Source organism: Marinactinospora thermotolerans DSM 45154 (genome assembly GCF_900167435.1).
GTDB classification, from domain to species: Bacteria; Actinomycetota; Actinomycetes; order Streptosporangiales; family Streptosporangiaceae; genus Marinactinospora; species Marinactinospora thermotolerans.
Genome location: NZ_FUWS01000010.1, coordinates 173015 through 229752, shown reverse-complemented (window position 1 = coordinate 229752; position 56738 = coordinate 173015). Strand labels below are relative to the sequence as shown.

Below are 56738 nucleotides of genomic sequence, written 5' to 3'. Positions count from 1 at the left end.
TCTTCCAGCGGTCGGCGACGGTGTCGAACAGACGGCCCCCGGCGCTGGCGGCGCTGCCGGCCACGTCGCGCAACGCCCCCACGAGCGGGTCCGCGCTGCGTTCCCAGGACTCCCGGTAGGATCCCGCCGCGTTGCGGACCTCCTCGCCGACGGAGGCGCTGGAGTCGTCGGCGCGGCGCGGGTAGTCACCGTTGAGGATGCGCTGGTAGGAGCCGTCCTTGAGCCAGCGGTCGAGCTCGGAGAAGCGGACCACCGCGAACGGGTGGGTCTGGCCGGTGAGGTTGAGCAGTTTGAGCAGGCCGTCGCGGGCGTCACCGCCCCGGTCGTACTCCTTGGCCTGTTCGAGGAAGGCGTCGGGGTTCATCTCGACGAGGCGGGAGCCGCCGGCCATCTTCATCAGGGCGCGTTTGGCGGCGTCGGGGTCCTGGGAGGCGAGCACGCCGGCGCGGTCACACGACAGCTCGGACTTGCGGTACCACTCCTCCAACGCCGTCACGATGGCGCGCAGCCCGATGTAGCCGAGCGGGACCCAGGCCACCCGTGTGGCCAGCCGGATCAGCGCGAGCAGCATCGTCCGGTAGACGGCGTGGCCGGAGAGGATGTGTCCCACCTCGTGGCCGACGACGAAGCGCCGCTCCTGGGCGTCGAGCAGGTCGACCAGCCCCGTGGTCACGACGATGAACGGCCGTTGACTGCCGATGGCCATCGCGTTGGGCTGGGGGTCGAGACGGACGTAGAGCTCGGGGACGTCGGGGAGGTCGAGGACGTAGGCGGCGTCCCGGACCTGGTCGTGGAGCTCGGGGAACTGGCGCTCGCCGACCTTCACCGCCCCGGCCAGGAACATCAGGCGCAGGGCGCGCTCGTTGAACAGGCCGGACATGCGCTTGAAGACCTCGTCGAAGCCGCGCAGCGACCGCAGCGCGACGAGGGCGCCTCGATCGGCCGGGTGCTCGTAGGCTCGGGAGGAGATGTCGGCGAGCCGGACGCGGGTACGGTCGGGAACGTTGGCCATACGGGCATGCTATGCCGCGGGGCGCGAGGACGCCATGGGCGCAGGGAACGAGATATGCCGCGTTTCGCGTGGGAAGGGGAGGGCGGTGGAATAGCCGTGGGGCCTCTCGGGTTAACCTCGGCGGTGACCACCGATTTCCGACAGCCGGATTGGAACGGAGCGATCAGGTGTCCGACGAGCCGACCCCCGCGCCCATGACGGCGTCGCCCGGCCGACCCGTCCCGCGTCGCGTGGGCATCATGGGCGGGACCTTCGACCCGATCCACCACGGCCACCTCGTGGCCGGCAGCGAGGTCGCCCACCTGTTCCAGCTCGACGAGGTGGTCTTCGTCCCGACGGGGCAGCCCTGGCAGAAGGACACCAGCAAGGTGACCCCCGCCGAGCACCGCTATCTCATGACGGTGATCGCCACGGCGGAGAACCCGCAGTTCCGGGTGAGCCGAATCGAGATCGACCGGGACGGCCCCACCTACACCATCGATACGCTGCGCGAACTCCGTAGCATCTACGGTCCCGAGGTCGAACTCTTCTTCATCACCGGAGCCGACGCCCTGGGCGCTATCCTGAGCTGGCACAACGTGGATGAACTCTTCGATCTCGCGCATTTCGTAGGCTGTAACCGGCCCGGACATCGGCTCACCGACACCGGGTTACCCGACGGCAAGGTCAGTCTCGTCGAGATCCCCGCGTTGGCGATCTCCTCGACCGAATGTCGGGAACGCGTCCGCAAGGGCGAACCCATCTGGTACCTGGTGCCGGATGGCATCGTCCGCTACATCAACAAGACCGGGCTCTACCTCGATGACCGGATGGCGGGTGGCGAGCGTTAGCCGCTCCGCGCGACCGTCGTCGGGGACGGGCCCACCTGGAGGCATCCGCTACACGTGACCGCCACGGACAGGGCCGTCGAGCTCGTTAACATCGCCGCGGAGGCGGCGGCCGACAAACTCGCACAGGAGATCGTCGCCTACGACGTCAGCGACCAGCTCGTCATCACCGACGCCTTCCTCCTGTGCTCCGCCCCGAACGACCGCCAGGTGCGCTCCATCGTCGACGAGGTCGAGGACCGCCTCCGCGCGGCCGGCGTCAAGCCGGTCCGCCGCGAGGGAGAGCGCGACGGGCGCTGGGTGCTGCTGGACTACGTCGACATCGTCGTGCACATCCAGCACGAGGAGGAGCGCGGGTACTACGGTCTGGAACGGCTGTGGAAGGACTGCCCGGAGATCGAGCTGCCCGAAAGCGCGCGCGGGACCGCCCGCGTCGAGGAGGACCACGCCTGATCCCCGGCCGTGAGGTCCTTCCCCGGCCGGCCTCGACCCTTCCCGCCCGGTCGTGCGTTCCCGGGCCCGTCCACCTGGAGTGACAGGAGTGAAAGCGTGACCCGGATGCGCCGCGTACTGTGCTGGAGGCATGGCCAGACCTCCTGGAACGCCGAGAAGCGGTTCCAGGGACAGACCGACATCCCGCTGGACAGCACCGGCCAGGCGCAGGCCGAGCACGCCGCCCGGCTGCTGGCCACGTTGGAGCCGGACGCGATCGTCGCCTCGGACCTGCGCCGGGCCGCCGACACCGCGGCCGCGCTGGCCCGGCGCACGGGGCTAACGGTCGAGCACGACAAGGCCCTGCGCGAACGGTTCGGCGGCCCCTGGGAGGGGCTGCTCAACACCGAGATCCAGCAACGCTGGCCCGAGGAGTACGTCAGCAGGAGGATCCCCGGCGGCGAGGAGATGACGGTCGTGGGGGAGCGGGTGGCCGAGGCCGTCCAGCGAGGGCTGGACCGGGTTCCGGCCGACGGCCTGCTCGTCGTGGTCAGCCACGGCGCCGCGCTGCGCGCGGGGATCAACCGGTTGCTCGGTCTGCCGGCCGCCCACCAGGAGGTCCTGGGCCCCCTCGGCAACTGCTCCTGGTCGGTGCTGGAGGAGATGCGCTCCGGCGGCTGGCGGCTGCTGGAGCACAACGCGGGGTCGCTGCCGGAGGAGCGGGTGCTCGGCGACGACCGCTGAACACCGCTCGTTTCGACGGATCGCGCGGATTCCGCTATTGTTCTGGGAGTCGGCGGGGAGACCCGGAACCGACTCCCACTCGGGGCTATGGCGCAGTTGGTAGCGCGCCTCCATGGCATGGAGGAGGTCTGGGGTTCGAATCCCCATAGCTCCACGTTGTTCGAGAAGATCGCGATCCGCCCCGTCCGACGACGGGGCGGTTTCGTGTCTGAGCCAGGACCGACCGCCTCGCCGCTGGGAGCGCGGGCGGGGGCAAGGGGAACGTCCTCCTGGGCACCTCCGACGATCTCGGCGAACAGGACGTGTGGCCCAACCTCGGGCGGGGAGGTCGCCGCAGACGCCGCCGATGAGCCGGTCGGGTCCGGTGTGGGCGGTGTCGTGGGCGTTCGGCGTCGAGCCGGTGCGGACGGCGCGCTCGCCGTCGTGGAGGCTTCGGACGGATCGAACAAGTCGGTATGGGACCGAGGTGGCGTGCTTCGCGGCCGTTGTCGGCGGCCCGCTCCCCGGCGCGGGTCCGCGTAGCCGGGAGATCGCCGGCATCGGGGAGCGGGCCGCGCTCGCTGGCTCTCCCACCAGCCGCGTCGCCACCTGTCGGGGCGCTCCACCCGGCCCTCGGCGGTGACGGCCGTCGGCTGTGGGCGTGCTCCCCCGGCGCGGCCGGGTGCCCGAGGCCCAGACGATGAGGGGCGCCAGCGGTGGGACCGTTCGGACCGACGCCCTCAGAGCCGCCGGGGTGGTACGGAGCAGTGTCGGTGATCCGGTACCGTTATACGTGCAGCTCGGGGCTATGGCGCAGTTGGTAGCGCGCCTCCATGGCATGGAGGAGGTCTGGGGTTCGAATCCCCATAGCTCCACCCTCGGCGAGGCCCGGGTCCGTTTTCGGATCCGGGCCTCGCCGTTTCGTGTCCGCGTGGGTCTTCCGGTGTGCGGCGGTTCGCTTTCCTCCGGAAGCGGGTGGCCGCCGGGGTGGTACGGAGCAGTGTCGGTGATCCGGTACCGTTATACGTGCACCTTGGGGCTATGGCGCAGTTGGTAGCGCGCCTCCATGGCATGGAGGAGGTCTGGGGTTCGAATCCCCATAGCTCCACGTTGTTCGAGAAGATCGCGATCCGCCCCGTCCGACGACGGGGCGGTCTCGTGTCCGGGCGCGGGTCGCGGAGGTGAGCGGCGACGCCCCGTGCGAGCGGCCACGCAGCGGGAGCCCGGCTCCCGGCCGGCCTCCGCTCCGACGGGCCATCGCTCTCGGCGACATCAGCACACGTGGGATAATCACCCGGACAGTCCGTGCCGCCGCCGGAGGAGACCACGAGTGGAGATCGGCCCGTACGAAGCCGCACTCCGGGACGCGCTCCTGCAGCTGTCGATCCGTGCCTGGCGCCCTGTCTTCACCGAACTCGCCGCGGCCGTTCCCCCGTTCGTCTTCGCCGCGTTCTATCCCCGAGGCTGGGAGGCCAGGCAGATCGAGGACCTCGGTGAGATCCTCGACGACCAGCCCGACAGCGTGTACGTGGCGTTCGTCGACGGAGTCCCCGTGGGCTGGGTCTGCGTGCGTATCCATCCCGACGACGACATGGGCGAGATCTACGTCCTCGCCGTTGATCCCGCGTACCAGCGCCGTGGTATCGCGACGGCGCTCATGGAGCACGCCTTCACCGTCGTCCGTGAAGCGGGAATGAGCATGATCATGGTGGAGACCGGAGACGATCCCGGCCACGCGGCTTCACGCGCCACCTACGAGGCGGCGGGATTCCGACGTTGGCCGGTGGCGCGCTACTTCAAGGACCTGACGGCGGTTTCGGACGGCCCCGACCGGGACTAGCCGGTCCGGCGGGCGTACGGCAAGAGCGCGAAGGCCCGCGGGACGACCACAGGCGCGTGGCGGTCGGCCCGCCCACGCGGCGTGACGTCGACCCCGAGGCGTCGGGGAACGGTACCGACTCGTTCGAACGGCTTCCCCGCCGTCGGATCCGGACATCGCGCTCGTGAACGTGAGCGGGCTTCCGAGACGCGGCGGAGGTCTCCCCGGTGGTGGGACGGGGCCGTCGCGGGCGGGCGTGGTCGTCTCCACACCACGCGTGGCGGCCCACCCGTACTCTCCCCGCGTCGCGGGAGGGGAGCCAGGCCGGACCGAAGCCGTCACGGGGCCGGGGCGACGTGTCGAGCCGGCGGACTCATCGGGAACGGGACCGAAGACGCGAGTCCATGACGGTCACGGTGACCAGGCCGCTGATGAGGACGAGGCAGCCCAGGAGGACCGGGAGGGTGAGCTGCTCGCCGAGTACGAGAATGCCGAGCGCGGCGGCGAGCAGCGGCTCTGCGAGGCTGAGTGTTCCAGCGGTCGGCGCGCTCGTACGGTCCAGACCGTAGACGAAGGCCGCGTAGGCGACGGCGGTTCCCGCCACAGAGGTCCAGGCGATCAGCGACAGGGAGTTCACATCGGTCAGATGCCCGGGACGCAGCACGAGGATCGGCGAGAGGGCGAGCCCGGCGAGGAGCAGGGTGAGCGTGGTCGCCGGTAGTGCGGGGGCGCCGGCCTGAAGGAAGCGCTTGGCCGCGACCGTGTACACGCCGTAACAGGTTCCCGAGAGCAGGGCGACGCCGACGCCGAGACCATCGGCAGGCGACTGCCAGGGGGAGAGGAGCACCGCGCACCCGAGCACCGCGGCCACAGTGCCGGCGACCCATCCCGGCGTGAGGCGTTCGCGGGTCCACCAGCGTGCGCACAGGCCCGTGGCGACGGGCGCGACGCCGAGCGCGACCGTCGTTCCCAGTGCGGCTCCGAGCCGGTCGACGGCGTGCATGAACGTGACCTGATACACCCCGGTCGCCGCGGCCGCCAGCAGGATCCAGCCGAACACCTCCCGGCGCACGACGAGTCGCCACACCGCGCCCCCGGCGCACAGCGCCGCGAGCGCGAACCCGCCGAGGAGCAACCGTGCCACTCCCAACGCGCCGGGGTCCGCGGCGGAGGAGGCGAGGACCTGGGCGGGACCGACCGTGCCCCACAGGGCCGCCGCGCCGAGCACGGCGGCCGCGCCCGTGACGCGACGACGGGAGTCGGCGGTCGCCTTGATCGTCGCGGTGGCGGTCACGGCAGGAGCTTCAGTCCGCCGACGATCCGGTCCACGGCCTTGCGCGGCCCGACCAGGCTCACCGCGGCATAGGCGATCTCACCGCCCGGCAACGTGGCCAGCGTGTCCACGTATTCGTCGTAGACCCGTGTCTCCTGCGCCGCGATCGGCATGTCCGCGACGAACACGTCCTCGCGCCGGTCGGCCTTGTCCCGGATCTGGCGCAGCTTCACCACGTCGGCGCCGAGGATCGTGCAGCCCGCCCAGGGAAGCCCCGGATGAGTGGAACCGTCGGCGTCGACGCCCTCATGGGCGAGCAGCCCGGCCACGTTGACGGCCGTGGCCGAGGCGACACACGAGCCGGCGTTGACCGCGCGCCCCGCGGGCAGGGCGGCGTCGACCACGATGACCCACTTCAATCTCGCGTTGCGGGTCTCCTCACCCGTCCGAATCTCCTCGGCCTCGAACCCCACCGGCTGGTCACTCATCCTGCGATCGCCCCTAAATGTCGTATGTCTAACGAGGTGAGCGGGCTAGAGACTACGTGAATGTCGATGTTGTCGCATCTATCCCGTATTTAATTTGGCTAGGGTGGAGGTATGGCGTCTTTGGATGAACTTGATACGGCGATCCTGCGGGAACTGCAGCGTGACGCACGGCGGACCAACCGGGACGTCGCCGCCGCGGTCGGTGTCGCCCCGACCACCTCCCTGGACCGGACCCGTTCCCTGCGGGACCGCGGCGTGATCACGGGGGCCACATTGGAAGTCGACCTCGCCAAGATCGGCAGGCCGGTCCAGGCCCTCGTCGCGGTGCGGGTGCGGCCGCCGACCCGCGCCAACATCGAAGGCTTCCGGGAGTGGGCGGCCGGTCTTCCCGAGGTGTTGGGCCTGTTCGTGACCAGCGGCACCGAGGACTTCCTCATCCACGTGGCGGTGCCCGACAACGACCACCTCTACGCCTTCGTGATCGACCGTCTCACCGCGAAACCCGAGGTCGCCGACGTGCGGACCTCGGTCGTCTACGAGCACATCCGCTCGACCACCGTCCTGCCCGTATCGGCCCAGCGCCGCTAGCCCCGACCGGTCGGATACGACGGCGCGGTGAACGCCACGGCCTGTTCGATCGCCGCGATTCCGGCCGCGCGCTCCCCGACAACGGGGTGGAGGTCGCGACGAGGCCCATGTACCGCGTGGTGCCGTGGCCGGCGGGGAGCGGCTTCCCGCCGAGGAGGTCCCGGTGACCGGTGGTCCGCGCGGCCTCCTCGATCCGGCCGATCTCCGCGCGCCGTGCCCGGTCGGGGACGTGCCCGGCCTTCTTCCCGCGGATCTCACGTGCGGCCCGGTCCGATCGCTTCGGTGCGCACGGCGGTGAGAACGGCCGTCGTAACCCCGTGGCCGGGAGGGCGGGGCAGGGGGCCAGTGGACCATCACCGTGGCCGCCGCGACGCCCACAGGGACATGGTGGGCGGAGCCGGCGCGGACGGCATGACCCGCCATTGTCCGCGCCGGGGCCGGCGGTGGCGGCGTCCCGCCGGGCCGCTCATGCCGCTCCGGGGGGCGGCGATCGCCGGGGCGCGGGGCATCGCGATCCGGCTCGGTGGAGGAGGCCGGCGGGACGGAGCACGGTGGTGAGCGGCCGTCTCCTGGCGGGGCGGCGCCGCGCGTCCCACCCCCGGGCGGTCCCGTCTCGCTGGGCCGCAGCCCGTGGTCCGGGACGGGGGAGGACTGCGCCTCGCTGGGAGCGGAGCGTTCGGCCGGATCTGCGTAGGTGGCCGAGGGCCGGGAGCCGTCCGAGGTGTCGGGGCGGCCCGCCGTTTCACGGCTCTGCCCCGGGCCGGGGCCGCTCCAGCGTCCGCGATGCGCCGATCGAGACGGGTGCCCTCTCGCCGATCATCCTCTGCTGTCGGGCACAGGCCCTCGTGTGACGGGCACGGTGCCCCAAGCGGAGCGGCGCGCCGAGCCCGCGCGCGAGGGGGAACGGGACTCGACGTGCCCCGCAGGGTCCACGTCCGGCGGAACGGTCCGACCCCCGCGGCGGCGACGTCACGGGTCCCATGGCGGCGCGGGGACGGGGCCGTTCCCGCCGGGATCGACTCCTTCGGGGTCGGGTATACTGGCGGAGTTCACTCGGGGCTATGGCGCAGTTGGTAGCGCGCCTCCATGGCATGGAGGAGGTCTGGGGTTCGAATCCCCATAGCTCCACTCGATCTCGGGGTCCCGTGTCCGATCAGGACACGGGACCCTCGTCGTTTCGCGGACGCCGTGTCCGGCCCGCGCGGAGCCGGCCCCGGGGACGACATGCGGGACCCTCGCGGTCCGCACCGTCCGGACCGTCGTGGGCACGGCCCCTTGGGGCCGGGGACGCGAAGCGACGGGCGCCCTCCTCTCCCGACGGTGGTCCGGTCCGGACGGGACCGCCCCGCGCGATGACTGCCACCGTCCCCGCGCGGGCATGAACTTCGGACGCGGCATCGACAACAAGGGGGACACCATGTCGCTGACCCTGGGGGGAGGGCCGCTGGCCGCCGACGCGCCCACAACGGTGAACTACTCCGTCGACGGACCCCGGCACGCCCTGTACCTGCATCCGTTCCCACGCCGGGTCCGGGCCGAGCTGGCCGGGACCATCGTGCTCGACAGCGACCACGGCCATCTGCTCCACGAGACCGGCCTGCTCCCGGTGCTCTACGTCCCCATGGAGGACGTCACGCCGGCCCTGCTCACCGCGACCGACCACACGACGCACTGCCCCTACAAGGGGGACGCGGCCTACTGGTCGGTGACGGTCGGCGACCGAACGGCCGAGAACGCCCTGTGGGCCTATCCCGAGCCCAAGGCCGAGGCGGCGTGGCTGCGCGGCCTCGCCGCGTTGTACTGGGAGGCGGCCGACGCCTGGTACGACGAGGAGGAGAAGGTCCACGGCCACCTGCGCGACCCGTTCCACCGGGTGGACGCGCGCCAGTCCAGCAGGCTGGTCCGCGTCATGCTCGGCGACGAGGTCCTCGCGGTGTCCGGACATCCCAAGGTCCTCTCCGAGACCGGACTCGCCAACCGCTACTACCTGCCCCCCGAGGCGGTCCGCACGGACCTGCTGGTCCCCAGCCGTACCCGGCGCCACTGCCCCTACAAGGGGGAGGCGGTCTACTGGTCCGCGCGGATCGGGGAACGCGAGGTCGCGGACGTGGCCTGGTCGTTCCCGCACCCGCTCAAGGACGGCCAGGACGTCAAGGGGTACTACAGCTTCGACCACGAGGCGTTGTCGATCGACCTGGAGAACCAGCACTGACCGGTCCGGCGGGCGCGGCCGGCCCTGTGGGAACGGCCGCGCCCGTCCTCATCGGGCGGTACTGTCACTTGCGTGGCTGAACTCCCCGACGTCGACGAACTCCTGGACGCCGCCGTGCGCGCACTCGGCGGCGCGCGCCGCGAGGGCCAGGTGACCATGGCACGGGCGGTCGCCGCCGCCGTGGCCGCCGAGGAGCACCTGGTCGTCCAGGCCGGCACCGGGACCGGCAAGTCGCTGGCCTACCTGGTGCCGGCGATCCGGCACGCCATGGCCGAGGACACCACCGTCATCGTCTCCACCGCCACCCTCGCCCTACAGCGCCAGCTCGTCGAACGCGACCTTCCGCGCCTGGCCACCGCGCTGGCGCCGCTGCTCAAGCGCGAGCCCACCTTCGCCATTCTCAAGGGGCGGCGCAACTACCTGTGCCGTAACCGGCTGGCCGGCGCCGCCGACGCCGAGCCCGAGGAGGCCGGCCTGTTCGACCCGCGGGCCCTGTCCTCGCTGGGCCGTCAGGTCCAGCGTCTGCACGAGTGGGCCGAGGACACCCTCACCGGCGACCGCGACGAACTGGTGCCGGGGGTCTCCGACCTCGCCTGGCGGCAGGTGTCGGTCGCCGGCAACGAGTGCGTGGGGGCGGCGGCCTGTCTCTTCGGACAGGAGTGCTTCGCCGAGCAGGCCCGCGCCGAGGCCGGTGGCGCCGACATCGTCGTGACCAACCACGCGCTGCTGGCCATCGACGCCACCCAGGGCTACCACATCCTGCCCGAACACCGTGTCCTCGTGGTGGACGAGGCCCACGAGCTCGTCGACCGTGTCACCTCGGTGGCCAGCGGGTCGCTGAGCGAGCGCGCCGTCACCACCGCGGCCAAGCGCGCCGCACGCCTGTGCGACGTCGAGCTGACCGAGCGCCTGGGCGAGACCGCGGACGGCCTGGCGCTCCTCTTCGCCGATGCCGAGGACGGGCGCATCGACCACATCCCCGATTCCCTCGCCACCGCCGTGGCCGGCGTCCGCGACGCCGCGCACGCCTGTGTCAGCGACATCGGCCCGGAGAACAAGGAGGACCCCCAGGCCGCCACGGCCCGCAGGCTCGCGCTCGCGGCGCTGAACGAGGTGCACGACACCGCGGTCCGCATCCTCGAGTCCTTTGAACCGCCGCTGCGCGACCGTCGGGACGTCGTGTGGCTGGCCAAGGGGGCCAACCGGCCGCCCGCCCTGCACGTCGCTCCGTTGACCGTCGGCGGGCTGCTGCGCGAGAAGCTCTTCGGTGACCGCACCACCGTGCTCACCTCGGCCACGCTCACGCTCGGGGGGTCCTTCACCGGGTTCGCCGCCCAGTGGGGACTGGGCCGTGAGATCACGGGCGAACCCGCGTCCGCACCGCGCGGCGAGCGTCCGAAGGCCGAACCCGGCGAGTCCGACTCCGCCGAGGGCGAACCCCGTTGGCGGGCCCTGGACGTGGGCTCCCCCTTCGAGCACGCGCGCAGCGGCATCCTCTACGTCGCCGCGCACCTGCCGCTCCCGGGCCGAGACGGGCTGGACCCCCGTTACGTGGACGAGATCGCCGAGCTCATCGAGGCGGCGGGGGGACGCGCACTGGGACTGTTCTCGTCGATGCGGGCGGCCACCCAGGCCGCCGAGGAGCTGCGGGAGCGGTTGGACCACCCCATCCTGTGCCAGGGCGAGGACTCCACCGGGCAACTGGTCGAACGCTTCAGCGCCGATGAGCGCACCTGCCTGTTCGGCACGTTGTCGTTGTGGCAGGGCGTGGACGTTCCCGGCCCCTCGTTGCAGTTGGTCATCGTCGACCGCATCCCGTTCCCGCGCCCCGACGACCCGCTCGCCTCGGCGCGGCAGCGCGCCGTGGGGGCCCACGGGGGCAACGGGTTCATGGCGGTGGCGGCGACGCACGCCGCGCTGCTGCTCGCCCAGGGGACCGGCAGGCTGCTGCGCGCGACGGGCGACCGGGGCGTGGTGGCGGTTCTCGATCCGCGGCTGGCCACCGCGCGCTACGGGGGTTTCCTGCGGGCCTCTCTTCCGCCCTACTGGGGGACCACGGATCCGGGGGTGGCGCGGGCGGCGCTGCGTCGGCTCGACGAGGCGGCCCGGGTGCCCAGCGAGGTCTAGGGAGGTCTAGCGGCGTACCCGGTAGCCGAAGAGGCGGACGGCGTAGCCGGGGGATTCGTCGTCGGCGGGGTGGATGTACCAGCGGTCGTCGTGGTCGCCGATGGACAGCTCGTTCCACATCAGGTCGATCAGCTTCAGGCGGGCCACGACCGAGGCGTTGGGGTCGAGGACGATCGCGTAGGCGTGGTCGGTCAGGCGCTGGGTGACCATGCCCACGGGCTGTCCGTCCCAGATGGCGGGTACGGGGGCGTGCCCGATGTCGATGCCGCACAGCCGTAGCTGCTCGATCTCCTCGTCGAGGGCTTCGGCGGCCAGCGCGTCGTCGAGGTCGAGCGCCTCTTCGAGTTCGTCGCGTTCCTCGTCGGCGCGTAGGTAGGCGTGGTAGGTCCGGTGCCCGCAGACGCGGCACATCCGCCACACCACGCAGCGGGCCAGCCCGTAGGCCGATTGGGCTTCTCCGATACCGCGGTAGGTGCTGACCGTGCGGATCGCGCCGCACTCACAGCACAGAGCGGTGAGATTCTGTTCCATCCTTCAGTCCCCCCCTCCCAGGCGAGTATGCGATGGGAACCCCTCGTTAGGGAACCGGTTCGGTGAAGGAGTTCCTACAAACTGTCGCCATCAATGCCCAAAAAGGTCAGGTCGGAGGGAATCGCCCATCGGTGTGACGTCGTTCCGGAGGGCGCGGTGAGGTAGGTTGCCCTCCGCGCCCCGCCGTCCGGGCCGCTCAACGGACGTCGCGGGGAGAAGCGGGGGAGCCGTCCCCCGCGTCGTCCTCGCCCGCCCCGTCCTCGACCGACGGGGCGTCCTCCTCGTCCTCGGAGTCGGCGGATCCGTCGAGCAGGGGGTGCTCCTCGACCTTGTAACGCCTGATGTAGAGGCCGAGGAAGGTCTGCAGGCTCGCGCCGACCGGGAGCGCGAGCAGCGCGCCCGGGGCCCCCAGGATCGCCGCCCCCGCGATCACCGACCCGAACGCCACCGCCGGGTGCATGTCCAGCGTCTTCGCGGTGATGCGCGGCTGGAGCAGGTAGTTCTCGAACTGCTGGTAGAGGGTGATGAACACGAGGATCCACACCGCCTGCCACGGTCCCTGCAACAGGGCCACCAGCACCGGCACGGCGCCCCCGATGTAGGTTCCCACGGTCGGGATGAACTGCGACAGCACGCCCACCCACAGGGCCAGGGCGAAGGCGAACGGGATGTCCAGCAGGACCAGCACCAGGTAGTGCGCCGCGGTGCACACCAGGGCGAGCAGGGCGCGCGAGTAGATGTAGCCGCCGGTCTTGTCGATCGCGATCTCCCAGGCGCGCAGTACCTCGCGCTGGGTCCGCGGGGGGAGCACCGAGCAGATCGTGCGGCGGAAACGCGGTCCGTCGGCGCACAGGTAGAAGGTGAACAGCGCGATGGTCAGGCCGTTGAACAGCAGCGCCAGGACCGTCGTCCCGGCCCCCCAGACGTTGCCCGCCAGGCTGGAGGCGTACTGCTCGATCAGGCCGCTCGCGCTGGAGATCTCGCTCAACAGGTTCGTCGGGGAGAACGAGGTGTTGAACGTCGCGTTGACCCAGCGCAGCACGGCGCGGGTCATCGCGGGCAGTTCGTCGACGAACGCCAGAACCTGGCCGACCAGCATGGAGCCGAGCACGGTGAAGAACGCGCCGAGCAGGACGAACCCGGCGGCCATCACCGCGCCGGTGGCCAGGCCGCGCGGCCAGTGGCGCCGGTGCAGCCAGTTGACCGCGGGTTCCAGGGCGAGCGCCAGGAAGAGCGAGATCAACAGCAGTACGAGCAGGCTCTGTAGCTGGACGAGCAGCCACCACGCGACGCCGAAGGCGGTGACGGTCCAAGCGGCCAAGAGCATGGCCCGGGGCAGCCAACGGGGCATGCCGCTTTTACCGGACGGCCCGGAGACCGTCCGTTTCCTGGTCGGAGCGCTCGTGCGCAAGCCGGGGCTTCTTTCTTCTGCTGGTGTCACGAGGTGGAGTCCACCCTTACGCACCGTCCTCCAGGGACAGGCCGCGCTTGTTACGCGCGGTCCAGTCGCGCATGCGCTTGGGGTAGCCGACGATCTGGACGTCGTAGGCGGGCACCGCGAGCTTGCGCGCGAGTTTGCGGACGACCTCGGGAGAACCCGCTCGGCGACGGATCCACTCGCCGTCCGTCGCGACCGCCACCGCCGTGGTGCCGGTCGCGAAGGTCTCGGGTTCGACGTAGAACTCCACGCCCACACGGCTCTTGGCGAAATCGACGAGTGCCTGGAGGTCGGCGTCCTCGGCCGGACGGTCGAACCGATTGGTCCCGGGGCCGCCACGCCGACGTGCCCGGCGCAGCCCGAACCGATCCCGCCATCCCATTACAGCGCTCCCATCGCCGCTGGCGTGTCCACGGGTCGGGACCGGACCCCGGCGAGGGCCAGGGGGACGGGCCCGTTACCCGGCGCCACGCCGGACCTGTCCGTCGCCCCCGGTCTTCCCGAGTCTATAGGCAACGTCTGGGAACGCTTTTCCCGCTTAACCCGCGCGCGCGTAACCGTGCTGCTACGTTCGGTATTCAAACGGGAGGGGAAGGTGCCATGGCGCTGTGGGCGTGGGTCGGCGGGACGGCCCGGGAACTGAGAGCTGCCGGCCATACCGAGCTCGCCGCCGCGGTGGAGCGGATGCCCCGGCTCGCGCTCGAAGGCAATCTCACCCGTCTGGACGCCGAACTGCCGCAGGCGTTGCGCGTCGCGCGGGCCGCCGAGGGGGTGCCGCGCCTGGAGGAGTACCTTCGGCACTGGCCGCTGGCCGCCCGGGTGGGCCCGCTCAAGCACGGGGCGATCGCGCTGGCCGACGCCGAGGCGCACCGTGGCGCCCTCCACGCGCAGGGGACGGGCTACTGCCCTCCGCCGGTGTGCGGCGCGGAGAACCTCCTGTCCTGCTACGCCAATATCGACGGCCCCGGATACGCCGTCGACCGCGCGGCCCTGCTCACCGAGGCCGCCCAGCACACCGAACCCGGACAGCCGGCGTTCGAGGCGCTCGCCCTGGCCCACGCGGCCATGCTGGTCGACGACGAGCGTCCGGACGAGGCGGTGCACCATCTCGACGCCCAGGCCGCGCGGGTCCGCGCCACGGGGACCGACGTGGGGCTGTACTACGGCTTCGGCTACGTCCGCGCGCTACGGCACCTCGACCGGCACAGCGCGGCGCTCGACGTCCTGGCCCATCTGGAGAACAACGGTGTCGCCCGATGGCCCGAGGGGGCTCCGCGCACCGACGCCCATCGCCGGATCAGGTTCGAACGGGCACGGCTGATGGCCTGGTTGGCGCGGACGGGACGCCGTCCGGCCGAGGAGGCCCTGGCCGTGCTGCCCGACGTCCTTGAGGCCGAGGCGCACCCCTCCCTGCGCCTGACCTGGGTCGAGGCGGTGGAACAGCTCGTCGAGGTGGGAGTGGTCCGCAACGACTGGCGCATCGGTGCGACCCTGACCAGCTGGACCCGCTACCTGGAGAAGGTGGGGGCCTATCGGCCGTGTCTGGAGATGGCCCTGATCGCGCTGCGGCTCGCCACGGCTCGTGGCGCCCGCTGGGTCGCCCTGTCCACGGTCCAGCGCGCGCAACGGGCGCTGTTCCGGCTCCGGCGCGCCGACGACCTGCGTGACGACCTGATCGAGGCCCGCGAGGGGGCCGCCAGGATCCCTCCCCCGGTACTCCAGGTCGAACCCGAAGAGCTGTTGGTGCGCCTTCGCGCGGAGCAGGCCGACGAGGTGGACCCCGAACGCCAGGCCGACCTCGTGCTCGCCGCGCTCGAACTACGCCCCGACGACACGACGCTGCTCGCCGCGTTCGGCCAGGTGGGACGGACGCTCAAGCTCGCCGACGTGGTCGTCGAGACGCAGTGGGCTCGGGTGCGCCGCGCCCCCGGCGACCAGATGGCCGCGCTGGCGTTGCTGGAGACGCTTCTGCACGATGAGGACGTCCCCGGGGTGCGCTCCCTGGTGCGCACCTTGTCCAGTGCCGCGGCCATGCACGCGACACACGCCTGATCCGCGCTCAGGCGCCCCGCGAAGGGGCCGGCAACGGCGGCAGTGCCAGGAGGGCGCCGGCGGGGTAGGACAGCGCCGCGTCGGGCAGCGAGGCGGGGCGGCCACTGGCGAGCACGGTCAGGCTCCCCGTGCGCGGGGCGTCGGTCCGGGGGCCGGTGCCCAGTCGGCGCAGGGTCTGGGCGGCGACCGCACCGGCCGCGGTCAGCAGTACGGGGCGCCGCCCCAACGCGTCGGAGATCCGCTCTCCGACGAGGTCGTAGTGGGTGCAGCCGAGGACGACGGCGCCGACGGTGGGGGGAGTCAGCCTGGCGGCGTCGGCGATGGCCTGTTCGATCGCCGCCTCGTCGACGTGCTCCACCGCTTCGGCCAGGCCGACACAGGCCACCGGGGTGACCGGGACATCACGCGCGAAGCGGCTGATGAGATCGCGTTGGTAGGGGCTTCCGGTGGTGGCGGGGGTCGCCCAGATCGCGATCGGCTCTCCCAGGTCGGCGGCCGGCTTGACCGCGGGGACCGTGCCGATCACCGGGATGGCGGGTTCGAGCTCGTCGCGTAGCGCGGCCAGGGCATGGACCGAGGCGCTGTTGCAGGCGACGACGATCGCGTCGGGATCACTCGGCAGGGCGGCGCGGGCACCGGCCAGCGCCCGGCGGGTGATGTCGTCGGGTGTGCGTGGACCCCACGGCATGTGGTCGGGGTCCATGGACACGATCAGGTCCGCGTCGGGGCGGGCCTCCCGCAGCGCGGCGGCGGTGGACAGAAGTCCGATTCCTGAATCGATGAGGGCGATACGCACGTCTGTCGATCCTATGCGCTTGCCGAGGTGTCCGGGCGGTGGCTCGTCGGTGGCGCGCCGGCACGCGAGCGAGAGGCGGCCCGGTCCGGTTCCGGCCACGGCCGTGGCCGGAGTCGGACTCGAAGGCGTGGGCGATGGGGCGGAGGGGTGAGGGTTCACCGTGGTCACAGCGAGGGAGAGGGGGACGGACGGTGTGGAAGCGGTCTTCGGCACGGACCGATCCAGACGCTACTAGCCGGTAGAAAAAGGGGGAGGAGCGGCCGCGTCGCTGGTTCTGGAACCGGTCGGAAATTACGATGGCGCCTTGTGACAGAGCGGGTGAATGTGAGTCGTCAGCACGTCCGAGCAGATCTGGCCGACCATGTCGCCGCCGCGCAACGGCTGCGCCGTGACTACGCCGCCCTGCCGGTGGACGCACCGGTCCGGTTGGCGAAACCCACCTCCAACCTGTTCCGCTTCCGCGATCCCGGCGACGTCCCGCGGCTGGACGTCAGCGCCTTCACCTCGGTGCTGGCCGTCGACCCCGACGCCCGTATCGCCGAGGTCGGCGGGATGACCACCTACGAGGATCTGGTCGCCGCCACCCTGCCGCACGGGCTCATGCCCCTGGTCGTACCGCAGTTGCGCACGATCACGCTCGGCGGCGCGGTGACCGGCCTGGGCATCGAGTCGTCGTCGTTCCGCAACGGCCTGCCCCACGAGTCGGTGGAGGAGATCGAGATCCTCACCGGCGCGGGCGACATCGTGGTGGCGCGTCGGGACAACGAGCACCGTGACCTGTTCCGCGGTTTCCCCAACTCCTACGGAACCCTCGGCTACAGCCTGCGCCTGCGTATCGAGTTGGAGCCGGTCAAGCCCTACGTCCACCTGCGCCACCTGCGTTTCCACGACGGGGCCGAGGCGATGGAGGCGTTCGCGGCGATCTGCGCGGCGGCGGAGTACGACGGGGAACGGGTGGACTTCGTCGACGGTGTGGCGTTCGCCCGCGACGAGCTCTACCTGACGCTCGCCTCCTTCACCGACCGCGCCCCCTGGACCAGCGACTACACCGGCTCCGACATCTACTACACCTCGATCCCGCGTTACGCGGGTCCCGGGCCCGGCGACTATCTGACGATCCACGACTACCTGTGGCGCTGGGACACCGACTGGTTCTGGTGCTCCCGGGCGTTCGGCCTGGGCAACCCGACGGTGCGCAGGTTGTGGCCGCGCTCGCTGAAGCGTTCCGATGTCTACCGCCGCCTGGTCGCCCTGGACCGGCGGACCGACTTCAGCCGGCTGCTGGCCCACTACCGGGGGCGCCCCCAGCCCGAGCCCCTCATCCAGGACATCGAGGTCGAGGTCGGACGCGGCGCGGAGTTCCTCGACTTCTTCCACACCGAGATCGGTATGTCGCCGATCTGGATGTGCCCCCTGCGGCTGCGCGAGCAGCCGCAGGCCGGCGGGGAGGACGGCCATGTCTGGCCGCTGTACCCGCTGGAGCCGGAACGGCTCTACGTCAACTTCGGATTCTGGGGCATGGTGCCCATGCGCCCCGGACAGCGCCGCGCCCACCACAACCGGCTCGTGGAGGAGGAGGTCGCCCGGCTGGGCGGGCACAAGTCGCTGTACTCCGATGCTTTCTACAGCGAGGACGAGTTCTGGGGGCTGTACAACGGGGACGCCTACCGGCGCCTCAAGCACGCCTACGACCCCAAGGACCGCCTCCTCGACCTCTACGCCAAATGTGTCAGGAACCGGTGACACGCCGTCCCGGGCAGGGACGGGGCGACGTGCGGCGAGAAGGGAATGGTAATGCGGCTGGCGGAGATCTTCGAGCGGGTCGTCGGGGCTGACGCCCCTGTTCGGTTCCGCGCCTACGACGGCAGCACCTCGGGAGATCCCGAAAGCGAGATCACCCTCGTCGTGCGTACCCCGGTGGCGCTCAACTACCTCGCCCAGTCCCCGGGGGCGCTCGGCCTGACCCGGGCCTACGTCGCGGGGCACATCGATCTCGAAGGGGACATGTACACCGCGCTCAAGCGGATGTCGGAGATCGCCTTCGGTGACGGGGTCAGGCTTCGCGACTTCCTCGCCATCGCCAAGGACATCGGCTGGGTCAAGTTCGTCAACCGCGTACCGCCGCCTCCACAGGAGATGCGCCGCTCCCGGCTGCTGGAGCGTGGGCGGCGGCATTCGAAGGAGCGCGACGCCGAGGTCATCCACCACCACTACGACGTCTCCAACGCCTTCTACGAGATGGTGCTGGGGCCGTCCATGACCTATACCTGCGCCGTCTACCCCACACCGGTCGCCTCCCTTGAGGAGGCCCAGTTCCACAAGTACGAGCTGGTCTCGCGCAAACTCGGGCTGGCCAAGGGGATGCGGCTGCTGGACGTGGGCTGTGGCTGGGGCGGCATGGTCATCCACGCCGCCCGTGAGCACGGCGTCAAGGCGCTGGGGGTGACGCTGTCCAAGGAGCAGGCCGAGTGGGCGCAGAAGAAGATCGCCCAGGAGGGGCTGGGCGACCTCGCCGAGGTGCGCCACATGGACTACCGCAACGTCCCCGACGGCGTCTTCGACCGGATCAGCTCCATCGGCCTGACCGAGCACATCGGCAAGAAGAACGTGCCGGACTACTTCGCCTCGCTGTACGCGAAGCTGAAGCCCGGCGGCCGGCTGCTCAACCACTGCATCACGCGCCCCCGCAACGACCTTCCCGCGATGGTGCCGGGAGGGGTGATCAACCGCTATGTCTTCCCCGACGGGGAGCTGGAGGGGCCCGGGTGGCTCCAGGCGCAGATGAACGACGCCGGGTTCGAGATCCGGCATCAGGAGAACCTGCGTGAGCACTACGCGCTGACGTTGCGTGACTGGTCGGCCAACCTGGACCGCAACTGGGACGCGGCGGTCGCCGAGGTCGGCGAGGGGACCGCGCGGGTGTGGCGGCTGTACATGGCGGGCTGTGTGCTGGGGTTCGAGAAGAACGTGGTCCAGCTCCACCAGATCCTCGGCGTCAAGCTGGACGGTGACGACTCGGGCATGCCGCTGCGCCCGGACTTCGAGCCGCGGCGCGGCTGACCCGTTCGCGATCGGGGGGGAGCGGCCCGGTCCGCGGTGTTCGGCGCCGCGGCCGGGCGGGCATCATGGAGGACATGCCTGGGACCAATGACGCGGACGGCGTCACGCAGCTCGCCATCTCCCTCGTCGACGCCTATGTGCGCAAGGACCGTGACGCGGTGGGCGCGGCGGTGGCCGAAGCAGAGCGCTCCGGCGGGATCGACGATGTCACCTCGGAGCTGAAGGTCTACGCCTCGTTCCTCACCCGACGGGTGCAGGAGACCGGGGTGGTGTGGAAGCCTGCGGACTCCCGCGAGGCGGTGGCCCGGACGGTCGCCGACATCTTGGAGCCCGAACTGGAGTTCGCGGTCGTCACCGCCTGGGAGGCGCACTCCGTCGGCGAACACGAGGCGGCGGAGCGTTTCACCCGTGGCGACCCGCTGGTTTTCCTGCACATGCTCGCCGCCTTCTGCGCGGCGATCGGCCAGGCGGTCTACAAGCCGGCCGAGCTGATCTCGACGTTGCGGATCGCCTCGGGGTCGGCCGAGTAGGGCCACCGGCGCGGTGGCGATACGGGCGTGCCCCGGCCGGTGACGGCCGGGGCACGCCCGTTGTCGTCCACGGCCGGGGGCTCGTCGTGATGGGGCGGAAGACCGGTCCGGGCGCCACCCGCGACGGTGATTCCCTCTTGCTCTCTGTCGATGTACGGTGACTCATGGTGGTCATGGTGGGTGTGCGGTGATTTTTTGTTGTTTACTTCACAGCCTCCTGGATTTTGCGTAGGTTTCTTACACGTCCCCAGGACGGGAGAAGAAGACGACGACCGCACGTCGCCGCGCATCCCGTGGCGGCGAGGACGGGAGGGTTCATGGGTCAGAAACGCATCCTGTCCGCCACCGCCGCGAGCACGGCTCTCATACTGGCGCTGAGCGCCTGCGCGGGTGGCGATTCCAGCGGCGGGGGAGAACGAACGCTGGACGTGTGGATCATGGAGGGCACCCACCCCGACGCCTCGGCGTTCTTCGACGAGGTCGCCGCGGACTTCGAGGAACGCACCGGCGCCACCGTCAACGTCGAGTTCATCCCGTGGGCCGACGCCCACGACAAGTTCGTCACCGCGATCGCCGGCGACACCATGCCCGACGTCGCCGAGGTCGGCACCACCTGGACACCGGAGTTCGCCCAGGCCGGCGCCCTGGCCGACATCACCGACCGGGTCGGTGACACCAGCGCCTACGTTCCCGGGCTGATCGAGGCCGGCACCGTCGAGGACCGGCTCTACGGGGTGCCCTGGCACGCCGCGGTGCGGGCGGTCCTCTACCGCACCGACGTCTTCGAGGAGCACGGTCTCGAAGAGCCGCGCGACTGGGAGCAGTTGCGCGAGGCCGCGCTCACGATCAAGGACGCCGAGGAGGACATGATCGCCTTCCCCGTTCCCGGGGGCGCCGAGTACTCCCTCCTCCCCTTCGTCTGGGGAGCCGGGGGCGACATCGCCGAACAGGGGGACGACGGGACGTGGACCTCCGGCATCGACAGTCCCCAGGCGCGTGAGGGGATCACCTTCTTCACCGACCTCGCCCTGAAGGACGGCCTGTCCTCCACCGGCGCGGCCACCTGGCTGGAGACCGACGTCCAGGACAACTTCGTCGACGGGAAGGTCGCCATGGCGATCTCCGGAAGCTGGACCCCCAAGGCGATCCTTGAGGCCAACCCCGACCTCGAAGGGCGCGTCGCGGCCTTCCCGATCCCCGGGCCCGAGGGCGGCCACAGCCCGAGCTTCCTGGGCGGGTCCCACCTGTCGGTGTTCAACGGGTCGGAGGACCAGGACCTGGCCTGGGAGTACGTCCAGCTTCTGACGAGTGACGAGTACGCGCGGCGCTGGACCGAGGAGACCACCTACCTGCCCGGCAAACAGGAACAGCTCGCCCGCTACGCCGAGTCCGAGGATCCGCTGATCCGTCCGTTCGCGGTGCAGATGAGCCAGGCCGGGCGCGGGGTCCCCGTCACCCCCGCCTACGGCAAGGTGCAGGGGCAGAAGGTCCTGCAGACGATGGTCCAGTCGATCCTGTCCGGTGACGCCTCGGTCGAGGAGGCCTCCGCCACCGCCGCCGAGACGATCGAGAAGACACTCAACGGAGACGGGTGAGCCGTGGCCAGACCCGTCCTCACCAGGCCGGCCGCTCCCGCGGCCGGCCCCGGCGGCCCCCGCCCCGCCCCGTCCCGCCGGCTGTCCGCCAGGACCCGACGGCTCGTACGGCCCTGGGCGCTGCTCGCGCCGGCCCTGCTGGCCATCGGCGTGCTGCTGATGTATCCGCTGGCGCGGGTGGTGTGGCTGTCGTTCCAGGACTACGGGTTGGACAACGTCGTCTCCGGCCAGCCGGACTACAACGGCCTGGACAACTACGTCGAGCTCCTCACCGACCCCTACCTGTGGACGGTGGCGCTTCCCAACACCGCGGTGTTCGCGGTGTTCGCGGTCGGTGGGACGGTCGTCCTCGGCACGCTCATCGCCCTGCTCCTGAGGTCGCTGAGCCCTCTATGGCGCACGGTGGTCACCGGTTGCATCATGGTCGCCTGGGCCATGCCCGCGGTCACCAGCACCTACGTGTGGATCTGGATCTTCGACGTCGACCGCGGCCTGGTGTTCCAGGCCCTGCACGCCCTCGGCCTGATCGGGCCCGAGGGATTCAACTGGTTCACCGAGAGGCTGACCTTCTACGCGATCGTCACCCTCAACATCGTCCACCACGGTTTCCCGTTCGTCGCGGTCACGGTCCTGGCGGGGCTGCTCACCATCCCGCGCGAACTCCACGAGGCCGCGCTGCTGGACGGCGCCAACGCCTGGCAGCGTTTCTGGCGGGTGACCGTGCCGACGATCCGGCCCGTGTTCGCGGTCGTCACGATCCTGTCCACGATCTGGGACTTCAAGGTGTTCGCTCAGGTCTACCTGATGCCGGGAGGGGCGGGATCCAACGCCGAGGTGCTCAACTTCGGGGTGTGGTCCTACGTGCGTTCCTTCTCCCAGCAGAGCTACGGGCTCGGATCCGCGATCGCGGTCCTGCTCACGTTGATGCTGCTCGCCATCACCATCGTCTACCTGCGGGCCCTGTTCCGGGACGAGGAGCTGCGATGACCGCCACCACGGACCGCGCGCCGTCCGGCCGCCGCACCGCCGTCGCCTTCGGCAAAGGGGCGGCGGTGGCGGCCGTCCTCCTGTTCACGCTGTTCCCCGCCTATTTCATGCTCTCCAGCGCGCTGTCGCGGCGATCCGGGTCGGGGACCGACGCGCTGTTCCCGGCCGACCCCACCCTGGACCACTTCGTGGGCGTGTTCACCCGGGGCGGCTTCCTCACCTATCTCGGTAACTCCCTCTTCGTCGCGCTGCTCACGGTCGTCGGGAGCAGCCTGCTCGCGCTGTTCGCCGCGGTCGCGGTGGCGCGCTTCCGGTTCCGGTTGCGCACCACGGTCCTGGTGATGGTGCTCGTCATCCAGATGGTCCCGCTCGAGGCCCTGGTCATCTCGCTGTTCCTGCTCGCCCGCGACCTGAACATGCTGAACTCGCTGTGGGGACTCGCGCTCGTCTACGTCGCGCTGTCGCTGCCCTTCGCGATCTGGATGCTGCGCGGCTTCGTCGCGGCGGTGCCGGCCGAGGTCGAGGAGGCCGCCTACATCGACGGAGCGTCGTGGGGGCGGATGTTCTGGTCGGTGCTGTTCCCCCTGGTGGCCCCGGGGCTGGTGGCCACCAGCATCTTCTCCTTCATCACCGCCTGGAACGAGTTCATCCTGGCGCTGACGTTCATGAACGACGGCGAGAAGTACACGGTCGCGGTGGGACTGCGGCAGTTCTTCGGCCAGAACACCACCGACTGGGGCGCGGTCATGGCGGCGTCGACGATCATCACCCTCCCGGTCATGGCGTTCTTCCTGTTCGTCCAACGGGGACTGGTCTCAGGGCTGGTCTCGGGAGCGGTGAAGGGGTGACGATGACGGAACCGCGCCGTGATCCACGGATCGTGCGGATGGTCCACCAGGTGCTCATGCCCGGGTTCGTGGGCACCGAGCCACCGGGGTGGCTGGCCCGGGCGGTCGGCGAGGGGACGGGCGCCGTACTGTACTTCGGCCCCAACCTCATCGACGACCCGGCGGCGCTGTCCCAGACGCTGCACGGGCTCCGCTCCGACCTGGTCCTCGCCTCGGACGAGGAGGGCGGGCGGGTCACCCGGCTGCACGCGGCCCAGGGGTCGCCCTACCCCGGGCACGGGGAGCTCGGCGCCACGGGAGACCTCGCCCGCACCCGCGCCGTCGCCCACGCGATGGGCAGGGAACTCCGCGGGGTCGGCATCGACGCCGCGCTCGCGCCGGTCGTGGACGTCAACGTCAACCCGCGCAACCCCGTCATCGGGCCGCGGGCGTTCGGAGCCGATCCGCGGGAGGTGGCCGGGCACGGCACCGCCTTCATCCGCGGTCTCCAGGAGGCGGGGGTCGCGGCGGCGGCCAAGCACTTCCCCGGCCACGGCGACACCGAGGTCGACTCCCACCTCGCCCTCCCCGTGGTCGACGTCGACCTCGCGACCCTGCGCCGGCGGGAGCTGCCGCCGTTCGCCGCCGCGATCCAGGCGGGAGCGCGCATGGTCATGGTCGGGCACATCCGGGTGCCCGCGCTGGGCGAGGCCCCGGCCAGCCTCGAACCCGGCGCCTACGCCCTGCTCCGCGGCGAACTGGGCTTCGAGGGGGTCGCCGTGACCGACGCGCTGGACATGCGCGCGGTGGCACGTCACCTGGGACGCGGTGAACTCGACGGGATCGCCGACGGCGCGGTCGGCGCGCTACGCGCCGGAGCCGACCTGCTGTGCCTGGGCAACCCACACGAGGCGGGCGGCAGCGACGAGAAGATCTTCGGGGCCACGGTGGAGCGGATCTTCGCCGCCCTCTCCGATGGGACCGTGCCGGTGGCGCGCCTGGCCGAAGCCGCCGGACGGGTGGGGGAACTGGCGGCCTGGTGCGCGCGGAGGCGACCGTGACGGCGGTCTCTCCTTGACCGGGCGACGGTTCTCCGTGAGTGTTGGCGGGAATGGACCGATGTCGGAGGGGTCCGAGGCGCGCAGGGACGACGCAGCGGTCCGCGCGCGTCGGAGACGGAGTGGGGGAGGACACGTGGTCACAGTCGAGGACCATCCGATCGAACCGGACTACCCCTGGCCCAAGAGCCCGACCAACGTCCTCATCCGCTGCAACGTCTGTGTCGATCTGCGCTACTTCGCCGACCGGCACGCGGAGCACCTCGACGACTACAGTCCGGGACCGCACTGCAAGGCCTGCGGCAAACGCATCGAGTTCAGGTGCACCGTCTGCGACTCCCAGTGGAGACCCCTCTCGTGAGAGGGGTCAGTTCAACACGACGATCGCCCCGTTGAGCGCGCCCGCGTAGGCCACCCACACCAGATAGGGGACGAGCGCCACCGCCGCCACCCGGCTGTGGCGGGCGAAGAGCGCGATCAGCACCGCGAGGGCCACGCCCAGGACCGTGATGTCGACCAGGGCCGCGCCATAGCGCCCCGCCGCGAAGAACAACGGCGTCCAGGCCGCGTTGAGCAGCAACTGGAGAGCGTAGAGGGCGAACGCGACGGGCGCCCCGCGCAGTCCGGCGGAACGCCAGACCAGCCAGCCCGCCAACGCCATCAGAACGTACAGCACGGTCCAGGCGGGGCCGAACAGCCACTGCGGCGGTGCCCAGGAAGGCAACGTCAACCGGGCGTAGACCTCCGCCGACCCGCTCGCGGCGGCCCCGCCGATGGCGGCCGTCGCCAGGACCGCGAGTGCGAAGGCGACGGCAGCACCCGTCTGACGGGAGCGCGAGGGCGCTCGATCGGCCATGCTGACCCCCTCATGGGACGGCGACCCTCACCGCCCTGCCCGCCGATCCGGCGCGCAAACGGAAGTGGGGCCGCGTCGAGGGCCGCCGGCCGCGTCGGTCAGCGCAGCTCGCGCTTGAGGATCTTGCCGGTGGCGGTCATCGGCAGCTCGTCGCGGAACTCGACCAGGCGCGGGTACTTGTAGGCGGCCAGCCGCTCCTTGGCCCAGGTGATGAGCTCCTGCTCGGTCACCCTGGCGTCCTCCTGGCGGATCACGTAGGCCTTGATCTCCTCGCCGTGGGTCTCGTGCGGCACCCCCACCACGGCGGCCAGGCTCACGTCGGGGTGCGTCATCAGCACCTCCTCCAGTTCGCGGGGGTAGACGTTGTAACCGCCGCGGATGATCATGTCCTTGGAGCGGTCGACGATGTAGTAGAAGCCCTCCTCGTCGCGCCGGGCGATGTCGCCCGTGCGGAACCACCCGTCCTTCAGGACCTGCTCGTTGATCTCCGGCCGTTGGTGGTAGCCCTTCATCACGCAGTGGCCGCGTACCGCGATCTCCCCGGGCCCCTCGCCCTCGACCTCGTTGAACTCGGCGTCCACGAGTCTCATCTCCACCCCCCAGATCGGCAGCCCGATCGAACCGGGCTTGGCCTTGCGTCTGGGGTCGTTGAACGAGACGACCGGCGAGGTCTCGGACAGCCCGTAGCCCTCCAGGATGTCGACGCCGAAGCGATCCCTGACCCGCTTGGCGAGTTCGCCGGGCAGGGCCGAGCCGCCCGACACGGCGGTGTGCAGGGTGCCGGTGATCTTGTCGATGTCGTGTTCGCCCTTGGCGCCGAGCAGTCCCCAGTACATGGTGGGAACGCCGGCGAACATGGTGACGCCCTCCTTCTCCATGAGGGCGAGGGTCTCGTCGCCGTCGAAACGGGCCTGGAGGACCATCGTCCCCTGCCGGTAGAGGGCGCAGTTCATCATCGTGGTCTGGCCGAAGATGTGGAAGAGCGGCAGCACGGTGAGGAAGATGTCGTGGCCGTTGGGCGCGCGGCCGAACAGGCGGCTCGAGGCCACCGCGTTGAGCAGCAGGTTGGCGTGGGTGAGCTGGGCCCCCTTGGGCTGACCGGTGGTGCCGCTGGTGTAGATGATGACCGCGGTGTCGTCGGCTTCGGTGCGCACCGTCTCGAAACGTCCCGAACGGCCGGCGAGCGCGGCCCACAGCGTCTCGGCGCCCTCGATCGTCGACTCGGTGGCGCCGGGCGTCGCCGGGAGGTCGATGTAGACCTCGCAGCCCTCCACCTCGTTGAACGCCTTCCAGGCGCGCTCCCCGAGCGGGAGATCCGGCGTCCCGGTGAACGCGAACAGCGCCTTGGCGCCGGAGTCGCGCAGGTGGTAGGCGATCTCGCGCGGGGTCAGCAGTACGTTGAGGGGGACCACGACGGCGCCCGCCTTGAGCGCGCCGAAGTAGACGAAGGGGAAGTAGGGGGTGTTGGGGGAGGCGATCGCGATCCTGTCCCCGCGCTCGATGCCCCGTGCGACCAGGAGTTCGGCCACCTGGTTGGCGATCATGTCCACCAGCGCGTAGTTCAGGCGCAGGTCACCGAAGACCACGGCGTCGCGGTCGGGGTGGTTTCGGGCCCCGTCCTCCAGTAGTACCGACAGGTTGAGCATCGCGGCCTCCTCCAGAGAGTGCTGTCGGTCACTGTTCTACCGCACGGTAACTTCTGTGGAAGAGGCCGGGTGCCCCGGGTCACTCGACCCGCGTCAGCGCCGCCGATCCGGGAAGCGAACCGGTGGAGTCGCTCATCCCGATCTCCGAGACCCGCCAGGTGCTCCCACCCGCCTCCACGGTGTCACCCAGTTTGAGGGTGTGCTCCTTGGCGGGACCGTCCTCCTCCCCGACGCTGATGATCACGGCCGGCTCCTCGCCCTCCTCGTAACCGACGACCTCCAAGGTGGTCGGCTGCTCGCTCCCGGCGTCCAGCGTGTAGGCGACGCCCTCGGTGAGCTGGATGCGATCGTCGTTCTCACCCAGCAGCGGAGCCGGGCTGCTGCTCTGCGCGGTGGCCTCGGTCTCGCTCTCACCACCGTCACCGCCTCCGCAGGCCGCGGCTCCCAGCACCACACCGGAGGCCAACGCGGCGGAGGCGAGGAAACGGGCGATAGGACGGGCACGAACGAGGACAGCCATGTTCATTGATCTCCATCAAGGTCCTGGGACGCCGGCGGAGGATCGGCCGGCGCTTGCCTCCCAGTCTCGGTACTGGGACAGGCGGGAAGGGGAGGGACACGCGGAGGCGTGTTCGAGTGACCGGGCGGTCGGCCGCGTGCTGTGTATTGTCCCACCGGCGCGGGACACGTCGGCCGGGAGAAGCCGGTCGCCCCGACCCCGGACCGGCCCATTGGAAGGGCGCCCCTCCGCCCGCACGCTCCCACGGGGCTCGGGGAGGGCCGGACGAGGCGGTGAGGTCATCCCCACCGCACGCTAACCTTGGGATCCAAAGACTCATGCGGCGGCCTCCGGTCGCGGTGCGCCTCGCCGGCGCCTCCCTCCGGACAGCCGGGGCCCGCCCAAGACCACGTGCTTCGACAGCGCGAAGCGGTAGAGGACAGTTCCAGCGATGACAGCCGTAGACGGAGACCAGGTGGCGAACGACTCCTACGACGCCCACACCCTCCAGGAGAAGTGGCAGGCCCGGTGGGCCAAGGAGAACCCCTTCGCGGCCAGCGAGGATCCGGCCGACGACCGTCCGCGCTCCTATGTGGTGGACATGTTCCCCTACCCCTCCGGCGACCTTCACATGGGCCACGCCGAGGCGTTCGCCATCGGCGACGTCGTCGCCCGGTACCGTTTCCAGCTGGGCGAGAACGTGCTCCACCCGATCGGCTGGGACTCCTTCGGCCTGCCGGCCGAGAACGCCGCGATCAAGCACGGGACCCACCCCGCCGAGTGGACCTACGCCAACATCGAGACCCAGGCCGAGTCCTTCCACCGCTACGGGATCTCCTTCGACTGGTCGCGACGGCTCCACACCAGCGACCCCGAGTACTACCGCTGGAACCAGTGGTTCTTCCTGCGCTTCCGCGAGCGGGGCCTGGCCTACCGCAAGGACGGCCTGGTCAACTGGTGCCCCAAGGACCAGACGGTGCTCGCCAACGAGCAGGTCGTCCAGGGGCGGTGCGAGCGCTGCGGCACCGAGGTGGTGCGGCGCACCCTCAACCAGTGGTACTACAAGATCACCGAGTACGCCGACCGGCTGCTGGAGGACATGGCCCAGCTCGAGGGCAAGTGGGCCGACGAGGTCTTGACCATGCAGCGCAACTGGATCGGCCGCTCCCAGGGCGCCGACGTCCGGTTCGCGATCGAGGGACGCGACGAGCCCGTCACGGTGTTCACCACGCGCCCGGACACGCTCTACGGCGCGACCTTCTTCGTGGTCGCCGCCGACGCGCCGTTGGCCGACGAGCTCTGCGCCCCCGAACAGCGCGAGGCGTTCGAGGAGTACCGGGCCCAGGTCGCCAAGCTGTCCGACATCGAGCGTCAGTCCACGGAACGGGAGAAGACCGGCGTCTTCCTCGGCCGCTACGCGATCAACCCGGTCAACGGCGACCGCATCCCGATCTGGGCCGCCGACTACGTCCTGGCCGATTACGGTCATGGCGCCATCATGGCGGTCCCGGCCCACGACCAGCGCGACCTCGACTTCGCACGGAAGTTCGGGCTGCCGGTGCGCGTGGTCGTCGAGACGGGCGAGGCCGACCCGAACGACAGCGGTGTCGCCACCGCGGGCGAGGGCAAGCTGGTCAACTCCGGTCCGCTGGACGGGCTCAGCAAGAGCGAGGCGATTCCGCGGATCATCGAGATCCTCGCCGAGCGTGGCACCGGTGAGGGGACGATCAACTACCGGCTGCGCGACTGGCTGCTGTCCCGGCAGCGCTTCTGGGGTACGCCCATCCCGATCATCCACTGCCCCTCCTGCGGCGAGGTCCCCGTACCCGACGAGCAGCTCCCGGTGCTCCTGCCCGACGACCTGCGCGGTGCCGACCTCGCCCCCAAGGGGGTCTCGCCGCTGGCCGCGGCCGACGATTGGGTCAACGTCGACTGCCCCGAGTGCGGTGGCCCGGCCAAGCGCGACACCGACACGATGGACACGTTCGTCGACTCCTCCTGGTACTTCCTGCGCTACTGCTCGCCGCACGAGGAGAACGCGCCGTTCGACCGGGACGCGATCAACAAGTGGGGACCCGTCGACCAGTACATCGGCGGCAAGGAACACGCCATCCTGCACCTGCTCTACAGCCGGTTCTTCACCAAGGTGCTCTACGACATGGGCATGGTGGAGTTCACCGAGCCCTTCACCCGGGTGCTCAACCAGGGCCAGGTCATCAACCAGGGCAAGGCGATGTCGAAGTCGTTGGGCAACGGCGTCGACCTCGGTGCGGAGATCGACAAGTACGGCGTCGACGCGGTCCGTCTGACCATGCTGTTCGCCGGCCCGCCCGAGGACGACATCGACTGGGCCGACGTCTCCCCGGCCGCCTCCCTGAAGTTCCTCAACCGGGCCTTCCGGGTGATGGTGCAGGCGGGAGAGGCGTCGCAGCCGGGCGTCGACCCCGCCGAAGGCGACCTCGCGTTGCGCAGGGCCACCCACCAGACCCTGGACAAGGTGACCGCCGCGGTCGAGGCCCAGCGCTTCAACGTCGCGATCGCCCGCATCATGGAGCTGGTGACGGCGGCCCGCAGGGCCATCGACTCCGGCCCGGGCGCCGCCGACCCCGCTGTCCGCGAGGCGGCCGAGGTCATCGCGATCACGCTGTCGCTGGTCGCCCCCTACGTGGCCGAGGAAGGCTGGGAGCGGCTGGGACACCGTGGATCGGTGGCCATCGGCAACTGGCGCACGCCCGACCCCGCTCTCCTGGTCCAGGAGTCGGTCACCTGTGTCGTGCAGGTCGCCAGCAAGGTCCGTGACAAGCTGGAGGTGGCGCCGGACATCTCCGCCGAGGAGCTGGAACGCCTGGCCCTGGCCTCGGAGAAGGTCCGGAACTTCATCGGCGACCGCCAGATCCGCAAGGTCGTGGTGCGCGCACCGAAGCTGGTCAACATCGTGGTGGGCTGACCCTCACCGACCGGTCCCGCCCGGCGCGACGGATCTCTCCCGGCGCCGGGCGGGGCCTTTTCCGCGGTGCCCGAGACTAACGAGGAGCCCAATGTCGTCAAGGAGCGGCGGCGTGAAACGAGTACTGCTCGTGACCGGTGGCGTCGTGGTGGTGGCGGCCGTCTCCATCACCGCTGGTCTTGTCTGGGGCGCGCGAGGACCGGCCGCCGAGGCCTCGCCCTCCGACGCCTTCGCGGCCGCTCCGGCCTGTGCTGACGTGACGGCCGAGGTGATCGAGCCCGCGGTGCCGTCGGCGCAGCCGGAGGTCGTGGCGGCGGGGCCGTTGGAGAACGCGGCCGCGGGCGCCTGCGCCTGGACCTCCTTCGGTGACGCCTCGGCCCCTCCGCGCTCCCTGCACGTCGAGTTCGAGGCGCGTTTCAGCAGACGCGACGGGCAGGAGAGCGGGGAACAGGCCGCCGCCCGTCGGCTGGTGGAACTGGCCCCCGCCGGCGAGACCGAGGGGGCGGCCCCCGTGGCCTCGCTCGGAGAGGGAGCGGTCGTCCGGCCGGGGACGGCGGAGGGCGGGGCCGCGGAGGTGGTGTTCCGCAGGGACAACCTGTTGGTGCGCGTCTGGTACGGCGGGGACAGGGGAACCGACGGCACGCCGCTGTCCTACGCGCAGGCGCGCGACGGGGCGATCGGCGTGGCCGAGCGCCTGGCCGACTCCCTCTGAACGTTCGGCGGCCTCCGGCCTCCCGTCCGTGGGAACCGGCGGAGGGGTGAGGACGTCCTAGGACACGTCTCCGGTCCCCTCCGGGACGGAGCATCCAGAACGACGGGACACCGGCGTTCTGGGGGTGCAGAGATGTCGGACGCGCTGTTGGAATGACGGGTTATGTGCCCGTAACGGTGTCGATCAGGTAAATGGCCCCTGATGTCTGCTGGCTGACGGTCCGGCGGCGAGTAGCGTTGACGGGCCGGCCGCCGATCCCCGTCGAGGAAAGGACCGCAGATGCTCCAACCGCCCCACGGGGGTCCCGGACAGGACCCGCCTGGGGGAGACCCGGGTCCCCGAGGAGGCCCCCCTGCCCAACCGGGACCGGCGTGGTCCCCCTCCTCCACCGCGCCGGGAACGCCCTCCCAGGGCGGGTGGCCGACCGCGGGGCAGGCAGACCCCGGGCGAGAGACGCCTTCCGCTCACCCCCTCGGCGGGGAGCGCCAGATCGAGCCCACGCCCCGGGCCAATCGGGGATGCGCCATCGCGCTCCTCGGCACCGCGGCCGTCACCGTGCTGCTCCTCCTGGTGGGAGGGGTCACCGCCGCCGTCTGGCTCGACGCCGACGGAGGCGAGTACTCGGTGGCCCCCGACTGCTCGGTGGCCGAAGGCGAGGTCCTCTCCCGGCTGGTCCCCGCCCACGAGACCGTCCTGGCCGAACGGATCGACACCGAAGGACAGGAATGGTGGGAGGGGCACCAGTGCGTGTGGGAGACCGCCGCGACAGCGGTCGAACCACCGGCCAAGGTCGCCCTGTACACCATGCGCAACGAGAACCGCCCGGGAGCCGGTGGGGAGGAACAGGCCGCCACCGACCTCGCCGACGACAGCAGGGGGCATGAGGCCGTGGCGGTCGAGGAACTCGGAGACGAGGCACTGGCCTGGTACGACAATGGAAACAGGTTCGGGTGCGTCGGCGTCCGAACGTCCAACCTCTATGTCTCCTCCTGCTACTACGCTTCGACGGACTACTCCGGTACCCGAACCGTCCCCCAGGACGAGGCGTTGAAGGGCGCGGAGGAGCTCGCCCGAGACGTCGTGGCCAGGATCGAGACCGGTTCCTGACCAGGGCGGGCCGCCACGGTCCCGTCGACCGCGTCCTCCCTCTCCACGCGCCCCCCCAGGAAGAGACGCGGGCATCCCCAAGCCCATCCCTCCGATTGGAGACCCCATGACCCAGCCCCCTTACGGCGGCCCTACGGGAGAGCCCTCGGGGCCGCCCCCGGGTGGTCCCTCCGGTCCGTCCGGAGCCCACGGTCCCTCGTTCGAGGGGTCGTCGGGCCCTTCCGGCCCCCACGTTCCGCCGAGCGGTGGACCGTCCGGTCCGTCCTACCCCTCGGGCTCCTATGGCCCGCCTCCGGGAGGGCCGGGCGGTCCCGCCGGTCCGCCTCCGGGAGGACCGGGTGGTCCCGCCGGTCCGCCTCCGGGAGGGCCGTACGGCCCTCCGCCGGGAGGACATCCGGGTGCCTATGGTCCGCCGCCCCCCAACGGGCCCTACGGCCCCAACCCCTACACCACCGCACCGAAGAAGAACAACGGTTGCCTGGTCGCCTCGATCATCGCCGCGGTGATCGCGGTCGTCCTCGTCCTGGGCGTCGTCAGCGCGGTGTTCCTCCTCTCCGGTGAGGAGGACGAGGGGTACGCCGCGACCCCGAGTTGCTCGGTCGCGGAGGGGGCTTCGCTGTCCCTGCTCGTTCCCGATTACCAGGCCGACCGGCAGGAGCCGATCGACACCGGGGGTCAGGACTGGTGGGACGGATACGAGTGCAGCTGGATCACCCCGACCACCTCCTCGGGCACCCCCGCTTTCGCCTACATGATCGTCATGCGTAACCAGGACCGGCCGGGTACGACGGGTCAGGAGGAGACCGTCACCGACCTGGAGACGCAGACCGCGGGCTACTCCACGACACCGGTCGAGGGGCTCGGGGACGAGGCCCTGTCCTGGTACGACGGCGCGGAGGAACTCGGCTGCGTGGGAGTCCGGATGTCGAACATCTTCTTCTCGACCTGCTACGACGCCGCCACCGACTACGCCTACACCGAGTCCATCCCCGAGGAGGAGGCGGTCGACGGCGCGGTGAGCATCGCGCGCGACGCGGCCGAGGCGATCCGCAACGGCGGGTACTAGTCGGCGGCCCTCCTCGCCCGAACGCGGGGCGCCCTCCCTCGCGGAGGGCGCCCCGCGCGCGTCGGCGCCCTACAGGGCTCGGTCGAGGAACGAGGTGAGGGCGGGGGCGAGCTCGGGGGACACAGGACGCTCCTCGTCGAGGACGGGCGCGCCAGGGGAGCCGTCGTACAACCGGAACACATGGTCGGCGTCGGGCAGGTCCACCCGTTCGGCGTCGTCCAGGCCGGTCATGAGCCGGTCCACCTCCGCCCCGTCGACCTGGGAGTCGGCGGTCCCCCACAGAACGAGCGTCGAGACGTCGGCGGGCAGCTCACGGGCGAGGTCGACCGGGTCCATCGCGTCGATCTCGCGGAGGAAGGTCTCGTTCGTCGGTGAGAACAGCGCGTCGAGCTGGGGAGAGAGGTCCTCGGGGAGCTCGCCGCCGGAACGGAGCCGGGCGATGGCATAACGGGTGTCGGACAGCACTGCGGTCGCCTCGGCCGCGTCGAGCGCCCCGCCGCTTTCGGCGGTTCGGACCTGTTCGGTGAGCTGCCGGTCGAGAAGGGAGAGGTAACGTTCCCCTACCGGGGCGGCGAGCACCAGTGCCCGTGGCGGGTGCTCGTCGATCACGTTCGGGGCGCGCAGCGCGAAGATCGATCCCTCGCTGTGGCCGATCACGACCAATCGGTCCGGGTCCACCTCGGGTCGGGAGGCGAGCTCCGCGTAGGCGGCCGTCATCTCGTCCTCGAACAGGTCGTAGCCGACGGGCTCCTCCGGGTCGCGTGACGCCGTTCCGGTCGAACCGGAACCGTACTTGTCGTAACGCAGGGAGGCGATTCCGGCGTCGGCCAGGATCGCCGCGAGATTGTGGTTGGTGTCGGCCTGGGAGCGGTACGGACTGTTGCCGTTCCGGTCGGTCGGTCCGCTTCCGGACACGATCAGCGCCGCGGGTACCGGTTCGCCGGCGTCCTGTGGCAGCGCGAACGTCCCGTACAGGGTGTCGGGGCCGCTGCGGAACTCCACCTCGTACTCGTCGGCGGCGACGTCGAGCCGCTCCACGCCCCCTTCGTCGTCGCGCTCGGCCGTCGCGCAGGCGCTCGACAGCAGGAGCGCCCCTCCGGTGAGGAGGGTGCCGCAGACCTGGAGGGGGCGGGGAAACAGGCGCATGCCCCTACGGTAGGGGAGCCCGAGGCGGGGCCGGTCCCGGGGCGCGGCTCCGGGGTGGAGCCGATCACGGGTCCGTACCGAACCGAGGCGAAGTCGTTACACCTTGCGCAGGACGGCGACGACCTTGCCGAGGATGGTGGCCTCGTCACCGCTGATGGGCTCGTAGGCGTCGTTGCGGGGGACGAGCCAGACATGCTCCCCGTCGCGCTTGAACGTCTTGACGGTGGCCTCGTCGCCGATGAGCGCCGCGACGATGTCGCCGTTGTTGGCGTCGGGCTGCTGTCGGACGACGACCAGGTCACCGTCGGTGATGGCCGCGTCGATCATGGAGTCGCCGACCACGGTGAGCATGAACAGGCGGCCTTCGCCGACGATCTGGCGCGGGAGGGTCAGCACGTCCTCGACCGCCTCTTCGGCGAGGATCGGGCCGCCCGCGGCGATGCGGCCGACGACCGGGACGTTGGCGGCTCGGCCCTCGCCCGAACCCTGGCCGGTGTCGCCCTCGTCCCAGGAGCGCACGGGAGGCTGTCCCGGAATGCGAATTTCGACCGCTCTTGGGCGATTCTGGTCACGGTGAAGATACCCCTTGCGTTGCAACACCTTCAGCTGGTGCGCGACACTGGAGGGGCTCGACAAGCCCACCGCGTCACCGATCTCTCGGATGGACGGGGGGTAACCGCGTTGCCGCACGTAACGGTGGATGACGTTGAGGACGCTCTGTTGGCGATCGGTCAGCTTCGGGGCTGGCTTCGGCGTTGCGGCGTCCGGGACGTCGGAATCGGTGGCGGCGGACCGGAGCACGCCGACGGCCTCGTCGTCCGCGTGCAGTTCCTGCGTTCCGCGGTTCTCCTCCGGCACGTCCGGCCTCCTCGGCGGTCGGGGTTCTCGGTGTGGGCTGTCAGCGGAGTCGTCGGTGTCCGTGTAACGGCGGCATATCGAAGGGGTCTCGTGTGGGCGATGACGTCGGTATACCGCAGTGAAACATGTCCAACATTAGTGCCTGGGCAAGGCGATATCAAACAAACGTTCGAGATGGTGCTGAAAAAAACGCCGAGATGCGGTATTAGTCGAACGTCAGTTCTAAGGGGCGGGCGCTCGATGGAGAGGGCGATGTCCGATCCCGTGCCGTGGCTTCCCAGTGACCGGTGTCCGGTCGGCGCCTCCGTCGTGCGCCGGCCCGCCCCGGTCGGCGGCCGTCCCGTTCCGGTGCCGACGACCGATCCGTGGAGATCCCTGAATGGCGAGGAGAATCCGTGAGGACTGAGAGCGGTGACGGCGTAGCCGCCGTGCCCCCCCTGGCGCTCGCAGACCTTCCCGAACTCGACGCCTGCCCACCGGGCAGGCATGGCGCCCGGCTCACCCGACGTGGACGTGTGGTCATCCTCTCGGCCCTGGCCGCGGTCGCGGCCGGCGGGTTCTCCATGGCGGTGTTGACCACCGTGGCGCTGGGGGCCTCCACCGCGGGCGCCTCCACCGACGCGCTGCTGCCCACCGCGACCCCGACGGTCATCGTCGAAGAGGGCGATACGCTGTGGGAGATCGCGGAACGCGTCCGTCCCGGGGACGACCCGCGTCGGACGGTCCATGAGCTCGTCGAACTCAACGGGTTGGCCAACTCCGCGCTCGAACCCGGTCAGGAGCTCCTGGTTCCGGACGCGCCCTGACGGGGTGTCCGGGTTCTTTGAAAGTACTCTCCGCGGACCGGAGGGGGCGTGTCCGACGCGCCCCTTCACCCGGTCCGCGTTGTCGTGTCCGGGGTCCTTGTGGTGGTCGTGGTGGCGCGGGCGCGCGTGACACGCCGGGGGCGGGGACGAACTTGTCCGGGGCGACCTGGGGATCGGCTCCCCGAAGGCGTGTCGACTCTTGCGATCTCTCCCGTTCCGATCATAGGTTGCCACAATATGTAGTGTCCGTCTGGTTCGAGGTGCCCACAAGTTGTGCTTAAGTAGGTACCTGTTCGTTTCCGGGCCCCGGCTTGGGACGGACGGACGGCGATGTCGCAGGGCTGCCCGCCATGCTGTGGTACGGGCTCGCCCGGCCTGTGCTGGGAGACTCAACTGATGCGGTTCTGGAAGGAGGCGTGCCGGCATGCACTGCCCGTTCTGCCGCCATCCTGACACCCGGGTGATCGACAGTCGGTCCACCGACGACGGGGCGGCCATCCGCCGTCGCCGTTCGTGCCCGGAGTGCGAGCGCCGGTTCACCACCCAGGAGACCGTGCTCCTCATGGTCGCCAAGCGGTCTGGTGTCACCGAGCCGTTCTCCCGCAGCAAGATCATCGCCGGCGTGCGACGGGCCTGTCAGGGCCGCCCGGTCGACGAAGACGCGCTGGCCCTGCTCGGCCAGAAGGTCGAGGAGGCGATCCGGGGGCGTGGCATCGCGGAGGTCCCCGCGCACGAGATCGGACTTGCGATCCTCGGGCCGTTGCGCGACCTGGACGAGGTCGCCTACCTCCGCTTCGCCTCGGTCTACCGGAGCTTCGAGTGCCTGGAGGACTTCGAGAACGAGATCGCCGGTCTGCGCGCCGATCGATCCTCGTCTTAGGCAGTACGGCGTGGTGCCGCCGACACGCGCGCCCTGACCTCGCGCGCGGAGCACCAGATCAGACGTTTCACATCACAACCGCTGCGTTTGTGGCGGTTCACCATGCGATGGCGTGAATTGGGTATGGGCGAGACAGGGGGAGCGAAATGACGGAGACCACCAGTGGCTCAGCAACACGCAAGGGCAAGGGGCAGCGTAAGGGCCTGAAGATCCAGCGCATCTTCACCACAGCCGGCGTACACCCCTACGACGAGATCGAGTGGGAGCGCCGTGACGTCGTCATGACCAACTGGCGCGACGGCTCGGTCAACTTCGAGCAGCGGGGTGTGGAGTTCCCGGCCTCCTGGTCGATGAACGCCACCCAGATCGTTGCGAGCAAGTACTTCCGCGGGGCCGTGGGCACCCCCGAGCGTGAGTGGAGCCTCAAGCAGCTGGTCGACCGCGTCGCCGGGATGTACACCAAGACCGGCAAGGAGAACGGCTACTTCGCCTCGGACGAGGACGCCGAGATCTTCGACCACGAGCTGAAGTACGCGCTGGTCAACCAGCTGTTCAGCTTCAACTCCCCGGTGTGGTTCAACGTCGGCACCAACTCCAAGCAGCAGGTCTCGGCCTGCTTCATCCTCTCGGTGGACGACACGATGGAGTCCATCCTCGACTGGTACAAGGAAGAGGGGATCATCTTCAAGGGCGGCTCCGGCGCGGGTGTCAACCTGTCGCGGATCCGCTCCAGCAAGGAGCTGCTGTCCTCCGGCGGCACCGCCTCGGGGCCCGTCTCGTTCATGCGCGGCGCCGACGCCTCGGCCGGCACCATCAAGTCGGGTGGCGCCACCCGGCGTGCCGCCAAGATGGTCGTCCTCGACGTGGACCACCCCGACATCGCCGAGTTCATCGAGACCAAGGCGCGCGAGGAGCACAAGATCCGCGCGCTGCGCGACGCCGGGTTCGACGTCGACCTCGGCGGCGCCGACATCGTGAGCGTCCAGTACCAGAACGCCAACAACTCGGTGCGCGTCTCCGACGCCTTCATGCGGGCGGTCGAGACCGGGTCGGACTTCGGGCTGGTCTCGCGGACCACCGGCGAGGTCATCGCCACGGTGGACGCCAAGGAGCTCTTCCACAAGATGGCCAAGGCGGCCTGGGAGTGCGCCGACCCCGGTATCCAGTACGACGACACGATCAACGACTGGCACACCGCTCCCGAGAGCGGCCGGATCACCGCCAGCAACCCCTGCTCGGAGTACGTCCACCTGGACAACTCCTCCTGCAACCTCGCCTCCATCAACCTGCTGAAGTTCCTGCGCGATGACGACCGCTTCGACATCGACCGGTTCGTCAAGCTGACCGAGCTGATCATCACCGCGATGGACATCTCGATCACCTTCGCCGACTTCCCGACCGAGAAGATCGGCGAGACGACGCGCGCGTTCCGTCAGCTGGGGATCGGCTACGCCAACCTCGGCGCCCTGCTGATGGCGACCGGACACGCCTACGACTCCGAGGGGGGCCGCGCGCTCGCCGCCGCCATCACCTCGCTCATGACGGGCACCGCCTACAAGCGCAGCGCGGAGCTCGCCGGCGTCGTCGGCCCCTACGACGGTTACGCCAAGAACGCCGAGGCGCACAAGCGGGTCATGCGCAAGCACGCCGCCGCCAACGACGACCTGCGCACGCTGCACGAGATGGACCGCGACATCGCGTCGGCGGCGACCAAGGCGTGGGAGGAGTGCCTCAAGACCGGCGAGAAGAACGGCTGGCGCAACGCCCAGGCCAGCCTGCTCGCCCCCACCGGCACCATCGGCTTCATGATGGACTGCGACACCACCGGTATCGAGCCGGACTTCTCGCTGGTCAAGTACAAGAAGCTGGTCGGCGGCGGGTCCATGCAGATCGTCAACCAGGCGATCCCGCGCGCCCTGAAGAAGCTCGGCTACCAGCAGGAGCAGATCGAGGCCATCGTCGAGTACATCTCGGAGAACGGCCACGTCGTGGACGCCCCGGGCCTGCGCCCCGAACACTACGAGGTGTTCGACTGCGCCATGGGCAAGCGCTACATCAAGCCCATGGGCCACGTCGAGATGATGGCCGCGGTCCAGCCGTTCCTGTCCGGCGCCATCTCCAAGACCGTCAACGTCCCCGAGGAGGCGACGGTCGAGGACTTCGAGCACATCTACTTCCAGGGGTGGAAGCTCGGCCTGAAGGCCCTCGCGGTCTACCGGGACAACTGCAAGGTCGGCCAGCCGCTGTCCACGGGCAAGGGGGAGGCCAAGTCCGCCGACGAGCCGAAGGCCGAGCCGGAGCCGAAGGTCATCGAGGTCAACCGCCCGGTCCGCCGGCGTCTGCCGAAGAAGCGCCCGAGCCAGACCATCTCCTTCACCGTCGGCGGCGCCGAGGGCTACATCACGGCGGGGTCCTACCCCGACGACGGCCTCGGCGAGGTCTTCATGAAGCTCGGCAAGCAGGGGTCGACCCTGGCCGGTGTCATGGACGCCTTCTCGATCGCGATCTCCATCGCGTTGCAGTACGGCGTCCCGCTGGAGACCTACGTCGAGAAGTTCACCAACATGCGCTTCGACCCGGCGGGCATGACCGACGACCCCGACATCCGCATGGCGCAGTCGGTCGTCGACTACATCTTCCGCCGTCTGGCGCTGGACTACCTGTCCTACGACCAGCGCGCCGCGCTCGGGGTGCTGTCGGCGGAGGAGCGCGCCGCCCAGCTCGCCGGTGAGGACCCGGCGCAGGTCGCGGCCCAGGTGGAGTCCTACGCCCAGTCGGCCCCGGTCGCGGGCGAGGAGGTCAGGACCGAGGAGGCCGACCGGAGCGCCCCGGCCGAGCCGTCGCGCGCGGCCCGGACCACCACGGAGCTTCTCGAGCTGAAGCAGGGCTTCACCGCGGACGCGCCGCTGTGCGTCACCTGCGGCACCAAGATGCGCCCGTCGGGCAGCTGCTACGTCTGTGAGGGCTGCGGTTCGACCAGCGGTTGCAGCTGACTTCGGTCGGTCGCGGCTGACCCGGCCTCCGGTCGGGTGACCGGGACCGCGGACGTCTGACGGTCAGGGGGATCCGGATCCGTTCCGGGTCCCCCTCACGCGTTGTCCCGGCGTCCTCGGGAGCGCGGTGGAGGAATCGGCCGGGCCGGGTGGGGGAGGCCGTCGAGGGCGGCCCTTGGGGCGGGACCGGGTGGCGGCGGCTCCCCGAGGACGCCGTGGCGGTGGGCGGCGCCACCGGCCCGGATGGCCGCGCCCGCCTCCCTACGCGACCATCTGGCGCCGGGGCGGGCGCGCGGGCATCCGGTCTCCCGGGCCGGGGCGGCGACCCCGGGAGCCTAGGGGCGAAACGCCCGTAGGGCGGTATCGACCAGGGCGTCGGCGTAGTCGGGGGTCAGCGGTCCCGAGCGCAGCAGCCACCGTTGGTACAACGGGGCGTAGAGGATCTCCAGCATCAGGTCGAGGTCGGCGTCCTCGGCGAGCTGCCCGGCGGCCCGGGCGGTGCGCAGGCGCCTGCGCACCGCCTCGTTCATGGGATCGGCCATCCTCTCGCGGTAGGTGGCGGCCAGTTCGGGATCGTCGATGATCTCGCTGTTGAGGGCGCGGATCGGGGCTTCGAAGGCGGGGTCGGCGAACTCCGCCACGGTCGCGCGTATGACGAGTCTGAGGTCGGCTTCGATGTCGCCGGTGTCGGGGAGGGAGATCTCGCCCTTCTCGTCCTCGCTCATGGCCAGGATGGAGTCGAGGATCACCGCGCCCTTGGAGGGCCACCAGCGGTAGATCGTCTGCTTGCCCACCCCGGCGCGGGCGGCGATGGCCTCGATCGTGACCTTGCGGTAGCCGGTCTCGCCGACCAGCTCGCGGGCGGCGGTGAGGATGGCCTGGCGGGAGCGTTCGCTCCGCCGGGCGCTGTCGGGGGATCTGCGCGTCGTCATGAGGACAGGGTAGCCAGTGCGAGACGGAACGTTTCGTCTTGCCTGAGGGAGCCCGCCTGGACGTCCGGCAGGGGCGGTACACGATTGGCGTTCGTTCGGCAAGGGTAACTCTCCGTCACCGAGCGAAAGGTGGCCGCTGTGTTGATCGCCGCGATCCTGAGGGCCAAAGGCCCGGCCGTGGTGACCGTCCGCCCCGACACGACCATCGCGCACCTGTTGACCGGCCTCGCCCGGCATGACATCGGAGCCGCCGTCGTGGTCGATCGGGACGGCCGCGTGGTCGGGGTCGCCTCCGAGCGCGATATCGTGCGCCGCCTGGCCGAGCAGGGATGGGGCCTTCTCGCGGCCAGGGTCCGCGACATCATGACCTCCCCCGTGACCGTCTGCGCCCCGCATGACAGTGTCGACTCCCTGGCCCTCGTGATGACCCGGCGACGCATCCGCCACATCCCCGTCGTCTCAGGGGAGCGCCTGGCCGGGGTCGTCAGCGTCGGCGACGTCCTCAAGAGCCGGATCAGCCAGCTCGAGGTCCACCGCGACCATCTGGAGGCCTACATCACGCGGGGCTGAACGGCCCGCCTCAGTCGGTGGCGCGGCGCTCGCCCAGCGCGTAACCGGCGATCGCGGTCGCCGCGGTCACGGTCAGCACCGATGGCCACGCCCCCAGCCGCTTGGCCAGCGGATGTGACACGCCGAAGGCCGCCACGTAGACCCCGGACAGCGCGGCGGCCCTACCCGAGCCGGCCCGGTGCCGCCAACGCCGGAAGGCGGCCACCCCGCACGCGGCCAGCACCGCGCCGCCCAACGGCCGGTTGCCGGTCGAGCGGGCGACGGCGTAACCGCCGATCAATCCCGCCGAGGTGAGGATCGGGCTGGGGAGATCGGTCATGATGTCCTCCTGGGCGCTGGAGACGGGCCGCGGGACAGGGCCCGGGCCCATCGGAGCGGGCACCCGGACACGGTCCGCGGTCGGGGACGGCGTGCTGGACGGCCCGTAGACGACCGTAACCCCTTCCCGCGGCCATGAGAGGGCCGGCCCGCCGAGACGGGTGCCCGCGTGGGATGCGTGTCCGCGCCGGGTGGGGCTGGGACAATGAGCGGGTGACACGCTGTCTCGGCCGTAGCGATCTGCTCCGCCTCTTCGACGCGCACGCCTGCCTGGACCGTCTGTGGCATGGTTTCACGGCCTCTCCCGCGCGGATCGGCGCCCAACGGGTGCGCACCGACCTGCCGGGCCCCGCGAGCGCCAGCGTGCTGTTCCCCGGCCTGCTGCCGGGGATCCCCGCCTACACGGTCCGAGACGAGACGGGGCACCGGGGATCCGGCGCGGTGTCACGCGGCGTGGTGTGCCTCCACGACCTCGACACGGGAGAGCCCCTGGCCCTGCTGGACGCCGGAGCGCTCGCCGACTGGCGCACCGGGCTGTCGGCGGCGCTCGGCGCGCACGCGCTGGCCCGCTCCGACGCCGACGTGCTCGGTGTCCTCGGCTGTGGCGCGCGGGCCGAGGTCCTCACCCGTGGCCTGGCCGCCCTGCGCCCGCTCGCCGGGGTGGTCGTGGCCGACCGGGACGGGGAGCGCGCCGTCGACTTCGCCCGGCGCTGCCAGGAGGCGCTGGGGATCCAGGCCAGGAGTGTCGCCACAGCGGAGGAGGTCGGCGCTAAGGCCGAGGTCATCGCCGTCGCGGCGGACACGTCCGTCTCCCTGCTGGGACGGGTGGGCGAGCGGCCGGGGGTCCACTACGCGCTCCTCGGGGTGGGCGCCGTGGACGGTGGGGAAATCCTCACCGGTCTGCCGCGGGGCGCCCGGGCGATCGTGGACGACACGGAACTCGCCGACGGCTTCGGGGGCGACGCCCCGCGCGTCGCGGGAACGCTGCGCGACGTGCTCACCGGCACGGTCGCGGCGCGTACGAGCGCGGACGCCGTCACCGCCTACGTCCCGTTCGGCCCGCCCTGGCAGGACCTCACCCTGTCCTGGCTGGCCTACCGCTCCGCTGTGGAGGCCGGCGTCGGCACCGACCTGGACTTCCTCGCCTGAATCCCGTCGCCCGGCCGTTGACGTGCCCGAGGGCGGTGGAGGAGGATGTCGCGACTTCGCCGACGATGGAACCGAGGGCGTCCTCACCACGTCGGATCCCATATCCCTTGAACATCCGTGAGGAGTCGATGCCCATGTCCTTCGCGCAGACGGTGCGCGGGGCCGCAGGCGCGGTCGCCGGAGGTGGAGATCTCAGGGAGGCGGTGGCCGGCGCGGTCGGAAAGGCGACGGAGGGCTTCGGGTTGGACCCGGGGGACTTCCTCGCCGCTCGCGACCAGGCGGCCTCCGTCGGCACCCTGATCGAACAACAGACCACCTCCCTCGACAACGCCGGCGAGGTACTCAACCGCAGCAGGTTCGAACGAGGAACCGACGGTCCGGTCCACGTCATCAGCCCGATGGTCATCCCCCGGGGACGCCGGCTGACCGCGATGCTGCCGGCGATCCTGCTGGCGGCCGTGGGTCTAGTGGGCACGGTGCTGACCGCGGTGCTGCCGGGCGTGACGCTCGCCCTCTTCGGACCGCACTTTTGGATCATCACGCTGGCCATCGCCGCGTTCTTGTGGTGGCGTCAGGGCATGGTCATGGTGCCCGACGGCTGCCAGGCGCTGATCACCAAGTTCGGCAAGCTGGAACAGGTCGTGGGACCCGGGCGCGTGACCCTGCTCAATCCGTGGAAGCGGGTCTCCTACATCGTCAACACCACGCGCGAGTACCCGTTCAACGCGCCGATCCGTGAGGCGCCGACCAAGAGCGGCGTCAAGGCGTCGGTGGACCTCTTTCTCCAGTTCCGGATCGAGGACCCCGAACAGTTCATCTTCGTCCTGGGCGCCGTGCAGGGCTTCCAGGACAAGTTGAACAACGCCATCAGCGAGACCACCCGCAGCCTCATCTACGACCAGCAGGCATCGGAGATCTACGACCTGGTGGGCGAGACCACGGCCCGCCTGCTGGACCAGCTCAACGAGCAGTTCCTGCCGGCGGTCCGCCTCACCAACGCCAACATCACCCACGCCGAGCCCTCCAGCCAGGAGTACCGCATGGACCTGGCCGCCCCGGAGATGATCCGCGTCGCCAAGGAGGCCTACACCTACGAGTACGAGCTCCAGCTCCGCAAGGAACAGAACGAGGGTGACCTCAACAAGGAGCTCGCGTCCCTGAACGAGACGCTCTCGGCCATCCAGGCCGACATCGCCCAGTACCAGGCGCAGATGGACACCGCGCTGGAGCGTGAGACCAACCGCGCCCGCTCGCTGGCCCGGCAGCGTTTCGTCGAGGCGGAGAGCACCGCCAACGCCAACGCCGCCCTCCTGGAGGCCCAGGCCCTGGACATCCGCGCGGTCAGCGCGGCCGAGGCGCCCGAGATCCTCGACTACCGCTTCCAGCAGGACCTCCTGGACAAGCTGGAGGCGGTGGCCGACAGCCTGCCGCAGGTCGTCCAGATCGGCCCGGGGGACTCCGCGGGCGTCGACTTCCTGGAGATCGCCCGGCAGGTCATCGGCGGTGCCGACGCCCGTCTGTTCTCCGAGGAGGACATGGCCGCCATCCGGACCCGCCTGGAACTGATCTCCGAACGCATCGCCGCGCGCGAGGCCGAGATCGCCGAGCTCCTGGAGGACGAGGGGGCCACCGTCGAGGCGCCCCAGCCGACAGAGGAGGTGCCCGGGGCCGACCGGGTCGAGGAGATCCGTCGTTCGGTGTCGGAACAGGCCATCGACGAACGCCTGGCCGACGCGCAGGAGGCGGCGCGGCCGCACCCGCCGGCCGCCGATCCCGGCCCGGACGGGCCCAACCGGGAAGGGGAGCGTTAGATGAGCGAGAGCGCAGTGCCCGGCCGCGCCGCCTCCAGCATCAAGGAGAGCCTGGCCGGCTGGAACGACATCGCGCGGCTGCTGCGCGGCGGCGACCAGGGAACCCTGGTCCCCGTGGTCATCCCCCGCGACGGGCGGGGAATGAAGTGGCTCGTGCCCGTCTGGATCGGCCTGTACCTGCTCGGCTACGCCGTCGTGGTCCTCGCCGCGCAACCGTTCCTGCTCACCTGGACGGCCCTCCCGGCGTTCGTCCTCGGGCTGGTCGCGGTCCTGCTGGCGGTTCTGTGGTGGTGGCGTTCGGCGATCGTGGAGATCGAGCAGGGCACCACCGGCGTGCTGACGAAGTTCGGCGCGGTGGTGGGCGTGCTCGAACCGGGTCGCCACTACCTGTGGCACCCCTGGTCGCGCGTGGACTTCGTCGTGGACACCTCCACCGAGATCCCCTACACCGCGCCCGTTCTGGCCTGCCCCACGCGCGAGAACGTGCCGTTGAAGTCGATCGAGTTCTTCCTGAAGTTCCGCATCATCGACGCGGTGGCCTTCGTCCGCACGATCGGCGCGAGCAACTTCGACCTGGTCCTGGCCAACGCGGTCCAAGACGCGATCCGTCAGCGCAGCCGTCAGGTCAACACCGAGGGCGCCTACGATCTGCGCGGCTCCGACGTGGCGGACATGCAGGACCTGCTCAACCGGCAGCTCAGCCGCTACGGGGTGCGCATCATGGGGTGCAACATCCCCGACGTTCAGCTCCCCAACCAGTACCAGCAGCACCTCGCCACCCGCGAGCGGGTGGCCAAGGAACTGGTCGCCTACGAGCAGGAGTGGGAGCTGACCCGCAAGCGGCGCATCGACACGCTGCTGATGGACATCGAACGGTCGAAGAAGACCCGGGACGCCAAGATCGTCGAGGTCAACGCGGCGCTGAACAAGGCGCGCAAGGACGTCGCCCAGATGCTGGAGGAGCAGGAGACCGAGGCGCAGCGCGTCCGCTACGAGATCGAGACGCGGGGACGCGCCGACCTCGTCGCCGCTCAGAACGAGGCGAAGGCGCAGCGCCGCCTGGCCACCTCCTACCGGGACAACCGGGCCGTGCTCCAGTACGAGCTGGCCCGGCGCCGCCTGGACGTCGGAGCCAAGCTCGCCGAACGGGCCCCGCAGCCGCTCGTGGTGCGGGCCGAGCAGGGCAGCGGGGACTCCTCCGCGCTGTCGACGCTGCTCCTCGCCCAGATGCTGCCGAGGCTGGGCGAGCGTGGTCACGGCCGCGCTGCGGTGTCCAGCGGTCCTCTCCCCGAGGGGGCGGCGGGCCTGCTCGCCGACAGCCTCCGCCAGGAGGCCCAGGAGTGGCGCGCCGCCGGCGACGGGCGCGACCAGCGCCCGCGCGAGGGGCGATGATCCCCTAGGGACGCGAACGCGGGGGAGGGGAGCCTTTCCGGGCTCCCCTCCCCCGCGCGTTGTCGCCGCGCCGCTCCTGCCGGGACAGCGGCACGGCGGCCTGGCGGGTTCAGGCCGCGTGGGTGAGGGCCCGGTAACCGCCGTCGATGTCGACGCCGTGCCGGGCCGCGATCTCGATGAGGTCCTCGATCTCACCCGCCTGGGAGAGGACCAGGTCCTCATCACCCCGTTGCCGCGCGCGGCGCAGTGACTCGACCGCGTCGTGGATGCGCAGGTGCAGGGTCGTCATGAACTCGTTCATCTTGTTCCTCGCTCGGAGACACGGAGGATGATCCTCCGTGGTTGGTCCCCGGTCCGGTCTACCCCGATGAGCTCGGGAAGCACGTCGAATTTGCGAGGGGAAGACCCCGCGGCCGCGTGAGCGGCGCCACGGGTTCGCGGATCAGTAGTCGCTCCAGGAGTACCAGGGGCCCGAGATGTGCTCGTAGACGACGCCTCCGTGGCCGGGGAGGAACTGGTCGGTCTCCAAGGGCTCGGAACTGTAGGCCAGGCCCGAACCGTCGAGCAGACCCGCCCCCTCGACGGTGAAACGGGTGACGCCGTCGGTCACCGTGGCCGCCTGGAGCGGGTAGAGCCCCGCCCACTCGCCGTTCAGGGGGATCGTGGTGGAGCGGTCGAGCGTGGCGCGCAGGTGCAGGAGGTCCTGGGTGGAGGCGTCCAGCCGGGCCTTCAGCGGGACGTCGGAGACGGACAGGACGATGGTGGCGAGTGCGATGACCGGCGCGGTGAGCCAGCGCAGCCAGTAGCGGCGGATCATCGGACGGGCCAGCGACAGCGCGATGCCCAGGCGCAGGGCTCCCATGGCGGCCAGCAACGCGCCCGCGCCCATGCCGATCAGGAAGCTGGGCAGGTGCCCCCCGGGCATGCTGTCCTCGTAGAGCAGGATCAGACCGGTGAACACGCAGGCGGGAAGGTAGAGCCGTCCCGGAGGGCGCGACGCCCACGACACCAGCCGTTCCCCGAACGTCGGCGGGTGGGCGATCTCGATCAACTTCGCGACCGAGTCCTCCCCGTCCTGCGAGGTGTTCCCCTGCGGCGGGATGCCACCGGGTACGGGAGTGGCGGCGGACATGGCGGGCGGCCCCTAACGGCTCTTCGGTTGACGCGGACGGCCGGCGGTCCGGTGGGCCGACAGCCGCCTTGGGCGGGCCGTGACACGGCACGGCTCGATGATCAGGATAGGGGAGTCGCGCCCCGTGTTCGGGCGCTTTTATCGGACCGCAATGGGTTTCGGGCCGTCCCGGTAGGAGCGCGGCCATCGTGACGGCGCCGCCCACGGCGGCGGTGACGGGGAGGGGGCGTGGCGTCTAAGCTTGGCCGGGTGCCCGTGAAGTCCCCCATCCCCCCGCCCACCTACGAGCTCGAACGGGAACTCGCCGAAGGCGGTGCCACCCTCATCGCCGGAGTCGACGAAGTGGGCCGTGGCGCCTGGGCCGGCCCCGTTGTCGTCTGTGCCGCCGTGACCGACGGCTCCCCGCCGCCCGAGGGGCTGACCGACTCCAAGCGGCTGTCGCCCAAACGGCGGATCGCCATGGCCGACCTCGTCCGGCCCTGGGTGCGTGACCACGCCTTCGGGCAGGCGACCCCCGAGGAGATCGACGAGGTCGGCATGACCGAGGCGCTGCGCCGGGCCGCCGCGCGCGCGTTGGAGGGGCTGACCCTGCGGCCCGACGCCGTCATCCTCGACGGCAAGCACGACTACCTCGGACGCCCCTGGGCCGTGCGGACCCAGGTCGGGGCGGACCTGACCTGTGTGTCGGTCTCCGCGGCGTCGGTCCTGGCCAAGGTGTACCGCGACACCATGATGGCCGGGTTGGACGCCGACTTCCCGGGTTACGGCTTCGCCACGGCCGCGGGGTACCCTTCGCCGGTCCATCGGGCGACGCTGGCCGAACACGGGCCCACCCCGCACCACCGGATGTCCTGGTCCTACCTTGATGACCTGCCCAAATGGCGGCACCTACGGAGAAGACGGTCGGATCCGGGCGGACAGCTCAGTCTTCTGTAGCCGAAGCGGAAGGCGACACGCCGCGCGGCGGAGGGAGAGCGCTGTCTACTCAACACGGTCGGTTCCCGGCAGTATGGAACCGGTTCCGGGCCGTCGAGGGGTCCGGAACGCGCCGGGAGCCGGCTCCCCCTGTCCTGGGACGCGGCCCGCGAGAGCCGCACGGGACGGTGACGCACGGCTGCCGGATGCAGGGGCGAACAGCGGCGAAGGGGCACGACCATGGCGCGCGAGGATCGACCCCGGACCGCCGAGGGGCCGGTGAGGACACCGCCACTGCGGCGGATCCGGGAGCTGTACTACAGGTGTCCGCCGCGTACCCGGCTGTTCGCGGGCGCGGGGATCGCGACGGCCGCGGCCCTCGCCGCGTTCCTCGTCGGTATCCCCGTCCTGTCCGCGCTGGGGGTCACGCTGCTGCTCCTCGGGGTGTTCGCCGCCCTGATGCGCTCCGGCGAGGCGGTCGCCACCGTGCTCGTCTGCCTCGTGTGGATCGCGCTCGCCTACCCCCTGTTCCAGATCCCGTTGGCCGGCGCCCCGGTCCTCCTGTTCCTGCCGCTCCTGCCGCCGCTCGTCGCCTTCGCCGCGTCCCGGGTGACGCAGTTCCCGATCTGGCACACCACCCTGATCTCGTTGCTGGTCGGGCTGATCCTCGGCCTCGCGGTCGCCCTGGCCGGCATGGTCACCGACACGGTGCCCCCGGCGGTCGGAGTCGCCTGTACCGCGGCGGGGGCCGCCGCCGCGCTGCTGTGGCGGGTGGTGGCGGGGCGTCGACTACGGCGCGAACTGAGCTCCGCCGTCTCGGCCGCCGCCCCTGCTGACGGCGGGCCGCGGGTCCGGCAACGCGCCGCGGGGGGAGCCGCGGGCTCCCCCGCGCGGCGAGACGACGTCCAGGCCGAGCCGCCGCTGCCCGTTGACGAGGCGCTCGCGGAGCTGGAGGCGATGATCGGCCTGGAACCGGTCAAACAACAGGTGCGCGCGATCGCGGCCTCCATCGAGGCGGCCCGGCTCCGGGCCGACGCCGGCTACACGGTCGACAAGCCCCTGCGCCATCTCGTCTTCTCGGGCCCCCCGGGGACGGGGAAGACCAGTGTGGCGCGCACCCTGGCCACGATCCTGCACTCCTTCGGGCTGCTGCCCACCTCGCGCGTCGTCGAGGCCCAGCGCGCCGACCTGGTCGGCGAGTACCTGGGGGCGACCGCGATCAAGACCAACGAGCTGGTGGACCGCGCGCTCGGCGGGGTGCTGTTCATCGACGAGGCGTACTCCCTGGTCAACGACGGTGACGGGCAACCGGACCGGTTCGGTAACGAAGCCGTCCAGACCCTGTTGAAACGGGCGGAGGACGACCGGGACCGTCTGGTCATCATCCTCGCCGGCTACGAGCAGGAGATGGAACGCTTCCTGGCCTCCAACCCTGGCCTGGCCTCGCGGTTCGCCACGCGGGTGACGTTTCCCAGCTACACCTCCGAGGAGCTGTTGCGCATCGCCGAGCACCTGTTCGGTCAGCGCGGTGACCTTCTGGACGAGGAGGCCCGGCCCGCGCTGGGACGCTGTCTGGAACAAGCGGTGCGCCGCGGCGCCATCGACGAGCTCGGCAACGGCAGGTTCGTGCGCTCCCTGGTGGAGAAGACGGCCGAGGCCCGGGACGTCCGCGTCGTCACCAGCGGTCAGGCCGGCCACCAGCCCGAACCGGCCGAACTGGTCACGGTGCGCGCGCGCGACGTCGTGACGGCCTATGAGCAGCTCACCGAACGGCTACCGGGTTTCGCGCGGACGCCCGACGTCTCCGAGGCGCTCGCGGAGCTCGACGCGATGATCGGGCTGGAACCGGTGAAGCGGCAGGTCCGCTCGATCGCGGCCCAGTTGCAGGTGGCCGAACTGCGCGAGGGGCAGGGACTGCGCGCCCAGCCGCCGATGCGGCACTTCGTGTTCGTCGGCCCGCCGGGCACGGGCAAGACGACGGTGGCCCGCATCCTGGGCCGGGTCTTCGCGGCGCTGGGCCTGCTCAACCGGCCCGATGTGATCGAGGCCCAGCGCGCCGACCTGGTGGGCGAGCACCTGGGGGCCACGGCGGTCAAGACGAACAAGCTGGTGGACCGCGCGCTCGGTGGGGTGCTCTTCGTCGACGAGGCCTACTCGCTCGCCAATCCCGGCTACAGCGGAGGCGACGCCTTCGGCGCCGAGGCCATCCAGACACTGCTCAAGCGCGCGGAGGACGACCGGGACCGTCTGGTCATCGTCCTCGCGGGCTATCCGGCGGAGATGGACCGTTTCCTGGCCAGTAATTCGGGGCTGTCCTCCCGGTTCAACGTCCGGGTGACCTTCCCCAGCTACGCCCCCGACGAGCTGACCGAGATCGCCGAACGCGTCGCGGCCCGAACCGGTGACGCCTTCGACGAGCAGGCGCGCGACGACCTGCGCCAGATCTTCGGCCACGTCTGCGAGGCGGGCTGGATCGACGAGTTCGGCAACGGCCGTTTCGCGCGTTCGCTGTTCGAGAAGGCCTGCTCCTACCGTGACCTGAGGGTGGCCGAGGAGCTGGGGGCCGCTGCCACCGCCGCCGACCTGACCCTCATCACCCGAGCCGATCTGCGTCTGGCCTACTCCGAGATCACCCAGTCGTGAGGCGGGGCCGGACTTCCGCGACGAGGGGCGGGGCGCCCCTGCTAGGGTCCGCTGCATGACTGCTTCCACCACCCCCGTCAGCCAGGCCGTCATCCTGGCCGGAGGGCAGGCCACCCGCCTGCGCCCCTACACCGACACCCGCCCCAAAGCGATGGTGGAGGTCGCCGGGCGGCCCATCATCGACTACCAGCTGGAGTGGCTCGCCGGCCACGGGGTCGAGCACGTGGTCGTCTCCTGCGGTTACAAGGCGGAAGTGCTACAGGAGCACCTGTCCGGACGGACCGACGGCCCCACGGTCACCTTGATGACCGAGGACGAGCCTTTGGGCCGGGGCGGCGCGCTGCGCTTCGCGGCTTCGGGGTTGCGCGACGCGGAGTCCCCCTACTTCGCGCTCAACGGTGACATCCTCACCTGGTTCCCGTTGCGGGAGTTCACCGCCCACCACCGGGCCAAGGGAGGGCTGGCCACCCTGGCGCTCGCCCGTTTCCGCACCACGTGGGGTGTTGTCGACATCACCGACGACGACCGGATCGAGGGTTTCACCCAGAGCCCCGTCCTGCCGTTGTGGATCAACGCCGGCGTCTACCTCTTCGAACCGGGGATGACGCCGCTCCTGCCGGTCAAGGGCGACCACGAGTCCTCGACCTTCCCGCGGCTGGCCGAGGAGGGACGGCTGCACGGCTACCGGATCGACGGCTTCTGGCGTGGTGTGGACACGGCCAAGGACGTCAAGGAGGCCGGCGAGGAGATCCGCGAGCTACAGGGCGGCGCTCTGACGTCGTGACCTGTGCCGGCCGTCCTGTGCCGGGGCGGTGGGGGATCGGTATTGTCGCGTCCGTGAACAACGACTCCTCGATCCTGCGCACCGCCCCCAACTTCCGCGACCTCGGTGGTTACCCCACGGAGGACGGACGGCGGATCCGCCGTGGCATGCTGTTTCGCGCCGACGCCCTGAGCCGACTCGACGAGGAGGACCTCGCGACGCTGGAGAGACTGGGCCTGCGTCTGATGATCGACCTGCGCACGGTGTTCGAACGCGAACGCGAAGCGGACCGGGTCCCGGCCGGCGCCGAACACGTCGTGCTCGACGTGCAGGGGAACCACCGCACGGGCGGCGACCTCGCGGCCATGTTCAGCGACACCGAACGGGCGCGGGAACTGCTCGCCGACAACGGAGCCGAGCGGTTCATGCACGAGGTGAACCGGACGCTGGTCGGCGCCGACGACGCCCGTTCGGCCTACCGCGAACTGGTCGAGCGCGCCGCCGAGGGGCCGTTGCCGCTGGTGTTCCACTGCAGCGCGGGCAAGGACCGCACCGGTTGGGGCGCGGTCATCCTGCTGACGCTGTTGGGGGTGCCCCGGCAGACCGTCGTCGAGGACTACCTGGCGAGCAACAGCCGGCTCAGCGCGGCGACCGCCTGGATGCTGGAGCTGATCCAGGGGCGCGGCATCGATCCCGAGGAGGTCAGGCCGATGCTGGAGGTGCGCACCTCCTACCTGGAGACCGCCTTCGCCGAGGTGGAGCGGTTGCACGGTTCCTTCGACGATTACGTGCTCTCGGGGCTGCGGGTGAAGCCCGAGACCGTCGAGGCGTTGCGTGAGCGGCTGCTGGAGCCCGCGGCCTAGCCCGTCCGGAGGGCCTGGATCACAGGTCGTCGAGCCGTTCGTCCAGGTCCTCGCCGTCCCCGGTCTCCCCCAGCACGTCGAGCAGCGTCTCCAGCACGGCCGAACGGGAGTGCCCGCGGTCCAGCAACCGTTGGGCGGCGTTCCACAGGGCCGGAGGGTCGCCGTGCCACAGCCGTTCGGCCAGGCGTTCGTGCGCCGCCAGCGTCTCCTCCGGCTCGGGGACCTCGGGGTGCTGGAGGCGAGGTGCCGGCTCTTCGGGGGCGGAGTGGCGGCCACGCCCGCCGGAACCGTCCCCGTACTCGCCGAACAGGTCCAACCGCAACAGCGCGCGTCTTCCCTCGGCGGTCGAGGGGTCCAGGCCGGTCTCCTCCCAGACCAGGTCACTGGCCAGGAGGGGGAAGGCGAACATGCGGCGGGGGAGCGCGGACAGGTCGCCGTCGGGCAGCAGCCGCCGCACGGCGTCGTGGCGCAGACCGAAGGAGGAGGGGTCCCGGTAGGAGCGCGTGAACGCGGCCGTGGACTCCCACACGGCGTCCAGCGTGGCGCCCACCGCGATCTCGGGCAGCCCGCCGCGCGGGCCGGCCCAGCGGATCCAGGCGGCCAGCACGTGGGGCATCGCCTCCTGTTCCGCGGGCAGGAGCACCACCCGGCGGGGCAGCCAGGAGAGCAGGAACGCCTCGACCTTGCGCGGGCTCACCCGCAACGGGCGGCCGAAGTCGACGTCGCACCCGTAGTCGATGATGTGGTCCACACAGCGGCTCGCGGCGTAGCTGTCGGAGAGTTCGGCGGCCGCGTCGGAGGCGAGGAAGCGGGCCGCGAGGACCGCGCGACGGTCCCGCCGCCACGACGGGATCCCCACCGGCTTTTGCGGCCGGGGCAGCGCGCGGACGCGGGCGCTGAGCAGCGCACGGTGCGCCGCCAGGGAACCCCCGGTGAGGCCGTCGCCGCCGCCGGGGAGGCGGGCCGGCCGGTCGCCGCCGTTGACCAGGGACTCGGTCCGCTCCAGCGCCGCCTCCAGGAGTCCCCGCGCGCGTTCCGGGGTGACGGTCTCGAAGGTGGCCATCGGGTTGGCCTCGGCCTCGTCACGGCAATGGGCGAGGAGCCGTTCGACCTTGGTCGTCACCCAGACGTCGCGCAGCACCCCGCCCGCGTTGTGGTCGACGACCGCGATCAGGGCGTGCTCCGCGGTCTGCTCGCCGGCCGCGGCGTCGATGTCGCTGCGGAACGTGCAGACGATCTCGTCGGTGTCACCGAAGAGGGAACCGGACACGTGGCACTCCAGCGGGCGGACCCGGCCGACGGACGCGGCCCATGAGGGGCCGGCGACGCCGTGCCCGATGAGCTCCGTCACCGCCTCGGTGGCGAGCCGGCGTTGCCGCTCGGAGGTGCCCAGCGCGGAGATCCCGGCCAGCAGCGCCAGGCCGGCGGGGGAGCCGGTCCCCGCGGCGTAGGAGACGAGACCCTCGCCGAGGACGCGTTCGACGTCGACGCCGGGGACGCGCTGCCCCCACCAGGAGCCGAGGAGTTCGCTGACCACCAGTTCGGCGTCGAGCGGGTGGCGCATCGCCAACAGGGAACGCGCGGCGCGCAGCATCTCGGCGAAGACGTCGTTGGGGGGAGGTGGGGTGGCGGATCTCAGGGAAAGGGGTGGCAGGGACACCCAACGAGACTATGGCACCCGCGTGGGAAAGGTCGCCGATCCGGTCGGGTGGGGCCGCACACGCGCAGCGCGCCCTGTCCGGGGCGCGCTGCGCGCGAGGTCGTTCGCGACCGTTCGGGAACGGCGGATGCTCGGACGGAGGCGTCGTCAGCCGGTGCGGCCGTGGGGGCCGGAGCCCGGGACGACGGTGGAACCCAGGTTCGACGGCGGTTCGGATTTGACCATGGCTTGGAGGTGTTCCCGGGCGACGCGTTCCACGAGACCGGGGGTGACGTCGAACCCGAGGTGCTCGGCGCATCTCCAGGTGTCGGCGACGCAGCGTTCGACGCGCTGGTGGGAGAGCGCGCTGAACTCCGCGTGAAGTCGGGTGGTGACCTGCCGGAGGTCACCGACGGGATAGGTCTTGAGCATCCTCGCTCACGCCCCCTCGATGGCAGTGGTCTGGACGGCGACCACATCCATTTCACAACGTCGCCCTCTGGTGTCAACCCCTTACCGAGCGCCTCTTACAGAGCCTTTGTGCGACCCTTGACCTATGACGGTCCGGCTTCACCTCGCCCAGGACGACTCCGCCGACCGCCTGCTCTCCCGCAGTCCCCTGGCCTTGGTGGCCGGCATGCTGTTCGATCAGCAGGTCCCCATGGAACGCGCCTTCGCGGCTCCCGCGGCCATCGCGCGCAGGCTCGGGCGCGAGGACCTGGACGCGAGGGGGATCGCGCAGTACGACCCGCAGCGCTTTGCGGCGCTGCTCTCGGACAAGCCCGCGGTCCACCGTTACCCCGGCTCGATGGCCCGGCGCCTCCAGGACCTGTGCCGCCATCTGGTCGAGCACTACGAAGGCGATGCCGAGGCCCTGTGGCGCGATGTCCCCACGGGTGCGGAGGTAGCGCGCCGGTCGCGGGCCCTGCCGGGGTTCGGCGAGCAGAAGAGCCAGATCCTCCTGGCGCTCCTCGGCAAGCAGCTGGGGGTCCGTCCACAGGGCTGGCGTGAGGCGGCGGGGCCCTATGGCGAGGACGGAACGGCGCGCTCGGTCGCCGATGTCCACGATCCCGAGTCCCTGGCCCGGGTCCGCGCGTTCAAACAGGAGCGGAAGGCGGCGGAGAAGGCGAGGACCGCGCGTTCCTGAGCGCGCCCGCCTTCCCACCGGCCCGCTCGGGAAGGCCGAGGAGCAGCAGGTCAAGAATTCTTTCCCGGTATTGGACTGTCCGGAAAACGCGCCTTTCCGTCCGCTGTTCGCACCACCACGTATCATTCACTTTCGGCTATGACCGGTCACCGTCCGCTGTGGGCGGATCAGCGCGACCGGCGTCCCGTGGCTTATGCTGATGCGACCGGGAGCGCGGAACCGGCGAGCCGGCCGGGGCCGTCCGTCCCGGGAGGAGGGCGTGGTCCCGCAGACCCGGGTCGCCGTGGCGCTGCGGGTCGCGGGCCGTGGGCGCCCGACAGCCATAGATCCCCGGCAGCGGGAAGGATCCCGGAGGTGTCCCGTATGAACACCGAGACGTCCGTGCCGCCTCCTCGGCTGTCCGGATTGAGTCCGGTGGATGCCGCGTTGCTGGACACCCTCCTCAAGGAGGCTCCCATCGGGTTCGCCTTCTTCACCCCCGACCTGCGCTACCAGCGGGTCAATCGCACGCTGGCGACGATCTACGGGGTGGACTCCGGCGACTGCCACGGACGTACCCCCTCCGAGGTCCTCGACGAGGAGGACGCCTGCGCCCACGAGACCGCGCTGTCCGCGGTCCTGGCCGGGGAGTCCGTCGTCTACAGCGACCACCACCTCATCGGTGGCACGCCGAGCCGTCCTGACGACGACCGCCACTGGGCGATGTCGTGGTTTCCCGCCCACGACGCCGAGGGGCAGGCCACCGGCGTGGCCCTCATCGCGGTCGACATCAGCGACAGGCACAAGGCCGAGACCACCCTGCGGCGCAGTGAGGAGCGCTACCGCTCGCTCCTGCAGGCCAGCAACCAGATCGTCTGGGCGGCCGCGCCCGACGGACGCACCCACGAGGACTGCGCCGAATGGCGCGCCATCACCGGCCAGGACCCCGAGGAGTACCTCGCCGAGGGCTGGTTGGGCCGGGTCCACGTCGACGACCGCGAGCGCGTGGAGCGCGCCTGGGACGACGCCGTGCAGGACCGGACGCCCTTCGACGCGACCTTCCGGGTGCGCATCCGCTCCGGCGAGTTCCGCCACTACCACTCCAGGGCGGTCCCGCTGGTCCGCGACGACGCCGTGGTCGAGTGGGTCGGCACCCACAGCGACATCACCACCCAGCGCGAGGCCGAGGAGATGCGCCAGCGCCTCACCCAGCAGCTCGGCGAGGCCGCGCTGCGGACGGTCAGGTTGCAGAAGGCGACCTCCGACCTCGCCGAGGCGCTCACCGTGGACCAGGTCGTGCACGCCATGACCGAGATCGGCGAGACCGCCGTCGGCGTGTACCGCACCGCTGTGGCCCTGCTCGACCGCGAACGTCTGCGGTTGCGGCTGCTCAACTCCGACGGGATCCCCGACATCCCCGGCGCGCCGCCGGCCGAGGTGGCCCTGGAGTTCCCCAGCACCATGACCCTCGCGGTGCGCGAGCGCAAGCCCGCCATCGCCGGTTCGCCCCAGGCGCTCCTGGAACTGATGGAGCACCACGAGGACGCGGTCACCTACCTGCGTCACACCGACGAGCGCGCCTGGGTGGCGCTGC

The 56738-nt window shown here is 70.8% G+C and carries 51 protein-coding genes and 4 tRNA genes (2 of these 55 running past the window's edge); 37 read left to right on the top strand and 18 right to left on the bottom strand.

What is annotated here, in order from left to right; genetic code table 11:
* Positions 1–1012, bottom strand: the 5' portion of a protein-coding gene (locus tag B5D66_RS18480) for a M48 family metallopeptidase (protein ID WP_078763011.1). Its footprint begins 32 nt before the window's first position; the window shows 1012 of its 1044 coding nt (coding positions 1–1012); the start codon lies at positions 1010–1012; its stop codon lies beyond the left edge, outside the window.
* 194 nt (positions 1013–1206) lie between these two features.
* Between B5D66_RS18480 and nadD the strand changes: the two genes are divergently transcribed.
* From nadD to B5D66_RS18445, 7 genes are all read left to right on the top strand, one after another.
* Positions 1207–1842: a nicotinate-nucleotide adenylyltransferase gene (gene nadD, locus B5D66_RS18475; protein WP_078763069.1), complete on the top strand. Its 636-nt coding sequence runs from the start codon at positions 1207–1209 to the stop codon at positions 1840–1842.
* Positions 1843–1896: 54 nt separating this feature from the next.
* On the top strand, positions 1897–2292 hold the full coding sequence (rsfS, locus tag B5D66_RS18470) for a ribosome silencing factor (RefSeq protein WP_078763010.1): 396 nt from the start codon (positions 1897–1899) through the stop codon (positions 2290–2292).
* A 96-nt stretch (positions 2293–2388) separates the two neighbouring features.
* On the top strand, positions 2389–3015 hold the full coding sequence (locus tag B5D66_RS18465; RefSeq protein ID WP_144390199.1) for a histidine phosphatase family protein: 627 nt from the start codon (positions 2389–2391) through the stop codon (positions 3013–3015).
* A gap of 81 nt (positions 3016–3096) precedes the next feature.
* Positions 3097–3169, top strand: a tRNA-Ala gene (locus B5D66_RS18460).
* A 627-nt stretch (positions 3170–3796) separates the two neighbouring features.
* A tRNA-Ala gene (locus tag B5D66_RS18455) sits at positions 3797–3869 on the top strand.
* Positions 3870–4029: 160 nt separating this feature from the next.
* Positions 4030–4102: transfer RNA gene (locus B5D66_RS18450), tRNA-Ala, on the top strand.
* Between the two features lie 222 nt (positions 4103–4324).
* A complete protein-coding gene (locus B5D66_RS18445; protein ID WP_200813703.1) occupies positions 4325–4834 on the top strand; it encodes a GNAT family N-acetyltransferase in 510 nt (169 codons plus the stop codon).
* 352 nt (positions 4835–5186) lie between these two features.
* On the opposite strand, the gene B5D66_RS18440 is transcribed toward B5D66_RS18445, so the two are convergent.
* Positions 5187–6107 (bottom strand): DMT family transporter, encoded by a 921-nt coding sequence (locus tag B5D66_RS18440; RefSeq protein ID WP_200813702.1) that lies wholly within the window; start codon positions 6105–6107, stop codon positions 5187–5189.
* Positions 6104–6574, bottom strand: a complete 471-nt coding sequence (locus tag B5D66_RS18435; protein ID WP_078763008.1) for a DUF2000 domain-containing protein — start codon at positions 6572–6574, stop codon at positions 6104–6106. Before B5D66_RS18435 ends, B5D66_RS18440 begins: the two co-directional genes overlap by 4 nt.
* Positions 6575–6685: 111 nt before the next feature.
* Between B5D66_RS18435 and B5D66_RS18430 the strand changes: the two genes are divergently transcribed.
* From B5D66_RS18430 to B5D66_RS18415, 4 genes are all read left to right on the top strand, one after another.
* Positions 6686–7162, top strand: a complete 477-nt coding sequence (locus B5D66_RS18430) for an Lrp/AsnC family transcriptional regulator (RefSeq protein ID WP_200813701.1) — start codon at positions 6686–6688, stop codon at positions 7160–7162.
* A gap of 1055 nt (positions 7163–8217) precedes the next feature.
* Positions 8218–8290, top strand: a tRNA-Ala gene (locus B5D66_RS18425).
* 250 nt (positions 8291–8540) lie between these two features.
* Positions 8541–9374: a DUF427 domain-containing protein gene (locus B5D66_RS18420; protein ID WP_235001087.1), complete on the top strand. Its 834-nt coding sequence runs from the start codon at positions 8541–8543 to the stop codon at positions 9372–9374.
* A gap of 72 nt (positions 9375–9446) precedes the next feature.
* On the top strand, positions 9447–11501 hold the full coding sequence (locus B5D66_RS18415) for an ATP-dependent DNA helicase (RefSeq protein WP_078763006.1): 2055 nt from the start codon (positions 9447–9449) through the stop codon (positions 11499–11501).
* Between the two features lie 6 nt (positions 11502–11507).
* Here the strand turns inward: B5D66_RS18415 and B5D66_RS18410 are convergent, their stop codons facing one another.
* From B5D66_RS18410 to B5D66_RS18400, 3 genes are all read right to left on the bottom strand, one after another.
* Positions 11508–12032, bottom strand: coding sequence for a DUF6315 family protein (locus B5D66_RS18410; RefSeq protein ID WP_078763005.1), 525 nt, complete (start codon positions 12030–12032; stop codon positions 11508–11510).
* Between the two features lie 196 nt (positions 12033–12228).
* Entirely contained in the window at positions 12229–13383 is a 1155-nt protein-coding gene (locus tag B5D66_RS18405) for an AI-2E family transporter (RefSeq protein WP_078763004.1), read from the bottom strand.
* Between the two features lie 106 nt (positions 13384–13489).
* On the bottom strand, positions 13490–13852 hold the full coding sequence (locus B5D66_RS18400; protein WP_078763003.1) for a hypothetical protein: 363 nt from the start codon (positions 13850–13852) through the stop codon (positions 13490–13492).
* Between the two features lie 218 nt (positions 13853–14070).
* On the opposite strand from B5D66_RS18400, the gene B5D66_RS18395 reads away from it, so the two are divergent.
* A complete protein-coding gene (locus B5D66_RS18395) occupies positions 14071–15522 on the top strand; it encodes a hypothetical protein (protein WP_078763002.1) in 1452 nt (483 codons plus the stop codon).
* A gap of 7 nt (positions 15523–15529) precedes the next feature.
* Here B5D66_RS18395 and B5D66_RS18390 read toward each other — a convergent pair whose 3' ends face one another.
* Positions 15530–16318 (bottom strand): glutamate racemase, encoded by a 789-nt coding sequence (locus B5D66_RS18390; protein ID WP_078763001.1) that lies wholly within the window; start codon positions 16316–16318, stop codon positions 15530–15532.
* A 318-nt stretch (positions 16319–16636) separates the two neighbouring features.
* Between B5D66_RS18390 and B5D66_RS18385 the strand changes: the two genes are divergently transcribed.
* From B5D66_RS18385 to B5D66_RS18350, 8 genes are all read left to right on the top strand, one after another.
* Positions 16637–18061: an FAD-binding oxidoreductase gene (locus B5D66_RS18385; RefSeq protein WP_078763000.1), complete on the top strand. Its 1425-nt coding sequence runs from the start codon at positions 16637–16639 to the stop codon at positions 18059–18061.
* A gap of 51 nt (positions 18062–18112) precedes the next feature.
* Complete coding sequence (locus B5D66_RS18380; RefSeq protein WP_078762999.1) at positions 18113–19378, top strand: SAM-dependent methyltransferase; 1266 nt, start codon at positions 18113–18115, stop codon at positions 19376–19378.
* Between the two features lie 74 nt (positions 19379–19452).
* Positions 19453–19908, top strand: coding sequence for a hypothetical protein (locus B5D66_RS18375; RefSeq protein WP_078762998.1), 456 nt, complete (start codon positions 19453–19455; stop codon positions 19906–19908).
* Between the two features lie 317 nt (positions 19909–20225).
* Complete coding sequence (locus tag B5D66_RS18370) at positions 20226–21503, top strand: sugar ABC transporter substrate-binding protein (protein ID WP_078762997.1); 1278 nt, start codon at positions 20226–20228, stop codon at positions 21501–21503.
* Positions 21504–21506: 3 nt separating this feature from the next.
* The gene (locus B5D66_RS18365; protein ID WP_078762996.1) at positions 21507–22490 is read left to right on the top strand and encodes a carbohydrate ABC transporter permease; all 984 of its coding nucleotides are present in this window, start codon (positions 21507–21509) and stop codon (positions 22488–22490) included.
* Positions 22487–23338: a carbohydrate ABC transporter permease gene (locus tag B5D66_RS18360; protein WP_078762995.1), complete on the top strand. Its 852-nt coding sequence runs from the start codon at positions 22487–22489 to the stop codon at positions 23336–23338. Before B5D66_RS18365 ends, B5D66_RS18360 begins: the two co-directional genes overlap by 4 nt.
* A gap of 2 nt (positions 23339–23340) precedes the next feature.
* On the top strand, positions 23341–24378 hold the full coding sequence (locus B5D66_RS18355; protein WP_078762994.1) for a glycoside hydrolase family 3 protein: 1038 nt from the start codon (positions 23341–23343) through the stop codon (positions 24376–24378).
* 133 nt (positions 24379–24511) lie between these two features.
* On the top strand, positions 24512–24736 hold the full coding sequence (locus B5D66_RS18350) for a hypothetical protein (RefSeq protein WP_078762993.1): 225 nt from the start codon (positions 24512–24514) through the stop codon (positions 24734–24736).
* Between the two features lie 6 nt (positions 24737–24742).
* Here B5D66_RS18350 and B5D66_RS18345 read toward each other — a convergent pair whose 3' ends face one another.
* The 3 genes from B5D66_RS18345 to B5D66_RS18335 all read right to left on the bottom strand — a co-directional run bounded on the left by B5D66_RS18345 (position 24743) and on the right by B5D66_RS18335 (position 27397).
* Positions 24743–25231, bottom strand: a complete 489-nt coding sequence (locus B5D66_RS18345) for a TspO/MBR family protein (RefSeq protein ID WP_078762992.1) — start codon at positions 25229–25231, stop codon at positions 24743–24745.
* Positions 25232–25329: 98 nt separating this feature from the next.
* On the bottom strand, positions 25330–26877 hold the full coding sequence (locus B5D66_RS18340) for a long-chain-fatty-acid--CoA ligase (protein ID WP_078762991.1): 1548 nt from the start codon (positions 26875–26877) through the stop codon (positions 25330–25332).
* Positions 26878–26956: 79 nt separating this feature from the next.
* Positions 26957–27397 (bottom strand): DUF6406 domain-containing protein, encoded by a 441-nt coding sequence (locus tag B5D66_RS18335; protein WP_078763065.1) that lies wholly within the window; start codon positions 27395–27397, stop codon positions 26957–26959.
* 430 nt (positions 27398–27827) lie between these two features.
* On the opposite strand from B5D66_RS18335, the gene leuS reads away from it, so the two are divergent.
* The 4 genes from leuS to B5D66_RS18315 all read left to right on the top strand — a co-directional run bounded on the left by leuS (position 27828) and on the right by B5D66_RS18315 (position 33208).
* Positions 27828–30323: a leucine--tRNA ligase gene (leuS, locus tag B5D66_RS18330; RefSeq protein WP_078762990.1), complete on the top strand. Its 2496-nt coding sequence runs from the start codon at positions 27828–27830 to the stop codon at positions 30321–30323.
* A 112-nt stretch (positions 30324–30435) separates the two neighbouring features.
* The gene (locus B5D66_RS18325; RefSeq protein ID WP_144390198.1) at positions 30436–31035 is read left to right on the top strand and encodes a hypothetical protein; all 600 of its coding nucleotides are present in this window, start codon (positions 30436–30438) and stop codon (positions 31033–31035) included.
* Positions 31036–31590: 555 nt separating this feature from the next.
* Entirely contained in the window at positions 31591–32142 is a 552-nt protein-coding gene (locus B5D66_RS18320; RefSeq protein ID WP_078762988.1) for a hypothetical protein, read from the top strand.
* Positions 32143–32644: 502 nt separating this feature from the next.
* Positions 32645–33208 carry a hypothetical protein gene (locus B5D66_RS18315; RefSeq protein WP_078762987.1) on the top strand — a complete coding sequence of 188 codons (564 nt, stop codon included), beginning with the start codon at positions 32645–32647 and terminating at the stop codon, positions 33206–33208.
* A 69-nt stretch (positions 33209–33277) separates the two neighbouring features.
* Here the strand turns inward: B5D66_RS18315 and B5D66_RS18310 are convergent, their stop codons facing one another.
* Both B5D66_RS18310 and lexA read right to left on the bottom strand, forming a co-directional pair.
* Complete coding sequence (locus tag B5D66_RS18310; protein ID WP_078762986.1) at positions 33278–34354, bottom strand: alpha/beta hydrolase family protein; 1077 nt, start codon at positions 34352–34354, stop codon at positions 33278–33280.
* A gap of 96 nt (positions 34355–34450) precedes the next feature.
* Positions 34451–35155, bottom strand: a complete 705-nt coding sequence (gene lexA, locus B5D66_RS18305) for a transcriptional repressor LexA (RefSeq protein ID WP_394330069.1) — start codon at positions 35153–35155, stop codon at positions 34451–34453.
* Between the two features lie 452 nt (positions 35156–35607).
* Here lexA and B5D66_RS18300 point away from each other — a divergent pair, with 452 nt between their 5' ends.
* The 3 genes from B5D66_RS18300 (at position 35608) to B5D66_RS18290 (ending at position 39891) form a co-directional block, all read left to right on the top strand.
* Entirely contained in the window at positions 35608–36018 is a 411-nt protein-coding gene (locus B5D66_RS18300) for a LysM peptidoglycan-binding domain-containing protein (protein ID WP_235001086.1), read from the top strand.
* Positions 36019–36442: 424 nt separating this feature from the next.
* Positions 36443–36898, top strand: a complete 456-nt coding sequence (nrdR, locus tag B5D66_RS18295) for a transcriptional regulator NrdR (RefSeq protein WP_078762983.1) — start codon at positions 36443–36445, stop codon at positions 36896–36898.
* Positions 36899–37044: 146 nt separating this feature from the next.
* Positions 37045–39891, top strand: a complete 2847-nt coding sequence (locus tag B5D66_RS18290) for a vitamin B12-dependent ribonucleotide reductase (protein ID WP_078762982.1) — start codon at positions 37045–37047, stop codon at positions 39889–39891.
* A gap of 335 nt (positions 39892–40226) precedes the next feature.
* Here B5D66_RS18290 and B5D66_RS18285 read toward each other — a convergent pair whose 3' ends face one another.
* The gene (locus B5D66_RS18285; RefSeq protein ID WP_078762981.1) at positions 40227–40823 is read right to left on the bottom strand and encodes a TetR/AcrR family transcriptional regulator; all 597 of its coding nucleotides are present in this window, start codon (positions 40821–40823) and stop codon (positions 40227–40229) included.
* A gap of 138 nt (positions 40824–40961) precedes the next feature.
* Here B5D66_RS18285 and B5D66_RS18280 point away from each other — a divergent pair, with 138 nt between their 5' ends.
* Complete coding sequence (locus B5D66_RS18280) at positions 40962–41393, top strand: CBS domain-containing protein (protein WP_078762980.1); 432 nt, start codon at positions 40962–40964, stop codon at positions 41391–41393.
* Positions 41394–41403: 10 nt separating this feature from the next.
* Here the strand turns inward: B5D66_RS18280 and B5D66_RS18275 are convergent, their stop codons facing one another.
* On the bottom strand, positions 41404–41712 hold the full coding sequence (locus tag B5D66_RS18275; protein ID WP_078762979.1) for a hypothetical protein: 309 nt from the start codon (positions 41710–41712) through the stop codon (positions 41404–41406).
* Between the two features lie 212 nt (positions 41713–41924).
* Between B5D66_RS18275 and B5D66_RS18270 the strand changes: the two genes are divergently transcribed.
* The 3 genes from B5D66_RS18270 (at position 41925) to B5D66_RS18260 (ending at position 46063) form a co-directional block, all read left to right on the top strand.
* A complete protein-coding gene (locus tag B5D66_RS18270) occupies positions 41925–42860 on the top strand; it encodes a hypothetical protein (RefSeq protein ID WP_078763064.1) in 936 nt (311 codons plus the stop codon).
* Positions 42861–42994: 134 nt separating this feature from the next.
* Positions 42995–44671 (top strand): SPFH domain-containing protein, encoded by a 1677-nt coding sequence (locus B5D66_RS18265; protein ID WP_078762978.1) that lies wholly within the window; start codon positions 42995–42997, stop codon positions 44669–44671.
* Positions 44672–46063 (top strand): SPFH domain-containing protein, encoded by a 1392-nt coding sequence (locus B5D66_RS18260; RefSeq protein WP_078762977.1) that lies wholly within the window; start codon positions 44672–44674, stop codon positions 46061–46063. It begins immediately after the preceding gene.
* 109 nt (positions 46064–46172) lie between these two features.
* Here B5D66_RS18260 and B5D66_RS18255 read toward each other — a convergent pair whose 3' ends face one another.
* A complete protein-coding gene (locus tag B5D66_RS18255) occupies positions 46173–46364 on the bottom strand; it encodes a hypothetical protein (RefSeq protein ID WP_078762976.1) in 192 nt (63 codons plus the stop codon).
* 141 nt (positions 46365–46505) lie between these two features.
* Positions 46506–47195, bottom strand: a complete 690-nt coding sequence (locus B5D66_RS18250; RefSeq protein WP_235001085.1) for a hypothetical protein — start codon at positions 47193–47195, stop codon at positions 46506–46508.
* Positions 47196–47444: 249 nt separating this feature from the next.
* Here B5D66_RS18250 and B5D66_RS18245 point away from each other — a divergent pair, with 249 nt between their 5' ends.
* The 4 genes from B5D66_RS18245 (at position 47445) to B5D66_RS18230 (ending at position 52379) form a co-directional block, all read left to right on the top strand.
* On the top strand, positions 47445–48131 hold the full coding sequence (locus B5D66_RS18245; protein ID WP_078762975.1) for a ribonuclease HII: 687 nt from the start codon (positions 47445–47447) through the stop codon (positions 48129–48131).
* 219 nt (positions 48132–48350) lie between these two features.
* Positions 48351–50753 (top strand): AAA family ATPase, encoded by a 2403-nt coding sequence (locus B5D66_RS18240; RefSeq protein ID WP_078762974.1) that lies wholly within the window; start codon positions 48351–48353, stop codon positions 50751–50753.
* Between the two features lie 55 nt (positions 50754–50808).
* Positions 50809–51537 (top strand): nucleotidyltransferase family protein, encoded by a 729-nt coding sequence (locus B5D66_RS18235; RefSeq protein ID WP_078762973.1) that lies wholly within the window; start codon positions 50809–50811, stop codon positions 51535–51537.
* Between the two features lie 53 nt (positions 51538–51590).
* Positions 51591–52379: a tyrosine-protein phosphatase gene (locus tag B5D66_RS18230; RefSeq protein ID WP_235001084.1), complete on the top strand. Its 789-nt coding sequence runs from the start codon at positions 51591–51593 to the stop codon at positions 52377–52379.
* Positions 52380–52398: 19 nt separating this feature from the next.
* On the opposite strand, the gene B5D66_RS18225 is transcribed toward B5D66_RS18230, so the two are convergent.
* The gene (locus B5D66_RS18225; RefSeq protein ID WP_078762972.1) at positions 52399–53973 is read right to left on the bottom strand and encodes a hypothetical protein; all 1575 of its coding nucleotides are present in this window, start codon (positions 53971–53973) and stop codon (positions 52399–52401) included.
* Positions 53974–54186: 213 nt separating this feature from the next.
* The gene (locus B5D66_RS18220) at positions 54187–54450 is read right to left on the bottom strand and encodes a hypothetical protein (protein ID WP_078762971.1); all 264 of its coding nucleotides are present in this window, start codon (positions 54448–54450) and stop codon (positions 54187–54189) included.
* Positions 54451–54574: 124 nt separating this feature from the next.
* On the opposite strand from B5D66_RS18220, the gene B5D66_RS18215 reads away from it, so the two are divergent.
* Positions 54575–55165 carry an HhH-GPD-type base excision DNA repair protein gene (locus tag B5D66_RS18215; RefSeq protein ID WP_078762970.1) on the top strand — a complete coding sequence of 197 codons (591 nt, stop codon included), beginning with the start codon at positions 54575–54577 and terminating at the stop codon, positions 55163–55165.
* 363 nt (positions 55166–55528) lie between these two features.
* On the top strand, positions 55529–56738 hold the 5' portion of the coding sequence (locus B5D66_RS18210) for a SpoIIE family protein phosphatase (protein WP_078762969.1). Its footprint extends 887 nt past the window's final position; 1210 of the gene's 2097 nt are visible here — the first part of the coding sequence; its start codon is at positions 55529–55531; the stop codon falls past the right edge of the window.

Bases quoted from the DNA above. Each gene is read 5' to 3' on its own strand.
- B5D66_RS18410 (WP_078763005.1), bottom strand. From the start codon at position 12,032: ATGGAACAGAATCTCACCGCTCTGTGCTGTGAGTGCGGCGCGATCCGC.
- B5D66_RS18260 (WP_078762977.1), top strand. From the start codon at position 44,672: ATGAGCGAGAGCGCAGTGCCCGGCCGCGCCGCCTCCAGCATCAAGGAG.
- B5D66_RS18355 (WP_078762994.1), top strand. From the start codon at position 23,341: ATGACGGAACCGCGCCGTGATCCACGGATCGTGCGGATGGTCCACCAG.
- B5D66_RS18215 (WP_078762970.1), top strand. From the start codon at position 54,575: ATGACGGTCCGGCTTCACCTCGCCCAGGACGACTCCGCCGACCGCCTG.
- B5D66_RS18380 (WP_078762999.1), top strand. From the start codon at position 18,113: ATGCGGCTGGCGGAGATCTTCGAGCGGGTCGTCGGGGCTGACGCCCCT.
- nadD (WP_078763069.1), top strand. From the start codon at position 1,207: ATGACGGCGTCGCCCGGCCGACCCGTCCCGCGTCGCGTGGGCATCATG.
- nrdR (WP_078762983.1), top strand. From the start codon at position 36,443: ATGCACTGCCCGTTCTGCCGCCATCCTGACACCCGGGTGATCGACAGT.
- B5D66_RS18275 (WP_078762979.1), bottom strand. From the start codon at position 41,712: ATGACCGATCTCCCCAGCCCGATCCTCACCTCGGCGGGATTGATCGGC.
- B5D66_RS18435 (WP_078763008.1), bottom strand. From the start codon at position 6,574: ATGAGTGACCAGCCGGTGGGGTTCGAGGCCGAGGAGATTCGGACGGGT.
- B5D66_RS18430 (WP_200813701.1), top strand. From the start codon at position 6,686: ATGGCGTCTTTGGATGAACTTGATACGGCGATCCTGCGGGAACTGCAG.
- B5D66_RS18250 (WP_235001085.1), bottom strand. From the start codon at position 47,195: ATGTCCGCCGCCACTCCCGTACCCGGTGGCATCCCGCCGCAGGGGAAC.
- leuS (WP_078762990.1), top strand. From the start codon at position 27,828: ATGACAGCCGTAGACGGAGACCAGGTGGCGAACGACTCCTACGACGCC.
- B5D66_RS18220 (WP_078762971.1), bottom strand. From the start codon at position 54,450: ATGCTCAAGACCTATCCCGTCGGTGACCTCCGGCAGGTCACCACCCGA.
- B5D66_RS18400 (WP_078763003.1), bottom strand. From the start codon at position 13,852: ATGGGATGGCGGGATCGGTTCGGGCTGCGCCGGGCACGTCGGCGTGGC.
- B5D66_RS18285 (WP_078762981.1), bottom strand. From the start codon at position 40,823: ATGACGACGCGCAGATCCCCCGACAGCGCCCGGCGGAGCGAACGCTCC.
- B5D66_RS18265 (WP_078762978.1), top strand. From the start codon at position 42,995: ATGTCCTTCGCGCAGACGGTGCGCGGGGCCGCAGGCGCGGTCGCCGGA.
- B5D66_RS18335 (WP_078763065.1), bottom strand. From the start codon at position 27,397: ATGGCTGTCCTCGTTCGTGCCCGTCCTATCGCCCGTTTCCTCGCCTCC.
- B5D66_RS18255 (WP_078762976.1), bottom strand. From the start codon at position 46,364: ATGAACGAGTTCATGACGACCCTGCACCTGCGCATCCACGACGCGGTC.
- B5D66_RS18235 (WP_078762973.1), top strand. From the start codon at position 50,809: ATGACTGCTTCCACCACCCCCGTCAGCCAGGCCGTCATCCTGGCCGGA.
- B5D66_RS18345 (WP_078762992.1), bottom strand. From the start codon at position 25,231: ATGGCCGATCGAGCGCCCTCGCGCTCCCGTCAGACGGGTGCTGCCGTC.
- B5D66_RS18290 (WP_078762982.1), top strand. From the start codon at position 37,045: ATGACGGAGACCACCAGTGGCTCAGCAACACGCAAGGGCAAGGGGCAG.
- B5D66_RS18420 (WP_235001087.1), top strand. From the start codon at position 8,541: ATGAACTTCGGACGCGGCATCGACAACAAGGGGGACACCATGTCGCTG.
- B5D66_RS18310 (WP_078762986.1), bottom strand. From the start codon at position 34,354: ATGCGCCTGTTTCCCCGCCCCCTCCAGGTCTGCGGCACCCTCCTCACC.
- B5D66_RS18375 (WP_078762998.1), top strand. From the start codon at position 19,453: ATGCCTGGGACCAATGACGCGGACGGCGTCACGCAGCTCGCCATCTCC.
- B5D66_RS18340 (WP_078762991.1), bottom strand. From the start codon at position 26,877: ATGCTCAACCTGTCGGTACTACTGGAGGACGGGGCCCGAAACCACCCC.
- B5D66_RS18360 (WP_078762995.1), top strand. From the start codon at position 22,487: ATGACCGCCACCACGGACCGCGCGCCGTCCGGCCGCCGCACCGCCGTC.
- B5D66_RS18225 (WP_078762972.1), bottom strand. From the start codon at position 53,973: ATGCTGCGCGCCGCGCGTTCCCTGTTGGCGATGCGCCACCCGCTCGAC.
- B5D66_RS18395 (WP_078763002.1), top strand. From the start codon at position 14,071: ATGGCGCTGTGGGCGTGGGTCGGCGGGACGGCCCGGGAACTGAGAGCT.
- B5D66_RS18405 (WP_078763004.1), bottom strand. From the start codon at position 13,383: ATGCCCCGTTGGCTGCCCCGGGCCATGCTCTTGGCCGCTTGGACCGTC.
- B5D66_RS18240 (WP_078762974.1), top strand. From the start codon at position 48,351: ATGGCGCGCGAGGATCGACCCCGGACCGCCGAGGGGCCGGTGAGGACA.
- B5D66_RS18370 (WP_078762997.1), top strand. From the start codon at position 20,226: ATGGGTCAGAAACGCATCCTGTCCGCCACCGCCGCGAGCACGGCTCTC.